A 55,829-nucleotide genomic window follows, 5' to 3' on the forward strand; every position below is an offset into this window, starting at 1 on the left:
AATGAAAATTATTTCGATTAATCAATCAGTAAAAATCCACACAAGTTGTTCTTCAATTCTCTTAATGATCTTCTTCCTGGTTCGTCACCAGCAAGCTAGGTCGGCTATATTACTCTTAATCTCTTAAAAGTCAACAGGTAATTTCGATATTTTTAAAACTTATCTTTCAAACCAACTTAACATCAAATTCATCACTTAAAGTAACCAACTTAATCTCAAGTAACTGTTTTTCAACAAGTTTCTATCTGCATCACCGCCGATGGATGTGCATTATAGACCATTAACTTACCTTTGCAAGGGGTATTTCAGCCTTTTTCTATTGAGTGCCGTTTTTTTCTACTATTTTTCGAAAAAAGTGATATATATGGCTTTTTTTTAGGCATTTTCACCACTTTTATTCATTTTATTTTAGGAAAATACAGTTCACATTAGATTTTTGATGTCTTCTTATAGAAGTTATAGGCATATATAGCATTTTCTATTCCAAAGATTCCACAGACAAACTAGAGCAAATACTCTATTTATTGATTCATACTTTCTATTTTTTTCTTATTCTATTTTTCTAATTATTAAGTTAATTACAAATTGTTCCACGTGGAACCCTTAATTAATTTTGCGTTTCAGAAATAAAAAAAAGCAGGATTACTCCTGCTTTTCACTATATAATTTTCTTAGTCAGTGAAAGTTACACGTGCAATTGCCTTCTTACCTGACTGAATAATGAAAGTGCCATTTTCTTTTACAGAGAAACCTGCATCTACTACATTCCAGTCAACTTTTACTGCTCCACGTGCTACAGCATCTTTTGCAGCTGCTGCATTTGGATTTAGGCCTGCTACACGTAAAATCGTAGCAATAAAGATTTCGCCTCCAAACTCACCACGTGAAATAGTCACTTCAGGTGTATCTTCTGGCACCTCACCTTCTGTAATACGGTTACCTGCACTCTTATGAGCATTGGCAGCTGCTTCAGCATCATGGAAGCGTTCAACCAACTCGAGTGCAAGAATACGTTTTACTTCTTGTGGATTACGACCAGCCGCGATTTCATCTAATAAAGCCTTGATCTCATCAAGAGATTTAAAACTTAATAAATCGAAATAACGTTCGATTAAAGAGTCAGGCATTGATAATACTTTTTGGTACATTGCACCTGGCGCATCAAAAACACCAATATAGTTACCTAAAGATTTAGACATTTTATTTACGCCATCTAAACCTTCTAGAATCGGCACAGTGATACACACTTGTGATTCTTGGCCATAACGGCTTTGTAAAGTACGACCCATGAGTAAGTTAAAGGTTTGGTCTGTACCACCTAACTCAACGTCAGCTTCAAGCGCAATTGAGTCATAGCCTTGAACTAAAGGATATAAGAACTCATGAATCGCAATTGGCTGATGGTTGCTATAACGCTTAGTAAAGTCATCACGCTCTAACATACGCGATACGGTTTGTTGACTCGCTAACTGGATAAGGTCAGCAGCAGACTTTTGGTTAAACCACTCTGAGTTAAAACGTACTTTTGTTTTATTCGGGTCTAAGATTTTAAAAACTTGTTCTTGATAAGTTTTAGCATTGGCTTCAACTTGTTCACGTGACAAAGGCGGACGAGTTGCACTTTTACCAGTTGGGTCACCAATCATTGCTGTATAGTCACCAATCAAGAAGGTAACTTCATGGCCCAAGTCTTGGAACGTTTTTAGTTTGTTAATAAGTACCGTATGTCCTAAATGTAAATCTGGTGCTGTAGGGTCAAAACCAGCTTTAATTTTAAGAGGACGATTCTCTTTAAGCTTTTTCAGTAAATCTTCTTCTGAAATAATTTCGTGCGTGCCTCGTTGGATGAGGGCAAGCTGTTCTTCGGCGGGCAAGAAATTTGACATCACAAAACCTAAACACATCAGTTATTCAATTTGTGCGATATACTAACATTTTTTCAGCGTCTTGCAGGGGAAGTTGCATATGAGCGCAATCTATATCGGCGTAATGACTGGCACTAGTATGGATGGTGTAGATATTGTTGCGGCTTCATTTGAGCCACTACAGCTTCATGCCACTCTTACAGTTCCTTTCGAACCCGAGTTACGTGATGAGCTTATGGCATTAACTTTACCCGATGACAATGAAATTGACCGTATGGGTAAAGCTGATGTTGCTCTAGCCAAAATGATTGGTCATGGGATTAATAGCTTAATTGAAAAGCATCAATTAGACCGTAGCCAAATTAAAGCGATCGGTTCGCATGGGCAAACTATTCGTCATCGTCCAGAGCATGGCTTTACGTTACAAATTGGCGATCCAAACATTATTACTGAAATCACTCAAATCCCAGTTGTTTCAGATTTCCGTCGTAGAGATATGGCTGCAGGCGGACAAGGTGCTCCATTAGTCCCAGCTTTTCATCAAGCATTATTTCAACATCCAAGCATTCATCGTGTGATTTTGAATTTAGGCGGCATTGCCAATGTAAGTATGTTGCCTGCCAATAATCCTGACGGCGTATTTGGTTTTGATACGGGGCCTGCGAATATTTTGATGGATGCATGGTGTCATCGCCATACAGGTCATCCATATGATGAAAATGGTGATTGGGCTGCTTATGGGCATCCTATTCGTTCGCTACTCGACCGTCTTCATGCGCATGAATATTTTTCTAAAGAGCCACCTAAAAGTACGGGACGTGAAGATTTCAATATTGACTGGCTAGATGATCAGTTAATCGATTGGCGTAATGATTTAACTTACGATGAGTTAGAAGATACACCAGAAAATATTCAAGCAACCTTATTAAAACTTACTGTGCGTGCTATTCAAAAAGCGATTTATCGTTCTGATATGGAAACAGGCGAAGTATATGTATGTGGTGGTGGGGCTTATAACTCTTATTTGTTAGAACAATTACGCTGGCGTTTACGTAAGCACAATTGGTCAGTTCAAACCACAGATGTTTTAGGACTCTCCCCTACCTGGGTCGAGGCTACAGCATTTGCATGGTTAGCAATGCGTTTTGTGAATAGTTTAAGTGGTAATTTACCAGCAGTAACTGGTGCGTCTGATTTTAGAATTTTAGGAACAATCACGGCGGTATAAGATTTTTTATAAGTTCTTTTACCTAGATTCGACCTTATAGCACATTTACTGACCCGAAATGCTGTTATTTAAATGTGCATAAAAACTCATGATAAATGCCAACAAAAATAAGTAAGGCATGTTGTTATGGATTTGACCAACCGTATTCATCAATATACTCGTGGGGCTTGGACATTCGATGTGATTGATTCAGGCCCTATAGTTGGCCCTCTCGTGGTTTTATTGCATGGCTTTCCAGAAACTGCACATAGTTGGGTGCAAACTTCTGAACTATTGCATCAGCATGGATTTAGAACACTTGCGATTCATCAACGTGGTTATAGTCTAAATGCTAGACCACAAAGCCGCTTTCATTACGCTTTAAGTGAACTAACTGAAGATGTCGCAGTTTTTATTAAGGGGCTTGGTCAACCAGTTTATTTAATTGGGCACGATTGGGGTTCTGTAATTGCGTCTAGTGTAGCTATGAAGTACCCGCAGTATATTCAACATCTCACTTTAGTTTCTGTGCCGCATCAAGCCGCATTTTTAAAAGCTTGTTTAAGCAGTAGACAACTTTTTAAATCTTATTATTTTGCAATTTTTCAGCTACCGATTGTGCCCGAACTTTTATTTAAAAAGATACCGAAATTAGGCCGTAAGTTTCTAAAGTCATCAGGCATGACCGAACAGCAAATTGAAATATTCGAGACTGAGTTTATAAAAGAAAATAGGCTAACTACGGCGTTAAATTGGTACCGTGGATTTTTCTGGGATAAACCTCAGAATCCTTTTAAATTAATAGATGTGCCAACTCTGTTTATTTGGGGTAGAGATGATATTGCCGTAACAGAAAAAAGTGCCAAGTTAAATTCAGGTTATTTTAAAAATAGTTATAAAGCCATTTTCATAAACGCTTCTCATTGGATTCCTTATCAGAATGCACCTGAACTGGTTCAATACTTTTTAGAATCTATCAGTGAAAAATAATGATTTGACTAATAAAAAAACCTCTCAAAATAGAGAGGCTTTTTATTTAAAATTCTTTTTAAATCGAGAACGAAGAACCACAACCACAAGTTGTTGTCGCATTTGGGTTCTGCACAATAAAGCGTGAACCTTCAAGGCCTTCAACATAATCAACCACTGAGCCAACTAAATATTGATAGCTGAGTGAGTCAACCAGCATCTTTACATCGCCATTTACAAATTCAGCATCATCTTCATTTACGCTTTCAGCGAAATTGAAGCCGTATGAAAATCCTGAACACCCGCCTCCGGTTACATATACACGTAACATGAGATCGTCATTCCCTTCACTATCACGGAGTTGGCGTACCTTATTGGCAGCATTATCTGTCAAAACTAGAGCTTGGGCATTCATGATGATTGTTCCTCGGATTTTGCTGTGCCTTTCAAAATAAAAAAGACCCTATATTGAGTATAGCATAATCAATATAGGGTCTGTCTTCGAAGTTTAAAGCGAATCTTGAGTATTTTTATCAAGATTATTTGTAATTCTCATCTTGTAAGCCACATTCGAAGTTTTTCGCATCTTGCTTACAACGGAATTGCCATAATAATTTCATCATCCGTTTATCATAAACACCGCGTTTTGTAAGATTAATTCGTGATTCACGCATAAGCTTTTGATAGCCCGGTTTATCGGCAGCAGGTACATCCATCCAGTATTTTTGCGGAATATCAGCTTTCATTTTTCCTAAGATAGTAAAGGCACGTGGTAACTGGCCTGCCACCCATTCTCTAGATTTCTGACCAAATCCAGCTGGGAATTTATCTGGACGAATAATAATATTTCCAGTCACCTGTAAGATTGGATAGTTAACGATTGCTCCTTTCGTACCTAAGCCTTTTTGTAGTTCTAAAGGTTTAAACGCTGCTGCTGGTGCACCAATAATATCAACCTGATGATTATTAAATTTAGCTCCAAAGTTAGTCACATCAGCACTAACAGCCTGTGCCCCTACCTGCTGAACCATAATTTTTTGCGCTTCATCGTAATCTAGTACAGCAATTTTTTTACCCGCAGCTTTCGCCACTGTATTAATACTACGGTCGTTTACTAAAAGGTAAGCGTCCCCTACCGGAATAACACCGACGACTTCATAGCGCCCATTCACCATATATTTACTAAAGGTTGGACTCGCTAAACCTTGCATGACTTTAACAGCAAGTTTGAGATCGGGAATCGCACCAATAGCATCTAATGAACCTGTAAATGAGTTGAATTGACGCCCACGCATACCCGATACGCTAATGCCATCACATTTACCAGCTTTAAAATCTTCAGCAATCACTGCTTCGTTTTGATTTACTTTGAGTTCGATATCAGCTCCCCAGTTTTTCGCTGCAAGCTGATAATCTTTCATGAGTGCATAGACGTCACCATTTTTACCAACGAAGTCAAAAACACAAATAGTTTGTTTGGCTTCGGCTGCAAATGAAATTGTTGTGAGTCCCATCGCAAGTAAAAGCGTTTTGGAAAATCGCATATTCTTTTCCTTTCCTTGTAGATTTTTTGTTTTTAGCATCAAGAAATTTCACGCTGGTCGGCATGATTCTCATGAGATATGCTTCATCTAAAATTTGCGATTAAGATATTTTTACGAGCAATTCTGTTTATATGAGCTCAATTAAAGAAAAATAGATATTTAAATATCGATAGTACTTCTTTGATCACTCACATCCTTGTTCAGTTTTTATACCTTCATATATCCAGATGAAGTTTTATCTTCAAATTAGATTATCGACTTTTCAATTCACCACAATGGCTGAATTGACAGCCTATATAAAGCAAAAAAGCCTAGAACTAAGTCTAGGCTTTTAAGATCAATATGAATTATTCACCAGGCATTGAACATTCAAAGTTAGCTTTGTCTACAGAACAACGTGCTTTTTTCAATACAGACATCATACCAGCATCGTAAATACCACGTTTAGTTAAGTCCATACGGCCATCACGTAACATTTTTTGATACTTAAGTTTGTCTTCAGCACTTAGGTTCATTTTATATTTACCTGGAATTTGCGCTTCTAAACGGTTAATCATCGCAAAGTTTTTAGGTAATTGTTTCACGAACCAGTCACGAGACTTTTGGCCAAAGCCAGCAGGGAATTTATCAGCACGTAATACTAGGTCAGCAGTTACATGTAATACTGGGAAGTTCCACATTACACCATTTGCACCCAAACCTTTGTTTAATTCTAATGGTTTGTATGCATAAGCAGGCGCACCTACCATATCTACCTGACCATTGTTAAATTTAGCAGCAAAGTTTGAAATATCAGAAAGAACCGCCTGAGCACCTACACGCTGCACCATAATTTTTTGTGCATCGTCATAGCCTAACACGGCGAATTTTTTACCCGCAGCTTTTTCAACAGAGTTGATGTTTTTGTCACGTACGAAAATGAATGCTGAACCTAGCGGAGAGATACCAGCAACTTCGTATTTTTTACCACCAAGGTTAGTTGTCATTTTGGCAGCATTACGTGCATCTAATACATAAGTAATAGCACGTTGCGCGATTTGGTTATTAGGAACACCACCAAGCGAGTCGATTGATCCTGCGAATTTGTTATATTGGCGTGCGCGCATAGCAGTCATTGCTACAGCATCACATTTACCAGCTTTGAAATCATTATCTGCAACAGCCTCGTCCTGACGAGGAACCAAGTTAATTTCAGTACCCCAGCCTTTTGCAGCTAGAGCCCATTCTTCCATCATTTTATATGAGTCGCCTGCTTTTCCTAAGAGGTCGAATACACACACGGTACTCGCTGCTTGCGCTGAAGCAGAAAAACCAACAACAGAAGCGGCAGCCATAGCAAGTACGATTTTTTTCATTTTCTTCATCCTTCCACGGAACAGATTTTTTGTTTGAAGTTTCCTTTCAAACACAGATATTAATCATGTTTTTTAGAAAAAAATAGAGCTTTTACTCAAATATTTTTATCTCATTGGATCATTGTTTGTGCTATTTAAATTATTTATCAAAATTAAAAACTACTAATTTTCCGTAAGTTACTTTTTATATTCACAATTTTCATACCCATATTCAGCTTTGAAATATGTGTAGCGATTTTGTGATTAAAAAACAAACTACTCACCATTGAGCGTACATTCAAAATTTGTTCGTTCAATGGTACATCGTGCACGTTTTAGTACACTCATCATGGTTGCGTCATATACTCCTTGCTTTGTAAGGCCAAGGCGACCTTCTCGTAATATTTTTTGATATTTCAGTTTATCTTCAACTGAAAAATTGATTTTAATTTTAGAGGGTATTCCAGCTTCCAACCGTTTCACCATCGTAAAATTTTGCGGTAATTGCTTAATGAACCAGTCACGAGACTTCATTCCAAAATTGGCTGGAAACCTATCACTTCTTGCAATTAAGTCCCCTGTAACGTTGACTACGGGAAAAGTAAACATTGCCCAATTTGTTCCAATACCTTTGCCTATTTCTAATGGTTTATAAGCATAAGCAGGAGCGGCAATGGCATCGACTTGGCCATTATTAAATTTTTTCACAAAATCTGTAATTTCTGATGGGATAGGATGCGCACCTACACTTTCCACCATAATTTTTTGGGCTGCGTCATATTGTAAAATAGCAAATTTAGTACCGCGTACTTTTTCAATTGAGTTGAGGCTTTTATCTCTTACAAACAAGTAAGCCAAACCAATCTGGACAATCCCCACCACCTCGTAGTTTGTTCCATTTTGTGCAGTTACCATACGATGTTTATTACGTTGGTCTAAAACGTAACTAATTGCCTTTTGAGCAATTGCATTACTTGTCACCCCACCAATAGCATCAATCGAACCTGCAAATTTATTGTAATTTCGCGCTCGCATTGAGGTCATATAAGCTGCGTCACATTTGCCCTCACGCAGTCTACGATCTACCAAAGCTTCGTCTTGAAATGGAATTAAAGTAATGTCGGCCTGCCAACTTTTCGCTGCCAGTGCCCACTCTTCCATCATTTTGTAGGATTCACCTGATTTTCCCAATAAATCGAATACACATACATTTTGCCCAGCATGTGCTGTTCCCATAGCACAGCAAAATACTGCACCAATTATCCCCAATCCTTTTTTCATTTGACTTTCCTTAGTCTAGTTTTATTAGGAGTTCATTTATCAACCAAGTTTTAAATTGTTTTTATTTTAGCCATATTTTTTAGAATGTGGTCTATCTCGTTAAAAATTTAGATATTTTCAGACGAATAGCTTTAATAAAGATAGGTTAAGCCATGCAATCTCAACATTTAGAAACTAAAACTCTGAAAGTTTTGTTTTCAGGTTCAGTTCTCTTTAAAATACAGCATCCCTAACTCACCTCGATAAGACAAGATGATTCAATTTGACCAAGTTTCTTTACGCCGCGGTGGACGTGTTCTCTTTCAAAAAGCGTCTATGCAATTACACCCAGGTTGGAAGATTGGTCTGACTGGGGTCAATGGTGCAGGTAAATCAACATTATTTGCAGCATTACTAGGCAGTTTAGGCGCAGATGAAGGTACTCTTACTCGCCCTTCGGTCTGGACAGTGGCGCATATGGCACAAGAAGTTAAAGCTCTAGACATGCCTGCCATCGATTTTGTTCTTTCTGGTGATGAAGAATATTGGGATATTCAAAATAAGCTTGCTCATCCAGATCAACTCACAGATTCAGACTTGGCTAAACTACATGGCCGCTTTGATGAAATTCACGGTTATTCAGCACCATCTAAAGCTGCCCAGCTTATGGCTGGCTTAGGTTTTTTAGAACATCAATTACGTTTAAATGTTGCTAGCTTTTCTGGTGGATGGCGTATGCGCTTAAACTTAGCGCGTACATTAATGAGTCGTTCTGATCTACTTTTACTAGATGAACCAACAAACCACTTAGATTTAGACGCAATTTTGTGGTTAGAAGACTGGCTTAAAGCCTATGAAGGTACCCTCATCCTCATTTCGCATGACCGCGACTTTTTAGATGCAATTACAGACCATATTCTCCATATTGAGAATCAGGAACTCACGCTTTACACCGGTAATTACTCCACATTTGAAACAACTCGAAGTGAACGTTTAGCACAACAACAACAAGCTTTTGAAAAGCAACAAGAAACACGTGCTCACCTACAAAAATTTATTGACCGTTTCAAAGCAAAAGCAACTAAAGCTCGTCAGGCACAAAGTCGTATAAAACAACTTGAGCGTATGCAGCAACTCGCACCTGCTCATGTAGATACACCGTTTACTTTTAGTTTTCGTGAACCGACCAAAATGAGTTCACCGTTGCTGACGTTAGACAATGCCAGCATAGGTTATGGCGAAAAGCTAATTGCTGAAAAAATCAGATTACAAATTACACCAAATTCGCGTATTGGTTTACTTGGTATGAACGGCGCAGGTAAATCAACTTTGATTAAGAGCTTGGTCGGTGATTTACCACTTCTAGCAGGTGAACGTAAAGCTTCAGAGTTACTTAATATTGGTTACTTTGCACAGCACCAAATGGATGCTTTAGACGGCCATGCCAGCCCGATGCTTCAACTTGCCCGTTTGGCAGATAAACAAATTAGTGAAGCCACTTTACGTTCATTTCTGGGGAGTTTCGGGTTTAGTGGTGAACGCATGGATACACCATGTGAAAGCTTTTCTGGCGGTGAGCGCGCTCGTTTGGCCCTAGCACTGATTGTATGGCAGCGTCCAAATGTTTTAATTCTCGATGAGCCAACAAACCATTTAGATCTTGATATGCGTCATGCACTGAGCATGGCTTTACAAGATTTTGAAGGTGCTGTTGTTCTGGTTTCCCACGAACGTCAACTTATTGCCAGTGTGTGTGATGAGCTTCTTTTAGTACACGGCGGCAAATGTACCGAATTTGAAGGTGATTTGCAGGATTATGCTAAATGGCTACGTGAAGCGCGTCAGCAGCAGATCAATGCTCAGACTGCTATAGCAGCAAATAACTCATCTGCTGCTGCCCCTGCTCCAACTAAAGTTGATAAAGAAGCACAGCGTAAGGAAGCCGCACGCCGTCGCGAACAGACTCGTCCTATTCGTAAAAATATTGAAAAAGTTGAGTCACAAATTGAAAAACTTCAACCGCGACTTGCTGAAATTGAAGAAGCTTTAGCAGATAGCTCATTATATGAAGCGAATCGTAAAGATGATTTGCTTAAGCTGATGAATGAACAGACTGAGTTGAAGGCGAAGCTTGAACAACATGAAGAGCAACTTTTAGAACTCATGATGGAACTTGAGGAAATGGAAGCTTCTTTCGAAAACTAAGTTCTTACCAGTACTGGTATTTTTAAGTACCAGTACTGGCTTTTAGTTCAAATTAGAGCTTTATTTGCACTACTATATAAAAATTTGAATGACTTCTAATAATATTTCATTCAGCTGTTAAATTTTTGAGATAGATTCAAATTTGATAACATATAAAACTTAAGCTACATCTTAAGGGTTGCCATATACAGATAATTTAACTAAATTCTGTAACTTCGTTTTTACCCTTCTTGAGTAGGTATTTAATTCGGGATCAGACAAACTGAATGAATTTTATTGATTTTATTACTAATTTTGAACATTTTTTACCTATTTTAATTCAGGAGTATGGCGCATGGGTCTATGCCATACTCTTTTTGATCATTTTTTCTGAGACAGCTTTTGTTTTTATGTTCTTTTTACCAGGAGATAGTTTACTTCTAACTGTAGGGGCACTTTGCTCAGTAATTGAAATGATGCATCTGGGTTATATGATTACTTTGCTTACCATAGCTGCCACCCTAGGCTATATTGTGAACTACTCTATTGGACGTCATTTTGGTAACCGTATTTTTGAAGCAAAATCACGTTTTATTAAGAAAGAGTATTTAAATAAAACCAACCGTTATTTCTTACAACACGGTGGCAAAACCATTCTTCTGGCACGCTTTATTCCTTTTGCACGCTCTTTTGCACCATTAGCTGCTGGCTCTAGCAATATGAGTTATGGAAAGTTTTTAATCTATAATGTCGCTGGAGCTATTTTGTGGATCTGCCTTTTGTTAACTGCTGGATATTTGTTTGGCCACGCACTCATTCAAGTTACAGACTTAGTAGAAAATTAATCTTTTTCAAGTTAATCCACTCAAATAAACCAAAAAAATAAAGGGAATGAATCAATCATTCCCTTTATTTTATTTAGATCAAAATGAATCTATCTAAATTTTTTATGGTTTTCATTACGAATATTAACCAGATTTATTGCTTCAGTTTTGGCTTGGTCTAATTGACCTTTATCAACCAATACAGTAACGCGATCAATTTCAGCAACCAACTGATCTAAACCCGCTTGATATTGCTTTACCTGTACATTTTCCGGCGGTAAACCTTCTAACTTATGAGGTAAAGATTTTTTTGAAGATAATGCAGCCTGACGCATAATCACAAGCTGCTGTTTTGCGTTATTGAGATCTTTCGCTTCAGCAAAGGCTTTTGTGCTCTTTGCTAAAGTTTTCATGTCAGCTTCCAAGTCAGCTGCAAATGCAGAATGACTCACTAAAGCTGCACATGAAATCAGCATACTTGCTATAAACTTTTGACTCATCATCTTCTCTCCTTAGACTGATTTAGAATCTAGCTATCAATTAAGCATCAATATCTGCATTTAATGCATTTTCTTCAATGAAGGCACGACGTGGTTCAACGTCATCACCCATTAAGCATGAGAACATACGATCGGCTTCGATTGCATCATCAATAGTCACCTGTAACATATTGCGGTTTTCAGGGTCCATTGTGGTTTCCCAAAGCTGTTCAGCATTCATCTCACCCAGACCTTTATAGCGCTGGATCATCATACCGCGACGCGAATCTTGCAGAATGTGCTGCCATACCTGATGGAAGTTAGCCACTTGAATACGACGATCACCCTTTTGTAAATATGCACCATCTTCAATTAAATTGAACCAACTCTTAGAGTTCTTCAATAAACGTGCATATTCTGCTGAGTTTAATAAACCAGCATCAAGCAAGTAAGCATGTGGCAAGTTATGGACATATACCGTCACACGTGGCCAATAATGCGCTGTTTTCTCGCCTTGAGCATTTTCACGCTCGAAGGTTTCAAGCGTAATTTCAGGGCGCAAACTTGGCTGTAGTCTTTGTACTGCTTCGCGTACTTGATCAGCCCATTGCTGTACATAAGCCTGGTCATGGTTCTGATCAGCTTTAAAGGCATCTACTTCAAGTAATGCATCAAGTAAGCTTGCTGGATAACGCAACGTTAAACGTTGTAAGCTCTTTTGTGAAACTTGATAGTCTTGAATCACTTTTGCTAATGCTTCGCCTGTAATTGCAGGTGCTTCTGCACTAATATGCAAAGCAAGCTCATCAATTGCATTTGAAATTAAATAAGTTTCCAAGGCATCATTATCTTTAATATATTGCTCTTGCTTACCTTTTTTCAGTTTATACAAAGGTGGCTGTGCAATATAGATATGACCACGTTCAACCAGCTCCGGCATTTGACGGAAGAAGAACGTTAATAACAATGTACGGATGTGCGAACCATCGACGTCGGCATCGGTCATAATAATAATTTTATGATAACGAAGCTTGTCAGGGTTATATTCTTCACGGCCAATACCACAGCCAAGTGCTGTAATTAATGTACCGACTTCCTGACTCGAAATCATTTTGTCAAAGCGGGCACGTTCAACGTTCAAGATTTTACCTTTCAAAGGTAAAATAGCTTGCATTTTACGGTTACGACCTTGCTTGGCACTACCACCCGCAGAGTCACCCTCGACAAGATATAATTCAGAAAGTGCCGGATCTTTTTCCTGACAGTCAGCCAATTTACCTGGCAAGCCTGCGATATCTAATGCACTCTTACGACGTGTCATTTCACGCGCTTTACGCGCAGCATCACGTGCACGAGCAGCGTCAATAATCTTACCAGCAATTGATTTTGCAGCTTGCGGGTTTTCTAGTAAGTAAGCAGAGAACTCTTTGTTCATTGCTTGCTCTACTGCTGGTTTTACCTCACTCGATACCAATTTTTCTTTCGTTTGAGAAGAGAATTTTGGATCAGGAACTTTAACCGAAATAATAGCAGTCAAACCTTCACGCGCATCATCACCAGTCACATTCACTTTTTCTTTCTTGAGAATGTTTTCATTTTCAAGATATTGGTTTAAGCCACGCGTTAATGCCGCACGGAAACCTGCTAAGTGTGTACCACCATCTTTTTGTGGAATGTTGTTTGTGAAACAACGAACATTTTCTTGATAACTATCATTCCACTGCAATGCAACTTCTACAGCAATGCCGTTATCTGCATCAGCCGTGAAATGGAAAATTTCGTTCAGATGATTTTTACCTTCGTTAATGTATTTAACAAACTCAGATAAACCACCTTCATAGTCATAAACATGTTCAAGATTAATACGCTCATCACGTAAAACGATACGTACACCAGCATTTAAGAAAGAAAGTTCACGTAAGCGGCGCGCTAAAATTTCAACGTTAAAAATGGTTTGACTAAAAGTTTCTGCACTTGGCCAGAAGCGTACAATCGTACCTGTGTTATCCGTTTCACCAATCACACGCAATGGATATTGCGGATCACCATGATGGTATTCTTGTTCATGAATTTGGCCAGCACGATTAATAATTAAATGTAATTTACTAGACAGTGCGTTTACGACTGATACACCTACACCGTGCAAACCACCTGAAACTTTATAGCTATTATCATCAAACTTACCGCCTGCATGCAGAATGGTAAGAATAACTTCTGCTGCAGATACACCTTCTTCAGGGTGAATATCAGTTGGAATACCACGGCCATTATCTGAAACACTCACCGATTCATCTTCGTGAATCGTGACAATAATTTCGTCACAGTGACCCGCTAAGGCTTCATCGATTGCGTTATCGACAACCTCGAATACCATATGGTGTAAACCGGTACCGTCGTCTGTATCCCCAATATACATGCCCGGACGTTTACGAACTGCATCTAATCCACGTAATACTTTAATACTAGAGGAATCATAAGCCTTTTCATTGGTTTGTTCTGTTTGAGAGGCTGATTGAGACTCTGAACTCATGGTTTCTCCCTAGCAAATATAGGTTTATTCAAAGATGGTTAACATCAAAAAATTATGGTGAAGCAAGACTAACTTGACCGGATTCAACACTGAATAATTGATATGAAATAGACAGATCATGTAAATGTTTTTTTACCGATGCATGATCTAAAGTTGTCATAAAAACCTGGCTACCAAGTTGGCTTAATCGTTCAATTAAACGTTGTTGTGCGGTTAAGTCTAATTCTGCTGTCAGATCATCTAATAATACCACAGTTTCCTTATTACTCGCATGCAACATTGCAATTTGTGACAGTTTTAAGGCAATAATCAGGAGTTTTTTCTGACCTCTTGATAAAACATCATCGGCGTGTCCAAAAGGTGTTTTTAAGCGCAAATCTGCCCGATGTGGACCATACTCTGTATAACGTCTTTCAATGTCTTTTTGATGCTGATTCAGCAAGTCTTGCATGAGCCCCTGCTCTGTATGAAAACCGGGGCTATATTCCAGCTCAATCTCTAAATCAGGCAGTAACTGTCTTAAATCATTTTGGAAATATACATTCCATTGTTCTACGATACTTAAACGCTGTGAGTGTAAAATTTCACCATAATCACTCAACATTTTGTTCCACGGCTCTAAGTCAGCCAAAGAAAGATTGCGTCTTGTTTTGAGTAAGGTATTTCGCTGTTTTAAAGCTCGAGAGTAATACTGCCAAGCAAAATAAAACTCAGGTTCCACGTGGAACATTAGCCAATCTAAAAGCTGACGTCTTGGCTTAGCACCATGGTCAATAATATCTGTACTTTGTGGATCAATATGTTGTAAAGGGAGTAATTTGGCGAGTTGACCTTGGGTTGCCACTGTATCTCCATTCACTTTCATCAACTGCTCGCCAGAAGCGAGTTTCTGCATACCAATTTTTTCAGTTGCTGACTGAGCAAACACAATCGCGTCGTCAGCCTCATATTGAATATAGTTTTTTGGGATATGTGTGCGGAATGAGCGACCTGTTGCAAGTAAATGGATCGCTTCCAAAATTGATGTTTTACCCGAACCGTTAGCGCCATAAAAAACATTAAACGGTTGCAAACCATGGAGTGCAACCGTTTTTAAATTACGCACGCGTTCTATGTTTAAGCGCGTAAGATGCATAGAATTAAACCAGTTTAGACACGCATCGGCATAACAACATAAGTCTGGTCAGGATGAGCAGGATCTTGTACTAATACTGACTGGTTCGCTTCAGTCATGCTCATATTTACATCATCGCCATCTAATACACCCAACACATCAAGTAAATATTGAGCATTAAATGACATTTCTAATGGCGTATTTTGATATTGGATTGCTAAATCCTCAATCGCTTCATCTTGTTCAGGGTTATTTGCACGAAGCTGTAAAGAATCCTGATTAAAGTTTAAGAACACACCACGTAATTTCTCATTACTTAAAATTGCGACACGTTGTAATGATTGTTTAAATACGTCATGACCAATCAAAACATGTTTATCGCCACCACGTGGAATCACACGGCGGTAGTCTGGGAATTTCCCATCAATCAATTTTGTCGTAAAACGAACTGTAATATCACTTTGTTCTTTATCACGGCTTGGCGTATTAATCGTTACATTTAATAATTCACGACCAATAAGCAAAGTGAGTTGCTCATCTTCAATACTAAGTAAGCGTTGTAGTTCACCAACAGCTTTACGAGGCACAATTGCTTGTACTAATTGAGACGAACTAGAAGAGGCCAAAATTTCACATAGGGCAAGACGGTGGCCATCAGTTGTGACTGCACGCAATTGATTTTCATCAATTTCTAACAAAGTACCAGTTAAATAAAAACGTACATCTTGTACAGCCATTGCAAAAGCAGTTTTTTCAAATAAACGCTTTAGTTTACGTTGAGTCACCTGTACTTGCGTACCTTGGCTATTTTCAGTATTTAACAACGGGTAATCTTCTGCTGGTAAAGTACCTAATACAAAACGGCTATTACCAGACTTTAAAATACATCTTTGATCTTCAGTAATTTGTAAATCAATCAATGCAGCGGTAGGCAAAGATTTACAAATGTCCATTAACTTACGAGCAGGAACAGTCGTTTCACCTGCTTCAAGACACGCCCCTTCTGATAAAGCAGTGCTCGCCACCAGTTCAACTTCTAAATCCGAACCAGTAATGGTGAGCGCTTGACCATTAGTCTGAATTTTGACGTTTGAAAGAATATTCAAGGTATGACGACGTTCTACCGCACCGACAACATGCGATAAAACATTGAGTAAACTTTCTTTAGCGATTTTCAAACGCACGATTCATTCCTCTAGCAACTTGGAGCAAACATTTCATTTTTTAGCTGTGTACTATGCTGCACTTATGGAGACTTTGCAACAACGTCTTATGATTTCATTAACTCTGAAGAAGACGTAGTAAATTCTTATAATCTTCGTCAAAGATAGGATCTTCTTCCCGCAAACTGACCACTTTTTCACAAGCATGCATCACGGTACTATGGTCTCGCCCACCAAAAGCCATTCCAATTTCCGGAAAACTATCACCAGTCAACTCACGGGCAAGCCCCATTGCCAATTGGCGTGGTCGAGCATAAATTCGTGTCCGTTTTGGACCTACCAGTTCTTTTAGAGGAATACGGAAATATTCACTCACTACACGTTGGATATTTTCCACACTGATTGTACGAGCACGGATTGCCAATACATCTTTTAAAGACTCTCGCACAACATCAAGGTCGATTGGAGCACCTTTAAAACGTGAAATTGCGACAACTTTATTAAGAGCACCTTCAAGTTCACGTACGTTTGCTACCACTTGTTGTGCAATAAATAATGCGCAGTTTCTAGGCAAATCAACGCCACTATTCTCAGCTTTTTTAAGTAGAATTTCGATTCGGGTTTCAATATCTGGTGGCTCAACACCTACTGATAGTCCCCATGAAAAACGAGAAACCAATCGTGGATCAAGTTCTGTTAATTCTTTAGGATATCGATCAGACGTTAAAATAATTTGTTTAGATTCATCAAGTAAGGCGTTAAATGTATAAAAGAATTCAACAAGACTAGCTTCTTTACCAGCCAAAAGGTGAATATCATCCACTAATAACAAATCTAAAGAACGACAATTTTTCTTAAACTCTTCAACCTTTCCTTTTTGTAATGAACTCACAAAATCTTGTACAAAACTTTCCGAAGTCATATACATGACTCTCGCATTCGGCTTAGCTTGCAGTAAAGCATTACCAACCGCTTGCATTAAGTGAGTTTTACCAAGACCCGTTGGACCATATAAAAACAAAGGGTTATGTTGAGAAGCACCTAATTGTGTTAATACTTTTCTACAAGTTTCCGCTGCCATTTGGTTAGAACGGCCTTCAACAAATAGCGAAAAAGTAAATTGTGGGTTTAATAGTTTCTTTTTTGAAGTTTTCGAACTAACTACAGGGTTAGCAACAGGTTCTGGTTCTCTTTTAACCTTAGTAGGTTGTGAAACTGGTGCACTTTGTAAAGCAGCTGTAGTTGTTGCTGGTTGTTCATTAGAAGACAAAATACTACCAGGACGCGAATCGACCAAGATTTCAACCTGACGTACACGTCCCTCAGACAATTGTTCCGCCAATATAGATATTAACTCTAAATGATTCTCTTGAATATAACGTGTCCAATAAGGATTAGGGGCATATAGACGTAGGATACCCTCTACTTCTTCAGCTACTAAAGGGCGAATCCACATCGCAAAGACGTTATCAGAGAGCTCTTGTCGCAAGCGAGTTAAGCAGTCTGTCCAAAGCATGTGTATCCCCTATGTCTGCGTTTTAAATTCAAATCATTTAAAGATTAACCCTTCCTGATGAGAAGGGGTCGCCATTCTACCCAAGTTATCCACATCTGTCATGACGAATTCGGTTGATTTTGACTAAAAAGAAATCTCTTGTGAATAAATTTAAATTCAAAACCAATTGTGTATAACTTTTTGCACATCCTGTGGATAAATTATCACATAAACTTATCCACAATCTATAAAGATAATAAAAACAGAGTTATCAACAGTTCAAATATATGTTTTTTAAATTTAAAACCATCGAATCCACAGAAAAAGTCCACACTAATAAGAATAAATTTAAATTTTAAAATTTGAATTTATTTAATAGGGTCACTCCCAATTGTGGATAACTAAAAAATATGAATTTAAATTCAAATATACCAAATCCAAACTCATTTCACATCAAGGTTTGTTGATAAGTATGTAAATAAGAAGTGTATATCTTAAAAGTCATAATAAAAATAAACAATTACTTTGTGTATAACTTTTAAATGATAAAAATTGACTTAATATAAAGAGAGGATGAAGAACTAAAAATTTGACTTAAATACAAAACTTTCTCTGTTTATCATTGACAGAGTAAACATTGCACAATAAAATCGCGGACCTTTATAGAAAGATCATTTTTGGGAGTTTCGATATGAAACGTACTTTCCAACCATCTGAATTAAAGCGTAAACGCGTTCATGGTTTCCGTGCTCGTATGGCAACTAAAGCTGGTCGTCAAGTATTAGCTCGTCGTCGTGCAAAAGGTCGTCATAGCTTAACTGTTTAATTACTGTTACGCTGACCAGACTTGGGTGTGATGGCACTTTACAGTTTTAGCACAGATCGTCGTGTACGCTGTGCTGCAGATTATAAAAGTGTATTTGATGGTGCGCTTTTTAAAGTGCATCAACCCCATTTTTTATTTCTTGCAAAATTCACCGAACAGCCTAATAGCCGTTTGGGTATTGTTGTTGCTAAGAAAAAAGTGCGCCGTGCGCATGAAAGAAATCGAATAAAGCGTCTTGCTCGTGAGAGCTTTCGTCTAAATCAGCCGAAATTTGGGTTAGACATAGATGTTGTTGTAATGCCTAAAGTTGGTATAGAAACGATTACGAACGCTGAGCTATATCAACAATTAGATTTTGCTTGGCAAAAATTACAACGCTTGGCAAAAAAACATTCTAAAGTTGTCCCAACCTCGCAAAATTAAGAGATGACCAATGGTTCGTATTTTGCGTTGGTTCATTCGACTGTATCAAATTGCGATTAGTCCGCTTCTTGGACCCCGTTGTCGTTATATCCCAACTTGTTCCCAATATGCGATAGAAGCATTACAAACTCATGGTGCAATCAAAGGCGTTTGGCTATCTTCTAAACGTATTTGCAGTTGTCATCCATGGGGAGGCTCCGGATATGATCCGGTACCGCCAAAAGCAATTCGTTTTATTTCGTTTCATCAAATAGATTCTCAAACGCATCATGTTGCTGTACCCTTTCGTGATCGTTTAATGAAGCAAAATCTCTCTAACCATTTGGGGTAATAGATATGCAACAATGGGCCAGGTTTGCAATTCTCGGGGCCATGTTTGTCACCGCATATTTGCTCATTTTGGCTTGGCAAAAAGATTATGGAAATGCTGCAACTGCACCGCAACAACAAGCGGCGGCTGTAAGTTCACATGAAATATCTGCTGATTTGCCAAATGCTAAAACTGCAACAGTGGCTTCCGATGTGCCACAAGCAAATATTGCGCAGTCACAAACCACAGATGCGACAGCACCTGTGAATCAACAGCTTATTTCAGTACAAACTGACCTTTATCATCTTTGGATTAATCCAAAAGGTGGTGATATTGTTCGTATTGAATTACTCTCTCACGACAAAAGCAAAGACAGTAATCAACCTTTTGTTATGCTTGAAAATGATGCCAAGCGTACATATGTTGCTCAGTCTGGCTTAATTGGTTTGAATGGACCAGATAGTAGTCGTGGTGGTCGTCCGTTATATGCGGTTGAAAAAACATCATATACTTTGGCTGATGCTAAGGGTGTGCAGGATCAAAAGGGACAGTCTGAAAAAGTTTTAAGCGTACCAATGGTATTTAAAACACCAGAAGGCGTTGAAATTATTAAAACTTTCACCTTTACCCAAGGTCAATACCCGATTGTTGTAAGCCATCAAGTGATTAACCGTAGCCAACAAAACTGGCAAGGTCAGATGTTTGGACAGTTAAAGCGTGATAACTCTGAGGATCCTGGTAAGTCTTCTCAAGGTATTTTCACTCTAGGGACGTTCTTAGGGGGAGCTTGGGGTACGCCTGATTCACACTATAACAAGCTTAAGTTTGCTAATTTCTCAGAAGAAAAATTAAATGCTGATGCTAAAGGTGGGTGGGTTGCGATTGTTCAGCACTATTTTGTAAGTGCTTGGATTCCAGGAAACCTTAAACTGACTCAAGCAAATGGTCAGCCTTATGTTGCTAAGCTTGAATCACGTCAGTCTGCGGATCATATGAATATTATTGGCTTTACTTCGCCAGTAATTAATGTTCCAGCTGGCACTTCAATGGAAGTAGATGCAAAGCTTTATTCAGGTCCTAAAGTACAATCTGAATTAAAAGATTTAGCTGTCGGTCTGAACCAGACTGTGGACTATGGTTGGTTATGGCCAATTGCGAAGTTATTGTTCTTAGGTCTTCAATTCTTCCATAGCATTGTAGGCAACTGGGGATGGTCAATCATCTTACTTACCATTATGGTGAAGATGATTTTATGGCCTTTATCTTCAAAAAGTTATCGTTCTATGGCGAAAATGCGTGTGATTGCACCAGAAATGCAACGCATGAAAGAAGAGTTCGGTGAAGACCGTATGCGCTTCTCGCAAGAAATGATGGCGCTTTATAAACGTGAACAAGTGAACCCATTGTCTGGTTGTTTGCCGTTATTGCTACAAATGCCAATTTTCCTTGCGTTGTACTGGGTACTCATGGAAAGTGTGGAATTACGTCATGCACCATGGTTAGGCTGGATTCAAGACTTATCTGCAATGGATCCTTGGTTCATCTTGCCGTTAATTATGGGTGCGACAATGTTTGCTCAGCAAATGTTGAACCCGCAACCAGCTGATCCAATGCAAGCGAAAGTATTCCGCATTATGCCGATTATGTTCACGGTATTTATGTTGTTCTTCCCTGCGGGTCTAGTGTTGTACTGGATTGTGAACAACAGTATTACCATTTTACAGCAATGGTTTATTAACAAGAGTGTTGAGAAAAGTCGTCTAAACAAGACGGAATCAGCATCTTAATCGTTGAACTTTTGCTGAATCAATCCGCTTAAGATGGTAATCTTAAGCGGATTTTTCTTTGGCTGTATTTTAGGTTTTTTAGGTGAATAATATGCAAAGTCAAACCACAATTGCTGCAATTGCAACGCCACCAGGGCGTGGCGGAGTGGGCGTGATTCGCTTATCTGGACCTAAGGCTTATGATATTGCTCAAAAACTGACACAAAAAAACTTGCCTGAAGCGCGTATGGCAGGTTTTCGTAAGTTTTATGATGCTGATGGAAGCATTATGGATGAAGGCATTGTCCTATGCTTTCCAAATCCGCATTCGTTTACTGGTGAAGATGTTGTCGAGTTACAGGGGCACGGCGGTCCAGTCATTCAAAATGCTCTCCTTGGCCGTCTATTCGAGCTGGGTGCGATTGCTGCAAAAGCTGGGGAATTCTCCATGCGAGCTTTTGAAAATGGCAAAATGGATTTGGTACAAGCGGAAGCTATTGCCGATTTAATTGATGCCACCTCTCAAGCTGCGGCTCGTTCGGCAGTTCGTTCTCTGCAAGGTGCATTTTCAACAAAAATTAATACAGTTTTAGAAAAACTGATTCATTTACGTTTGCACGTAGAAGCTGCGATTGATTTTCCAGAAGAAGAAATTGATTTTTTGGCTGATGGCAAAATTTTAGCTTTACTGGAAGATGTTCAACAGTCGGTGCATGCCGTTCAAACTTCTGCACGACAAGGGCAATTACTCCGTGAAGGTCTACAGGTTGTGATTGCGGGTAAACCAAATGCGGGTAAATCGAGCTTGTTAAATGCGCTTGCTGGTGTAGAACGAGCGATTGTAACGGACATTGCTGGTACGACTCGTGATGTTTTGCATGAAAAAATTAGCTTAAATGGTTTACCAATTACCTTGACTGATACAGCAGGTCTTCGTGAAACGGGAGATGTGGTCGAGAAAGAAGGTATTCGCCGTGCAATCAAAGAAATTGAGCAGGCCGATCTGCTGTTATTGGTCTACGATTTAAATCAAGGTGATGACCCATTACAACTCGCTCAAGAATACTTTGCTGAACATATTGAACCGCGTCGTCTCATGTTAATCGGCAATAAATGTGATTTAACTGGTCAATCTGCCGAAATAGGTGATTATCAAGGATTCCGTCATATTACAGTTTCAGCAAAACAAGAGATGGGTGTACAAGGCCTCGTAGATGCGATTACAGCGCATGCAGGCTTTCACCCTGAGGAAGATACATTTATTGCGAGAACTCGTCATTTAGACGCAATGAAGCGCACTCAGCTCTATTTGGCAGAGGCACGTGAGCAACTTGTTGTATTTAACGCTGGTGAACTTGTTGCTGAATCACTACGTCTTGCTCAAAATGCTTTAGGTGAAATTACTGGAGACTTTAGTGCCGATGATCTATTAGGCAAAATCTTCGGTTCGTTCTGCATTGGAAAATAATTTTAAATAATCTGGATGATACGTATTGTTGTGTCATCCAGAACTTTCTTTTAGCCATATCTTTTTAAAACTTTTAAAAATTCTTCTAGCTCATTTTGATCGATTTCTGCACCTTTAAGCACATGATGATGTAAGTGCTGTTCCATTAATTCACTCATTAAACCGTTTATAGCACCTTTTATGGCTGCAACTTGCTGCAAAATGTCGATACATGAAGATTCTGCTTGTTCTATCGCATTTTCAATGCTGTTGATTTGTCCTTTTAACCGTTTTACACGATTAAGAATTTTTTTATCCTGACCAATGTGACTCATCTGTTTTCTCTTGTAGAATTTAATATACTGGTAGGGAGTATATTGGATTTAAATTTTATGCAGGATCATAGTGTATCACGTCATCATCAACATCAGTTTGATGAAGGAAATCCCTTAGCACAAAAACGGATTTTGATTGCAACCATTTTAACGGCTTCCATGATGGTTTTAGAGATATTTGGAGGGTGGTTTTTTAACTCGATGGCACTTTTGGCTGACGGCTGGCATATGAGCTCACATATGTTGGCGCTCGGTTTAGCCTATTTTGCATATCGCGCAGCTCAACATTATTCAAAAGACCATCGTTTTAGTTTTGGGACGTGGAAGATTGAGATTTTAGCCGGCTATAGCAGTGCAATTTTGCTTATGGTTGTCGCTATTATTATGGCTTTTCAGTCATTTCAACGTTTATTGAATCCAGTTGAGATTTTTTATAATGAAGCTATTCCAATTGCAATTTTAGGTTTAGTTATTAACTTGATTTGTGCTTGGTTACTTCATGATGATGGTCACCATCACCATCACCATCACCATCACCATCACGAGCATGGCCATGGGCATCATCACCATGATTTAAACCAAAAAGCTGCGTTTTTACATGTAGTTGCAGATGCAGTGACTTCTGTTTTTGCAATTGTAGCGCTTTTCGCAGGTAAATATTTTGGATGGGATTTTTTAGATGCACTTTTAGGAATTTTAGGTGCTATTTTAGTTGCAAAGTGGTCTTTTGGTTTAATGAAAGAGACAGGAAAAACCCTTCTAGATGCTGAAATGGACCATCCTGTAGTTGAAGAAATTCGGGAAGTAATAGCTGAATTTCCGAAACATGTGGAAATTACAGATATTCATGTCTGGAAAGTCGCAAAAGGTAAATTTTCTTGTATTTTAGCGCTAGAAACTGATGATATTTCTTTGAATGCAGACCAGATTCGTCATGCTTTATCGATTCATGATGAAATCGTGCATATATCGGTAGAAATTAATACTTTAAAACCTATTTATGTTCCACGTGAAACATTAGCATAACTGGGTAGAAGTTTGGTTATATCTCGGTAATCAGTTCTGTTTTCATTAACGGAACTGACTAAAATGTTTACTCTCTTGTCCTCGAGTCGGTTTTATGCTTAAAAAATTAGGAATATTGGCATTATTTAGTCTAACAACAAGTTTGAGTTTCGCTAATGTAGATACAGTTCGGGAAAATATTAAAAAACAATATCCTAATTTAAAAATTAGCAATATTCAGAAAACCGAAATGCCTGGGTTATATAGCGCTAATCTCGATCAACAAATCATTTATCTTGGGGAAGATGGTCAGCATATGCTGGTAGGCTCCATGATCCGCTTAAAGGACCAGAAAAATTTAACCAAAGACTTAGTTCTAGGACAAAACTCAATTGATTGGAAGCAATTACCTTTAAAAGATGCCATTAAAACGGTCAAAGGTAATGGTCAGCATGTTTTAGCTGTATTTTCTGATCCGAATTGCCCTTACTGTAAAAAACTTGAACCTGAACTTGATAAACTTAAAGATGTAACAATTTACACGTTTATTTACCCTTTAAAACCTCAGTCTATTGTGGTTTCGAGACAAGTTTGGTGTGCACCGAGCCAGTCATACTCTTGGAAGAAACTGATTGAACAAGGTGTAAAACCAACAGTTGCGAGCTGCGCAAACCCAATTGATCGGAACTTGGAACTTGGAAGAAAATTAGGTTTTAATGCTACTCCTACCCTAATTTTTGCAAACGGTTTTAAACTAGTAGGTGCAAGGTCTGCTGAAGAAATTCAGGAAGTTTGGAAAGAGCTAGGCCTGTAAATAAAAAAAGCACCATTAGGTGCTTTTTTTATGAATGAACTTAAGTTTAGCTTTTTCGTGCAATCAAGTTGTAAATAAACAAAATGATGACTGCACCAATTACGGAAGCGATAAAGCCCGCAGCTGAATTTTCTCCGTAAAGACCAAGTAAACGACCACCATAAGTGGCTAAAAGTGAACCTGCGATACCAATTAAAGTAGTAACGATAAAACCTGCTTTATCATCACCAGGATGTAAAGCACGTGCAATTAAGCCTGCGAAGAAACCAACCACAATAGCAACAATAAGTGACCACATATTTGTTCTCCAGTTGTTTTTTTGATGAAGTTAATGATTTTGCTTCATATTCTATCGTGCGACAGAGCCAACTGTTTTGTCTGTAGCAGATTGCGACTTTTTGTGTCTTTTTTGTTCAAAGCTAAAACGTTATATAAAAAAATAGCACCTTATGGTGCCATTTTTATGAAATTTATAAACCAATCTCACCAATAAATGGCAAGTGACGATATTTCTGGTCGTAGTCTAAGCCATAGCCTACAATAAACCGATCTTCAACTTCAAAACCTAAAAACTTAACTTCGAGATCAATTTCACGGCGTGATGGTTTACTCACTAATGTGCATAATTGAATCGAATTTGGTTCGCGAGTTTGCAACATTTCCACAACTTTGCTTAAGGTGTTGCCAGAGTCAATAATATCTTCAACCACCAGCACATCTTTACCACGAATTTCACCGTCAAGATCTTTTAAGATTTTAACGTCTCGACTTGAAGTGGTACCGCCGCCGTAACTAGACACTGTCATGAAATCGAGTTCGTGCGGTTTGGTAATGGTACGGCATAAGTCTGCCATGAAAATAACAGAACCACGAAGTAGACCAATCAGAACCAATTCTTTGTCACTATTTGCATAATGAGAATTGATTTGCTCGCCGAGCTCTTTGACTTTTGCTTGAATTTCTTCGGTTGAAATCATGATGCTCATTGCAACAGTCATGGCAGATTCCTACAAGATATAAAAGAAAAAATAAAAAAGGTGTTGACCTGCAACACCTCGAAAATCTGAGTTAATGGTAAAATTTTAAAGCAAAATGACGTTTCATGCACCCTTTGATGGCTGTGAAATTTTATCATTTTGCGGATTATGTCGATCACGCTTTAACGCAATAACACATATTCCAAATAATAACAAAAACTTAACAATGCCTTTTTTATTTGGCTGTTTCTTTTTGATAAGCACGGTTTCCATAAATATAAGTCGCCTCAATATTACGGTCATCACCTAAAGTGAATAATGCAAACAGCGAATCTTCAACAGACTTAGATTTAGACTGGCGAAGTTCCTGTAATGCTGTTGGCTTTAGGTTGAGTACCACAAAGTCTGCTTCTTTACCGACGTTGAAGTTGCCTAACTGATCCTGCAAATCGAGTGCTTTTGCTCCGCCTAGGGTTGCATGATAAAGCGCTTCATAAGCTGAAAGTTTATCACCTTGTAATTGCTGAACCTTATAAGCCTCGTTAACAGTTTGCAGTAAGCTAAACGAAGTACCTGCACCAATGTCTGTCCCCAAACCTACTTTGACTTGCTTTTCCCAAGTTTTTTTCAATGGGAATAAACCACTACCTAAGAACAGGTTTGAAGTTGGGCAAAATGCGATAGCCGATTGTGTATCATGCATACATTGCCATTCTTCATCTTCTAAGTGAACACAATGCGCAAACACAGAACGTTTACCAGTTAGGTCATAGTGTTGATAAACATCTAAATAGCCAGCTTGTTCCGGAAATAAAGATTTCACCCAAGCGATTTCATCTTTGTTTTCACTTAAATGCGTATGGACATAAACATCTGGAAATTCTTGTTTTAGCTGCCCTGCTTTTTCTAACTGTTCAGGTGTAGAAGTCGGTGCAAATCGTGGCGTAATCGCATACAGAGCACGGCCTTTACCATGCCATTTTTCAATGAGTGCTTTAGTGTCGCTGTAAGCCGTTTCTGGCGTGTCACACAGCGCTTCAGGGGCATTACGGTCCATGAGTACCTTACCGGCAATTAAACGCATCTGAACGCGCTCTGCGGCTTCAAATAAGGCATCCACAGATTCGGGATGAACTGTACAGAAAACGAGGGCCGTGGTTGTACCGTGTTTTAAGAGTTCCTGAACAAAGAACTGGGCAATTTCACTTGCATATGTTTTGTCTTGAAACTGGATTTCGGTTGGGAATGTATACGTGTTGAGCCAGCTTAAAAGTTGCTCGCCGTAAGCTCCCACCATTTCGGTTTGCGGGAAGTGAATATGGGTATCAATAAAGCCGGGTACAATCAATTGTTCTGGATAATGTTGAACCTCAACTCCAGCAGATAGATGTTGTTGAGCATCTTCCCATGCACCAAACCATTTGATCTTTCCATGTTCACTAATCAATACACCATCTTCCAAATAACGTACTTGATTTGGAATATCAGTTGGCTCAGAGACAGTTTGTTGAATATCTAAAAAACGACCACGTACAACGGTGGTATTTGCGATCAATGACATGGATAGCCTATATATTTTCACTTTTTTCGATTGATTGTACCCCAGTTAGCCAAGATTTAAACGGTATAACGTTTACTTAGTCCCCATTCAGCCAAAATCCGTCGATAAGTCGTTGATGAACGGTCTGCTTCAAAATGTGCTTCCATCATTAGATCGAGCGGTAGTTCTTCTGGTTTTTGTGATTCGACCATGTCTTGGTCTTCGGCAAAAATTTGCGCATTAAATGCATATACTTTTTCTAAATCACCTGTTTGGTCAAAGTTACGTGTGAGTGGAACAAATAAACGGGTCTTATTACTTGAGATAGGACAACAGGTGTTCAAAATTTTTAAGACTCCACTTTCTGGGAAATCGACAGTAAGCACGGCAGAAAATGGCGGATAAACCTCAAAAGTACGCTTCCACAAAAAGCCTTCTGGTTCGAGATGTTTTAGCTCATGCGGATAATTACTGACATTGCTGATATAGACCGTTTTTAAGCCGTAGTTGGTACGTTCAGTGTGATATTTAGGGACGATGGGATTATCACGATTCGCAAAGGCGTTGTGATGCACCCATGCAAAATGAGCGACATCGATAAACCCTTCAAGCTGACGACCGCTAGAGCCACCAATATCCACAAAAGGTGGCAAAATTGCTTGATGCTCTGCATCATCCCAAGTATCTAATACAGGAATATTGGCTTGAGTAATATCACGACCATGAATACTGGTCCAAATGAGACCGTATCTTTGCACAACCGGAAATTTAGTTAGAGAAAAACGATCAGAAATTTTGGTTAGCTCAGGTTGAGTTGGTATTTGGGTACATTTCCCTTCGGTGTTGTAACGTAGACCGTGATAAGGACACACAATCTCCTCACCATCAACCCAACCTTTGGTTAAAGGCACGCCACGATGGGGACAAATATCTCGGACCAGATGAATTTCACCACTTTCTGTTTTGTAGAGTGCCATATTGACGTCTAGTAGTGTGACTCGTTGAGGCGCAGTAGAGACATCTTGAATACGCGCTACCGGATACCAATGGCTCGATAAAATTTCCCAATCTTTTGCATCAAAACTGCTGTTACACGGCATGGCAAGGGGCGTTAAAGTTGGAATCGCATTCATGGCATCACTCCTTAAAAAAATCAGGGCTCTCACGAGCCCCTAAAATCTAGGCTTTTTTCTTTTTTGGAGATGCAAAGAGCTTGCCAATATTGACTTTTAAGAAAATAAATTAGATAAAAATATTAAAATACATGAGGTTAATTAATATTGTTTTTGAATTTTTGTTCTAATTTAACTTTAAAAGCTAAAGTTTATTATTCGCTATGTACTTAGAATGCACTGATTGATTGCGTTGAGGGCACAATAAAAAAGCACCCAAAAAGTGCTTTTTTATATCTTTCTAGGTGTTTATTACTCGACAAAATAATGCGCTGCAAAATGGGCGTCATTACCAATAATGTCATAGCAATCTTCACGAATAGACATGCCGGCACATTGATGTCCGACCATCCATAAACCGAGTGTAGGCAGTTGTCCTGAAAATAATGGGGTATCGACCCATTTCTGTACGACATAACCATATTTGTCATAGTCATGAAAATAAAAGCTACCAGAAGCCGCGCCTTGGTCATGGCCGTCTTGTAAAACCCGAATATTGGCCCCTTCCCTTGCCAAAATCGGCTTTTTCACCCATTTGCCAGACAAAGCTTGTTGCGGGTTATAGGTATGGGATTCGACCAATAATGGATGGTTTGGATAACGCTTCCAAAGCTCAACCAAAATCGCTTTATTTGAAAGTAGCATTTTCCAGCAAGGTTCAATCCATTGTGTTTGTGGGTGAATATATTGAGAAAATGCTTCTTCCCAGATCCATTCCCATGGATAGAGTTTAAATATGTTTTGAATGGGCTGGTTATGGAGGTCAACAAAATCTTGCCCATTCCAGCCTATGTTCTCCATAGAAAGCTCGGAAACTTGTAGATGAGCTTGATAAGCGGTATCCATCAAGTACTCTAAATTGCCCCAGTCTTCCCTTCTCGCTTCCTGACTGGCAGCAAAATGCACGTGGCTACCACGCGGTAAAATTGTCTTCCAGCGTTTAATCAGGTCTTCATGAATGCTATTGAACTGGTCCCGGTTTGCAATGCCCGAGACTTGTTCTATCCACAGCCACTGCGCTACAGAAGCTTCAAGTAAGCCAGTCGGTGTGTCGGCGTTATATTCCAGCATTTTGATATTTCGCCCATCGTAAGCGAAATCAAAACGGCCATACAGCATCGGAGCATTTTGTTTCCATGAGTATTCAATATGGCTTATAGCGGTTTCGGGAATTTGAAAGTAAGCAGGATAGTCACCCCGTTGAATGAGATCTCTTACTATCGATAAACACATCTGATGCAGTTCATTTGCTGCATCTTCAAGTTGTTCAATCTGTTTAAGGGTAAACTCATACGCAACCCCTTCAGACCAGTAAATTGAGCCATCGAGAGAAGGTAAATTAAAATAATCGAAACCAATATTTTGATGCTCCACTTGCCAGTCTGGACGTGGAGTAAATATTTTTCTTTTCATATTCAGTGAATGCCTGAGGAGTTAGCCGCCGAAAGAGAAGCCGCTACGACCAAATCCCCCACGAATTGGGGATGAAGAAGATGCGCTTTTCGCCGTACTTGAAATAATGGGGTGACCTACACTCAAATTGCTGTAAGGATGTAAGGTATTTCCATGATAAGAAACTTCCCGATTATTTCGATAATACGCAGGACCTAAATAGCGGCTACCGACATAACTAGAACCATGTCCACTTGAGCTATTTTCTTGTTTACATGTTTCATTATTCCAGTCGCGAGCACAGTCATATTGGTTGTTATATACGTCTTGTACTAAAGGACCATCATTATGGCTACATGCCGTGAGTAATAAAGGGACCACGACAAGATTAATTTTTTTAGAACGCATGAGACTCCACACATTTTAATAAGTATGTTCGGCATGAAATACCGAATCGCTGTTATCTATTATGTTTCTGATTAGGAAAGATAAATTTTTAGTTGGCATATGATATTGATCTGTTTTTTTAAAGTACAGTCTCTTTTAAAAATTTAGATAACAAGGCATCTACACTTGAGATGCCTTGTTGTAATGAATTAAGACTGCAATTGTTTTTTGTTGTGTCGTAAAGAAAGGTAAGCAGTGATTGCTAACACTATGACAATAAAGCTTAACGAGATCCAGATTGGCATATGGAATACATCAAGCAACAACATTTTTGCACCAATGAACAATAAGATAATGCCTAAGCCATATGGCAAGTAATGCAGTTTAGAAGCAGCGCCAGCAAGTAAAAAGAACATTGCGCGTAAACCTAAAATTGCCATTAAATTCGCCGTTAAAACAATAAACGGATCACTAGTTACCGCGAAAATAGCAGGAATAGAATCTACTGCGAAAATCACATCTGAAGCTTCAACCAAAATCAAAACTAGAAATAACGGCGTTGCCCACAATAAACCATTTTGACGTACAAAGAATTTGTCACCTTCAAGCTGCGGCGTAATACGCATGTGCTTACGTAGCCATTTTAAAACTTTGATATCTTCGATATTGGTTTCTTCTTCTTGGCCTTTTAAGAATTTGAAACCTGTATATACCAAGAACGCACCAAAGATATAAAGCACCCAAGAGAACTCTTGAACGAACCATGCACCAATAAAAATAAAGAGAGTACGCAGTACGATTGCGCCTAATACGCCGTAGAGCAAAATTTTACGTTGTAGTGCCGCTGGAATAGCAAATGCCGCAAAAATCATTAACCAGACGAAAACGTTGTCAATCGCGAGGGACTTTTCAAGTAAGTAACCTGCAAAGTATTCCATGGTTTTTTGGTTTGCTAAGGTCACCCCAACCGTTTGTTGAAGATAAAGCCATAAACCGCCACCAAATAAGACCGCGACGCTTACCCACGCCACGCTCCAGTAAGCAGCTTGCTTAATTGAGACGTCTTGACCTTGTTTTTGCTTAAAGCCCAAGAAATCGATCAAAAGCATGACAATGACAATGCCAAAGAATGCTATGTACAGCCATAGATTGCCGATTGTTTCCATAAATCCTCCTCACATCCGGCAATTGGGCATAAAAAAACCTCGACCAGTTGCCAGATGAATTAAACATCTGTATCAACATGATCAAGGTCTTGCCTACATCATGAATTTCACGATGCTCAGATACCGACTTTTTAATAAAAGTGTATTGACGATATCTGACACATAACATTGCTGTTATGTTTGGAGGAGGCTACTCCCCTTGTCAAACTAAATTCTGTATTGGATAAAACCTATCCAATTTCACATAGAATGGCAGATTTTTTTGTATTACGCAACTGAACTTAATGTCGTAGTGTGAATACCAAAAGTTCTATGGGTTATTTAATCAAACCACGATCTAAAAGTGGTTTACATATAATCTGGTAAAGGTGAATAAAGAATGCGGTTAAACCTGTACCGTAAGCATTCCAAAAGTAATAACCGGCTGTATTGACCAATAGCGCGACAATAAAAGCACCCAACATATCTAAAGGGAAATGCACACCTAAATAAATACGTGACCATGCCACCACAAATGACAAAAATAAAAGAATCATTCCAATTATTTTGCGCTGAGCAAATAAATAAGATAGCGCGATGGTGCTAAAAATTAGCATATGATTACTTGGAAAAGATGCTGTTGGCGCATGTTCAATAAACGTGGTGCCTATACCCATCACAAACGGTCTTGGATGGTGATAAAACAAAGAAATAATATAACCCACTAAAAGTGATACACAGGTTAAAAAGACAGATTTAATGACCCTATTTTTTAAATCTTGATCGCCATAAAACCATAAAAATGTAAGTATGAATAAAAGAATATACAGGAGATCATTAGCAAAAAAGATAGCAAGACGAATGATAAATTGACTCGCATCCTGAGCACCATTGATGACATGGAATAAGCTAAGGTTGAGTGTTTCTAAAGACATTCATATTCCAAACGAGAACAAAAAACGTGGGCTATGATAAAGAATTAAGGCTATTGTCTTGATAAAGAATTGTCACAAAAATGAAATATAGTTTATTGATGAGTAAAGTTTAATCATCAGACCTGAATAATTTTTAATGCGTGATCTGGACGTTAATATTAAAGTGTTAACGTGTTGGCACTTTATTCGAGAATGTTAATTTTATGACTACTCAAGAAAAACAGAAAAAATTAAGTTTGAGGCCTTTATCTCCAAGAGATCCAAAACAGCCGCATAGAGCAGCGACTCCCCTTGAATTATTGTTCGATTTAATTTTTGTGGTTGCGATTGCCACAGCGGGTCAGCAGTTACATCATGCGATTATTGAAAATCATCTCTGGCATGCTCTGCCAAGCTACCTTATGGTATTTTTTGCGCTGTGGTGGGCATGGATGAATTTTTCATGGTTCGCTTCAGCTTACGATAATGATGACGCATTGTATCGGTGCCTTACCTTTGTACAGATTGTGGGTTCATTGGTCATGGCCGCAGGTATTCCTGATGTATTTCGTAGTCAGGACTTTGACATCATTATTGTAGGTTATGTGATTATGCGCTTGGCTTTAGTCACTCAGTGGCTTCGCGCAGCAAAACATGATCCTGAACGGCGAGTTACGGCTTACCGCTATGCGACCGGTATAGTCATAGTACAAATTGGTTGGCTTGTAGCTAACTTTGCTCATGTCCTTTCTATACCTCTATTTTTATGTCTGGTTGTGTTCGAGTTATTTGTTCCGATCTATGCGGAAAAACATTCGCCTACACCGTGGCATCCTCATCATATTGTAGAGCGCTATGCTCTCCTCACTATTATTGTTTTAGGCGAATCAATCGTAGGTAGTTTTAATGCCATACGTGATGCGCTTGCGGCTCAATCTATCAATATTCCAGCCGTTTTTTTAATGATTGGTGGATTGATGCTCATGTTTGCAATGTGGTGGGCTTACTTTGATCGTAGTGAACAACATCATCATTTTAAAGGTGTGCGTCCATTTGTATGGGGTTATGGCCATTATTTTGTCTTTGTGAGTATTGCTGCCGTAGGTGCTGCGCTTGCCGCCGCCGTGGATGTCACGACCCATCATGCACATATCTCTGATTTATATATGGGCGTAATTGTCGCAGTGAGTGTGGTGCTTTATACCACTTGTATATGGATGTTATACGAGTTTGAATGTTTAGCTGGAATTTCTAAATGGTTTTATCCTATTACTGCACTCATTATTTTATGTATTCCATTTATTTGTAATAACGTGGGGTATAGCGTGTTTGCGATGGGTATTGTTTATACGTTACGTTTATTCATCTCGAATAAATTTATAGAAGATATAGAGCCAAAGCAGGTTTAAAAACCATTAAACTAAAAAAACGGGTTTCAAACTGAAACCCGTTTTTTTATTAAATCATCTAGAGAGAAAGTTAAGCAGCTTTTGCTTTTAATGCGTTTATAATTTTTTGATGTAAGCCACCAAAGCCGCCATTAGACATAATCACAACAGCATCGCCCTCACCTGCTTCATTAACAATACGGTTAATAATTTCATCAAGTGAACGGCTGACTTGAGCGCGGTTTGAAGCAGCTTCAATCACTGGTTGCAAATCCCAGTCTAAACCTTCTGGCTGATACCAGATAACGTCATCTGCTAAGCGTGCTGAATGTGCCAAGCCATCTTTATGGCTACCCATGCGCATGGTATTTGAACGTGGCTCAATAATGGCCCATAAACGACGTTCGCCTAAACGTTTACGTGCGCCATCCAAAGTCGTATCAATTGCTGTTGGATGGTGAGCGAAGTCATCATAAACCTCAATACCATTCACTGTACCGAGTAACTCCATACGGCGTTTCACACCGCCAAAGTTAGATAAAGCGTCACAAGCCTTTTCAAGCGAAACACCCACATGTTGAGCGGCTGCAATGGTTGCCAAAGCATTTGCTACGCTGTGTTGCCCTGTCATGCTCCATTTCACTTCGCCAATGGCATGACCATTTTCGAGTACTTTAAAATGGCTGCCATCAATTGAAACTAATTCGGCAGACAAAGCAGCTTTTTCATTCGCTTCTAAACTTGTACGAATCACTGGCGTCCAGCAACCCATTTCAAGTACTTCATCAATATGAGTTTCAGTAATTGGCGCAATAATACGGCCTTCACTTGGAATGGTACGCACAAGATGATGGAACTGTTTTTGAATTGCTGCTAGGTCATCAAAAATATCGGCATGGTCAAATTCAAGGTTATTTAAAATCGCCGTTTTTGGATGATAATGAACAAACTTAGAACGTTTATCGAAGAAAGCTGAGTCATATTCGTCGGCTTCAACGCAGAAGTATTTGCCACCGCCTAAACGAGCACTTTCACTAAAACCAAGTGGCACACCACCAATTAAAAAGCCTGGGTTTAAACCAGCCTGATCAAGTACCCAAGCCAACATGGTTGTTGTGGTTGTTTTTCCATGAGTACCCGCCACCCCAAGGACATGTTTGCCTTGTAAAACGTGGTCAGCAAGGAACTGTGGACCAGAAATATATGGCAGGCCTTCATTGAGCATGTATTCCACGGCATCAATACCACGTTTCATAGCGTTGCCGACAATGACCAAATCTGGATGAGGCTGTAAATGACTACGGTCATAGCCTTGCATGAGTTCAATACCTGCATTTTCTAACTGGGTAGACATTGGCGGGGAAACGTTTGAATCGGAACCTGTTACCTTATGTCCTAAATCACGAGCTAAAAGTGCTAAAGAGCCCATAAAAGTGCCACAAATACCCAAGATATGCAGATGCATTGCTCGCCTTCTCCACTGCTTTTGTACACAGTATTAATGTGAATTACTGTGTTTTCATTATTGATAAATTTGCCAGCAACGATAGCAAGGCTCAACTGGAAAAGATAGTCAAAATTCGTTGTTGTTCTATGTGTTTGAGGCACTCATAAAAGTACAGCTTTATTTTTTAGATTTAAGCTGAATTATAGTTTTATCTTTTATAATGTTTTTGATCCATATTAATACTTAAATCATCGTGACGATGAAGGATGTGCCTTTGAGCCCAACGGTTTTAGCTTTTGTGCTATTAATTATTTCGAACTGTTTTATGACACTTGCATGGTATGGGCATCTTAAGTTTTTGCACCATGCTCCATTCTGGCAAGCGATTTTATTCGGTTGGATTATTGCCCTACTGGAATATAGTTTTATGATTCCAGCAACTCGAATCTTGAGTGATCAAAACTGGACTTTGGGTGAAATGAAAATTACCCAAGAAGTGGTTACCCTCATTGTATTTGTACCATTTATGGTGTTGCTGTTTAAGCAGCCGTTTAAATTAGACTATGTTTGGGCCATGTTATGCTTGTTTGGTTGTGTCTATTTTGTATTTAGAAGCCAGTAAAATTATTTGAAATTGGGTTTTCAGACAGATCGTTGTTAAATCCATCGGATTCACGCTTTTTCCTCATAAACTTGGGCTTTGGGGTGAGTGAAAAAACAGCTATAATATTGGCCTCATCTTTTTCTCTCATGCTTGGCTTGGTACAAGTCGAGTTTTTACCATTTTTACGCTTTGGAAATGCCAATGAACGCGGTCGCAACAGATACCCAACCTTTAGTCGGAATTATCATGGGTTCCCAGTCCGATTGGGCAACGCTTGAACATACTGCCAATATGCTTAAACAGCTTGGTGTCCCATTTGAAGCGGAAGTGGTATCTGCTCACCGTACTCCGGACCGTTTATTTGAATACGCAGAAACTGCGCGTGATCGTGGAATTCAAGTGATTATTGCAGGCGCTGGTGGCGCTGCGCATTTACCGGGTATGTGTGCGGCAAAAACTGACTTACCTGTGTTGGGTGTACCAGTTAAATCATCAATTTTAAATGGTGTAGATTCATTACTTTCAATCGTACAAATGCCAGCAGGTATCGCAGTCGGTACTTTGGCAATTGGCCCAGCTGGTGCGACTAATGCTGCGATTATGGCTGCTCAAATCTTAGGTTTAACTCGTCCTGAAATCGCAAAAAATGTTGCAGATTTCCGTGCTGCGCAAACTGATAAAGTTGCAAGCAACAATATTCCGGGACAGGTTTAAGAGGCTGAAATGGATAAAACTATCGGTATTTTTGGTGGTGGGCAATTGGGCCGTATGATGGCGCAAGCAGCGTTACCATTAAATATTCAATGTACTTTTTTTGAAGCAAATACAGATTGTCCAGCAGGTGTTTTAGGCCAAGTTTTTTCTAGCCAAGATGAACAAGGTTTAAAGCAGTTTATTGAAAGTGCTGATGTTTTCAGTCTTGAGTTTGAAAATACGCCGGTTGCGGACGTAGATGTTTTAACACAAACCAAAACATTGCACCCTCCCCGTATTGCTTTAGCGACTGCACAAAATCGTTTGTCAGAAAAAGCATTGTTTGATGAACTTGCGATTCCTGTTGCGCCGTATCGTGCTGTAGACAGCCTAGAAAGCTTAAAAAAAGCTGTTGCTGAGCTTGGTTTACCAATTGTGCTTAAGACAGCAACTGGTGGATATGACGGCAAAGGTCAGTTTGTACTTCGTTCAGAAGACCAAATTGATACAGCTTGGGCAGAGCTTGGTCCTGCAAAAAGCTTAGTTGCTGAAAGCTTTGTGAAGTTTTCTCGCGAAGTTTCGATTATTGCAGTACGTGGTCAAAATGGTGAAGTGAAGACTTGGCCATTGGCTGAAAACCACCATCACAATGGTATTTTGTCGCACTCAATCGTTCCTGCACCGAATAGTGAAGCTCTACAACCTGTTGCTCAAGACTACATTACGCGTTTGTTAAATCATCTCAACTATGTAGGTGTGCTAACTCTCGAGCTATTTGTGACAGAACAAGGCTTATGCGCGAATGAGATGGCACCACGTGTTCATAACTCAGGTCACTGGTCAATTGAAGGTGCTGTATGTTCACAGTTTGAAAACCATATTCGAGCTGTTGCAGGGTTACCATTAGGTTCAACAGACGTTGTTCGACCAACGGTCATGATCAATATTATTGGTCAGCATCCTAAAACTGAAGATGTTTTAGCACTAAATGGCGCTCATCTGCACCTTTATAACAAATCAGAACGTGCTGGCCGTAAGTTAGGCCACATTACCTTAATGCCTGTGGATAGTAATGAATTGACGAATTTATGCCGTCAATTAGCGAAAATTTTGCCAGAACCACTCGCATTAACAGCTGATATGACCATTTAATTCAGTTAAAATTTGCAAAAAAGCGATCTTCAGATCGCTTTTTTTATCTTTTAAATTTAAAAAAATTAAAAAATCTAATATTGTCTTGCTGTGGATAACTTCTATTGAGCTTTTGAATTTAAATAAAGGTTGTAATTTTGAATTTAAAAATAGAATAACTTGTTTTTGGTGGTTTTGAATTTAAAATAAGTTATCCCCAATACCTAAAGTTTGAATTTAAATCGGGTCTCTAGCTTATGTGCGTTTTGAATTTAAAAAGATGCATGTTATCTGAGTGGTATTTTGAATTCAAAACTATATCTAACTTTTAAATTTAAAACATGTATCCATGAGTGGTGAGGGGCTTGTAGCGTATAAAGATGATGAAAGATACAGAGAATATAGGGATTTCGGCAGTTTTAGTGTGTGGTTTTATAAGTTATCCACAGTTGGTTTATGGTTTGAATATTTAAATTTAAACTGATGTTTTGAATTTAAAGTGTGGATGCGATTTTTGAATTTAAAAATAATTAATCTGATGTTGGAAGTTTTAAATTTAAAACTGGATGCAAAATTTGAATTTAAAACTCTGGAAATGAATTTAAAGAAGGAATTATGAATTCAAATTTACGATTTCTCTCTGAAAATTTTGAGTCCATAATGGTATGGTAAAGACAAATTTAAATTTAAAAATTGAACTAGGATAATATGCGACGTTTTTCTTGTATTGTTGGGTCTATATTTTTGACAATGACTCAGGCTCAAGCAGAGCTGATAATTAATGGTTCTACTTCTACAATATCTAGTAATGCAACAGTTCCTGTAACGAATAGCAATACTTACACGCCTAATAATAATTTTCAGAGTTGTTTGGCAAATTTACGTTCGCAAGCGATTGCTGCGGGTGTTTCGGGTAGCACGTATGACCGTTATACACAAAATTTAACGCCGGACTACTCAGTAATTGATAAGTTAAATTATCAGCCAGAGTTTTCGACACCAATTTGGGACTATTTATCTGGTCTTGTAGATGAAGAACGTGTTGAGCTTGGGAAACAAAAATTAGCGCAATATCGTGATGTTTTAAATCGTGCCTCTCAAGTTTATGGTGTACCGCCTGAAACAATTGTGGCAGTGTGGGGCGTTGAAAGTAATTTTGGCGATATTTCTGGAAAATATCCTCTATTGCAGGCACTTGGAACATTAAGTTGTGAAGGGCGCCGGCAAAGTTATTTCCGGACAGAATTTTTTGCCACTATGCGTATTTTGCAACGCGGTGATTTAACCGAAGATCAACTTAAAGGTTCATGGGCTGGCGCTTTTGGACATACACAGTTTATGCCATCAACTTATGAACGCTTAGCTGTTGATTTTGATGGTGATGGTCGTCGTGATTTAGTATCTAGCACAGCAGATGCATTGGCATCTACGGCTAATTTCTTGAATAAAGCTGGGTGGCAAACTGGTATGCCTTGGGGCTTTGAAGTCAAAATTCCATCAGGTATGTCAATTGATGGAGAAGGGCGTCGCTCTAAAAAGCCATTGAGTAGCTGGAGTGCACGTGGGGTAACCCGAATTGATGGTACACCATTAATTCAAGGTGCATTATCTGGTAGCACACCAGCTGGGTTAATGGCACCTGCAGGAGCAAGTGGTCCAATCTTTTTAGTATTTAAAAATTTTGATGCTATTTATAGCTATAACGCAGCAGAAAGTTATGGACTTGCAATTGCACATTTATCTGATCGTTTAAAAGGTGGGAAACCATTCGTTGCTTCTTGGCCAACAGATGACCCTGGTACTTCTCGCGCAGAGCGTCGTGAGATTCAGCAATTTTTGATTAATCGTGGTTATGATATTGGTGCTGTTGATGGACTGATTGGCGATAAAACCCGTGTTGCTATACGTCAGGAACAAACCCGTTTAGGTTTAAATCCAACAGGACGGGCAGGGCAACAAATTTTACGTGCATTCCGTCAGGAACAAGCACGAAAAATGATGCAATAAGGCATTAAATAAAAAGGTCTGCATATGCAGACCTTTTTTATTGAATAGCTAAATTATGGATTGATCTAGCTTTACTGCTTCTAAAATATCAAAAATAACTGAAGTGACATCTTGGCTTAGGTCGCGATCATTAAAGATTTCATAAGCAGTAATAGTGACATCAGTGTCACTTGGTAATTGCTTCTGTTCTTCTTCAATTAAATGTTCGATAGGCAGTAAAGTCTGTTTAACTTCAAGATGTAAAATATCTTTATATTCAATATTTTCATCTTCAAGCTCAATTTCTTGCTCGTTAAAGTAAGGCAACAAAATAGAATGAAGGTACGGTTTAAGTTCAATAATATCAAATAGTTCGATATCTCGAGTTTGTTCAATCGTACTAATGTGGTCATTTACTTCAATCAGGATATGATAATAACTCATCTTGATCTCCATTCTATTTTAGACGGCTCTTACAACCACAATAACATGACTTTGACATGAATTTCGATGTATCTATTTATAAAATAGATACATCGTTATGTCTCATATCTAATTATTGAGGTAAAGCGTTTAATAGATCACGATCAGCATCAGTTAAAACATTACTTTTTTTATCGCTGTCTTTGCGAACTGAGTACATTAGGGCACCCGGTTGATCGCTATGTTTTAAGCCAAGTGCATGGCCTAATTCATGAGCAATCGTTAAACGTAAATCATCAATTGAGCTATACTCATAAATTGTGATTTGTTTACCGTTATAAATCCCTTTCTTAAATACATCAGCTTGGGCATTTTGCTTAAACTGATTTAACGATTGATTGAACTGATCATTAATCTGATTAAAGTGATTAACCTTTTTGTTTAAGTCTGCAGCTTGCTGATTATAAGCGGCAATATCTTTCTTCAAAGAAACAGTTTGCTTCTGTAAATCTTTCTGAGTCTTCGCAAGAGATTTTGCTGTGTATTCAGGTGCTAATTTACCTTCGTTAAACTGCATCATTTGTTGATCAAAATTTTTCAACTTCTCATTTAAGATCTGTTTTTTGTTTTCAAGATCAGATTGAGTTTGACTTAAATTTTGCTTCAACTGCTTAATTTGCTGCTGTTCATCAATTACACGTTGTTGATCTTGCTTAAACTGAGCAGAAATTTTTTGACGCTCTGCTGAACGATTTTGGCTATCATCGTATACAAGACGAATTTCTAACTTTGCATTTGGGTCATAAGTAAAGTAATTTTTACCTGTACCTTCTTTCCAGATATCAGCAGCTTGCTGAGTAATCTGAATCAATTGATCTTGACTTAAACCAAAACGAGGATCAACTTCAGCAATTCTATATGTTAAATGTTGAGCATTTTTTTGCTGAACTTGAGTATTTACAGGAGTTGCAAGATGAGCATTGGCCTGAAAATTAGAAAAAGCAAAAGCCAAGCCTAATAACAAAGATGTTAAGCGCATAGTCGTCAGGGGGGGAGATTTAAAAAAAAACGTATTATAAGAAGATAAAATGAAAAATCAATCAAAAAATATACAATTTCGATAAATAAATGAGACTTTTGTCTCATTATTTTTTACCATTTGCCAAATTATTTGTTAGTAAAATTTGAACAGTTTTTATTTTGTTTAGTTTATTTAATCAGTTAGTTTTAATGATTTTTGTCATTTGAACTATAAGTTGAACTCAGTAAATCTAAATCTGAATGTGTTAATTTGAAGTTATGAATATCTTGTTCCTTTAAACGAGGGTACATCAAAGATTTAGGGTCAGTAGTGTGTTTTAGTCCCAATGCATGTCCAAATTCATGGGCAAGTGTTAAACGCAAATCATCAAATGAATTAAAGCCATAAATCTGAATTTGATTTTGACTAAATAAGCCTTTATGAAAAGTCTCAGGACGATCAGTTGTGCTTAAATTAAATTCCTTGATAGCTTGATTAAGCATGTTTTGATGTTGATTTATTTGCTTAATTTGCGCATTAAGAGTTTGTATTTTATTACTATGATGAGAAAATTTTGTTTTTAAATCTAATGATAATCTGGTTAGCTCAGCTTGACGTTTAATTAAATCAGCTTGATTAAATTTCCCAACATTTCCTTGGTTAAAGATAGTTACATCCTTTTGATATTGTTCAAATCTATTATTAAGCTGGACTTTGGCTTCATTCAAAAGAGTAGTTTCCTCCTCTATTTGTTGTTTAGATAAAAGAACAGCTTTATTTTCCTCCCGCCATTCTTCCTGCTGCTGTAATAACTTATTTATATTAATTTTTCTTTCATTTTGAGCAGTTTGATAATCATCAAATACTAAATTAATTGTAAGCTCTGCTTGTGAGTCATAAATAAAATAAGTCTTTCCAGTTTCTTTCTGCCAAATTTCAGCAGCTTCTTTGCCAATTTGAAAAAATTGTTCCTTGGTAATATGAAAGCGTGGATCTATATAATCAATCTTGTATTTTAGAGGTTGATTAAAAGAAATAGTTGATAAATGGCTTTGAGCTAAAGCAACTGTGTGTAAGCTCATACTTAAGTAAAAGCTTATTCCCCACCATAGAAATTTTTTCATGGCAAAAATAAAAATATAAATAAATTCTTATTGTTAGTAAGTAATTTAGATTCGTCAAAGTGATAAAGGAGACCAAAGAAGGCGATCATTTTGTGATCTTGCTAAAGAAACGGAATAAATAAATCTATTTATTTGGCATTAATGTAAAAATAAATGGATTTAATAACAGTGATTCTAATTCTTTAAATTTTTTATAAATAATAAATAGTTAATTTTTATAATTGACTTTTTTGACTAAAAAATAGCAAATAAATATAAAAATAATAATTGTTATTTTTTTGTAAATAATAAAAAACCGCGCTTTCGCGCGGGCTTTTTAAAGAGACAAATTATTTTTTGTCATCTTTTACTTCTGTAAATTCAGCATCTACAACGCCATCATCAGCTTTTTGTTGACCAGCATCACCGCCTTGGAATGCATTAGGATCAAAACCTTCAGCACCACCAGCTTGTTGTGCTTGTTCATAAGCACGTTGAGTGATCGGCATCAAAATGTTTTGTAAAGCTTCAGTTTTCGCTTTAATCGCGTCAACGTCATTTTCTTTAGTTGCTGCTTCAAGTTCAGAAACTGCTGTGCTTACCGCTGTTTTTTCATCTTCAGTCACTTTGTCACCAAGATCTTTAACAGCTTTGTTCGAGCTTGAAATTAATGCATCAGCTTCATTACGAGCTTTTGCAAGTTCTTCAAACTTACGGTCTTCTTCAGCATTCGCTTCAGCATCTTTAATCATTGCTTCGATTTCAGCATCAGACAAACCTGAGTTTGCTTTAATCTGAATCGATTGCTCTTTACCAGTGCTCTTATCTTTCGCAGATACTTTCAAGATACCGTCAGCGTTGATGTCAAACGATACTTCAATTTGCGGCACACCACGTGGAGCAGGTGGGATATCGCCTAATTGGAAGTTACCCAACAATTTGTTTTGTTGAGCCATCTTACGTTCACCTTGGTAAACTGAAATATCTACAGCTGGTTGGTTATCAGCAGCAGTAGAGAACACTTGTGATTTCTTCGCAGGAATCGTCGTGTTTTTCTCAATGATTGGTGTTAATACACCGCCCATTGTTTCAATACCTAAAGTTAATGGTGTTACGTCAAGAAGTAATACGTCATTCTTGTCACCAGATAATACAGCACCTTGAATTGCAGCACCGATAGCAACTGCTTCGTCAGGGTTCACGTCTTTACGTGGCTCTTTACCGAAGAATTCTTGTACTTTTTGTTGTACAAGCGGCATACGAGACTGACCACCAACCAAGATTACGTCAGAGATGTCAGAAGTCGAAAGACCAGCATCTTTAAGTGCAATCTTACAAGGTTCAATCGTACGAGCAACTAAATCAGCAACTAAACCTTCAAGTTTTGCACGTGTTACATTGATCACTAAGTGTTTAGGACCAGAAGCATCAGCAGTGATGTATGGAAGGTTGATTTCAGTTGCATTTGATGAAGAAAGCTCGATTTTTGCTTTTTCAGCAGCTTCTTTCAAACGTTGTAACGCAAGTGGATCATTTTTCAAGTTCACACTTTGTTCTTTCTTGAATTCTTCAACCAAGTATTCAATTAATGCGTTATCAAAGTCTTCACCACCAAGGAAAGTATCACCATTAGTTGATAACACTTCAATTTGTTGGTCGCCATCAAGATCCGCGATTTCAATGATAGATACGTCGAATGTACCACCACCTAAGTCGTAAACTGCAACTTTACGGTCGCCTTCTTTTTTATCCATACCGAACGCAAGTGCAGCAGCAGTTGGTTCGTTAATGATACGTTTAACATCTAAACCAGCGATTTTACCCGCATCTTTAGTTGCTTGACGTTGAGCATCGTTAAAGTAAGCAGGAACGGTAATTACCGCTTCAGTTACTGTTTCACCTAAGTAATCTTCTGCTGTTTTCTTCATCTTTTTCAAGATTTCTGCAGAGATTTGTTGAGGTGCTAATTTTTTATCGTTTACTTCAACCCAAGCATCACCATTATCTGCTTTAATGATTTTATACGGTACAAGACCGATGTCTTTTTGTACTGCTTGATCTTCATAACGACGACCAATTAAACGCTTGATCGCGAATAATGTATTTTTAGGGTTTGTTACTGCCTGACGCTTAGCACTTTGGCCAACTAAGATCTCGCCATCTTTATAAGCAATGATCGATGGAGTTGTACGTGCGCCTTCAGCGTTTTCGATTACTTTTACTTTATCGCCTTCAAGTACAGCAACACATGAGTTGGTAGTACCTAAGTCAATACCAATAATTTTCGCCATTTGGTGTGTTCCTCTAAAATTCTGTTGCAATGTTTTTGCTTGTTATTCGATATGAGAGTCAATCGGTTTTTTTCAAGCATTTTTATGAAAAAAAATCAAAAAACTCTCAAATTTTGTGCTTTTAGCGAAGCGATGCTTCGCTTTTGCTCATTTTATTGACCAACCATAACCATAGCAGGGCGCAACAAGCGACCATTTAAGGTATAGCCTTTTTGTAAAACGGTGCCGATTTCATTGGCTTTGGCATTTGGATCAATACCAACAGCTTGGTGTAAATCTGCATTGAAACCATTTTGAGTATCAGCTTCTACAACACCAAATTTCTCAAGAGTCGTTAACAGTGACTTTAAGGTTAACTTAACACCTTCAAGTACAGGTGTTTCTTCACCACCAGCTGCCTGAATTGCACGTTCTAAATTGTCGACAGAGTCCAACAATTCTTTGGCAAATTTTTCAAGTACAGTCTCTTTATGTTTCTCAGACTCACGTTGAATACGCTCTACGCTTTTTTGTGCTTCGTAAACTGCATTAGCAGTACGAGCTTTTTCAAGCTTAAGATTTTCTTCTAGTTTGGTGATTTGCGCTTGTAAAGATTCAACGGTAACGTCGTTTGCTTGCTCTACACTTTCAGCCTGAGTTTGCTCGTTAGATTGCTCAGCTTGCTCATTTTGAATGTCTTGAGCTTGCTCATTTTGCTCATTAGCCATTGATGATCTCCGTTTAAATGGGTTTTTAAACATGTACAGTCCTTTTTGGCATCAGTATTTACTGCGTAAAACCTGAACTGCCATGCATATGCTGTAATTCATTAATAGGGATGAAGTATGGGCATTGCCTAAAAATTCAAGCGTACACGGCAATTTAAAGCTTTAATTTTGCGGTTTTAAGTAAAAATCCAGCTTTTCAATCATAAAAGCTATAAATTCTTGAGTAATTCGAGGTAAATGCTGTCTAGAAGCATACACGACCGACAAACTTAACTCAGGGGCCGTAAAGTTTTTAAATAAAGGAGTTAGACGTTTTTCTTTTAAATCCTTCTCCACTAATAAAGTAGGTAACATTGCGACCCCCTGTGCGTGTAAGCACATATCGTAAAGCGCATTCACATCATTACTTTTAAAAGTGACATTTAAAGGATAGTTCTGAGGCTGTTGTTCATTATCAAAAAGTGTCCAGTATTGATGTTGGCTGTGATGAGCAATACATTCATGTTGAATAAGTTGACGAGGATGGAGCAGGGGACTGTGCTGTTTTAAATAATCAGGATGAGCACAGAACACAGACTCGATTTGACAAACGGGTCGTGCAATTAAACCATCGGCCACCTTTTGAGTGATACGTAACGCCAAGTCTACTTGTGCATCGATAAGATCCATGGTGTTTTCAGTTAAGTAAACATCAAAATCAATATGTGGGTGCTGACGTTTAAACTGTCGAATACATTCTGCTACCCCCAGTTCAAACAAAAATAAACCGCACGTAAAACGAATTGTTCCATTATGCTGCTCAGGTGCAGCGAGTTCTTGTAAGAGTAGCTGCTGTTGTAAAATATTTTCACAGTAGAGTAGAGCTTTCTCACCTGCTGGAGTAAGAGATATTTTTCGGGTATTTCTTTGGAAAAGTCGAGTTGAGAACGTATGCTCAAGGTGTTCAAGATAACGCGAAACCATGGCACGAGAATAATTAAGATGCTCGGCTGCTTTGGTCAAATTGCCATGTTGTGCAATAGAAACAAAGACCTGAATCGCTTTTAAAGTATCCATATGTCTAGCTATTATTACAATATATGCAACAGTTTATCTTAAATTAGTGCGTTTATCTTACATAAATTGCAATTTAAAGTGTTCTTCATGAAACAGGAGAATACCTAATGAAATTATTTAAATTAACCGCTTCCGCACTTGCTACTGCTACAGCATTAACCATGGCTCAGTCAGCTTTTGCTCAAGAACTGAAAATTCAGAGTTTTCTTGCTAAACCAGAACACTTCGGTGTGACTTCAACCTTAATAGAAGGGGATAAGGAAGTTTTATTGGTTAATGCACAATTTTCAAAATCTGAAGCTTTACGTATTGCTGCAAATATTCTTGATAGCGGTAAAACATTAAAAACTATTTTTGTAAGCTATGGTGACCCGGACTATTATTTCGGCTTAGACGTATTTAAACAGTATTTCCCGAATGTACAGATCATTGCTACGCCGGAAACAGTAAAGCATATTCAGGATACTCAAGCGCTTAAAGTTAAATATTGGGGGCCACAAATGGGTGCAAATGCACCTAGCCAAATTATTGTGCCTCAAGCTTACACTGCTAAAACTTTAAAACTTGAGAATGAATCAATCGAGATTAAAGGTAAAAAAGAGCTTACTTATTTATGGGTTCCTTCTGCAAAAGCAGTTGTGGGTGGTATTCCGGTATCTTCAGGCATTCATTTATGGATGGCCGATACCCCTAAAACCAAAGATCGTGTGGAAGTCATTCAATCTTTAGAAAGCATTAAAGCCCTTCAACCTAAAATTGTCGTACCTGCTCATATGGTAGAAGGCGCACCACAAGGCCTAGATGCTGTTAACTTTTCAATTAATTATTTAAATAGCTATGAAAAAGCAGCTAAAGCAACTAAAAATGCTACTGAGTTGAGCAAACTCATGCAAAAGCAATATCCAACACTTCAAAGCGTGGATAGCTTAGAGTTAGGGGCTAAGGTCGTAAAAGGTGAAATGCAGTGGCCATAATTTAACATTTAAGCCGTATTCACTTTTAAAAGAGCCGTGATCATTCGCGGCTTTTTTATGAAAAACCATTTTTAAGGGCCAAAAAGCTCTGTAACAGTCTACGTACCTTATATAGCGTTTCTATAAATGGAAAAATTTTAAATATAACGGCCAAGCAGAATGAAAAGAAAAAATTGATAAAATTAAACAAACGTTTATCTATGGTTTAATTTATAAATTAGGTTGGTCATATAAAAAAATTGAATTTAATAAAAAATTGCAGAATTTGTACTTCTATTACTACAAAAGACAACCAATGATACGCACGTAAGAAAAAAAAATTGTGAATTATAGGCAGCGCGAAGATGAACTTTGCATTTAAACGTTTGTCGTAATGAAAGGAAAGCAATCATGAAAAAATTAGGTCTTATCTCTGTAGTACTTGCTGGTGTTGCTCTTACAGCGGTTGGTTGTGCATCAGAAGCTGGTTTAAACGCTTCTGGTTCTGCTCAAACAAGTGCTAGCCCATCTGGCGTACATGCTGGTGCTGGTATCGACGCAGGTGTTTCTGGCCAAGCACAACCTGGTCAAGTAGACGCTGGTGCTTCTGGTTCAGTTTCAGGTTCTGCAACTGCTCAGTAATACACTGCTAAAAATAAGAGATATGAGTTTATAGAACATATATGTTCATGATGCCGATACATATATGAAATGAGCTGCTACTCATTTTTCTATAAATTAGAGAGAATTTATATTCCTCAAAAAAGCCCCAGAAGACTTATCTCTTTGGGGCTTTTTATATCTTAGTGAGCTTAATCATCGTGACGATAATCTCGACGATCATGATCTCGATTTTCTACCCGTTTTTTATCCCAATCACGGTGCCTTTTTTCCCATTCACGACGATTTTTTTCTTGTTCACGAATGTCTTTACGTTGTTGTTCATATACTCGTTGACGCTCTTCCCAACGTTTTCGTTCCCAATCATTATATCGACGTTGATCATCACGATCATAGCGACGATCATGATCATGGTAACCATATCCGCCACCACGATAATAAGGATCATCTGGATAAGCAACACAGCCTACAGTTAAAAGACTGGTTGCTAACATAGTAACAACTAGTTTTGCTGACATAGCAGTCCCTCTTTTTGTCTGTTAACAATAATTGGCAAAAAAGTCCTGTTTTAATCGACAGATTTGTTAATGACATTTGCTATAAATCAGATTAGCGTAGATTGGTTTTTACCTTTGTATCTTGATTGCATGAGTTGTATGCGAATATAGTCAAACAACAAAGAATTCTGTAGAAAATATGAAGGATAAGAGGGATTCAAGGAGACAGGCATGACAGCATTTAATCAAAAAATTCAAATATTGCTAGATAAGGGACAAGGCCCTGCTGCTCGAGCACTTGATAGGTTACCCCGACTAGCCCAAGAGTCTCTCGCTAAAATTTTAGGATATTCTTATCAATACCCAGATCTCGATTCATTTACGAAATGCATGATGGCTGTGCAAATCAAACAGGGAAGAGTGGGTTTCATTGGCTCTGATCCGATTCAATCAAGAAGAATGTTTGATGCACAAATGCAGGCCATACGTCAAAAACCAACTTATATTGAATCAGTAGAAGATATTCGTCTTCCACTACAAAGCGGCACAATCTTTGCCAGACATTATCATCCGGCCCCTAATAAGAAACTGCCATTAATCGTGTTTTATCACGGGGGTGGTTTTGTTGTAGGTGGTTTAGATACTCATGATGAAGTTTGTCGTTTATTAGCAAAATATGCAAAAGTACAGGTCCTCAGTATCGACTATCCTCTTGCTCCGGAAGTTTCACCACAACATTTAATTCAGTCATGTGAAGATGCATTAGCATGGGTTTATCAAAATCGCAGACAATTAAAAATATTAAAAAATAGAATTGCGGTTGCAGGGGACAGTGCAGGAGGAAATATTAGTACTGTTGTAGCGCAAAGATCAGTAAATAAAGCTTATGCACCACAAGCACAATTACTTATCTATCCAACAGTAGATTTTAAAAGCAGACATCCTTCTTTTTATGCCTATAACGAAGGATTGGTTTTAACAAATACCGATATTGATTACGTCACACAATATTATGCAACTCAGCATAATGTAGAACTTGATGATCCAATTATTTCACCCACCTATGGCAACCTAAAGAAAAATCCACCAGCTTTTGTGATTACAGCTGGACATGATGTCTTACATGATGAAGCGAAAATATATAGTCATAAATTAAGACAAAATGGCGTAAAAATGTATTATGAAGAGTTTCCGGAACAGACTCATGGTTTTATTAACCTGACTCCAATTTCTAGAAAAGCCAAACGTCATACTATCGAAATTAGTAAAAACTTCAGAAAATTTTGGGATAAAAATAGTTAAGTAAATTCAATAATCCATGTTTCACGTGGAACATGGATTAAATAAACAAATAGACTTAAAAATTCTTAATAAATAGCCACTAGAATTCTTCGCTGTAGGCGATTAGATTTAATAATTATCTTTTTATAAAGCTTATTGTAGGAAAATATGAAAAAGTTATTGATGTTGTTTTGTCTAGGTCTAAGTAGTCACTCAGTATGGGCTAATAGCTTAGTTGAAATGCAAACAAATTTAGGCAACATCGAAATAGAGTTGTATGACGATAAAGCACCGATTAGTGTGAATAACTTTAAAAGCTATATAAAGTCTGGTTTTTATAAAGAAACAATTTTTCATCGTGTGATTCCTGGTTTTATGGCACAAGGGGGTGGCATGACTGCAAATATGCAGGAAAAGACAACACGAGCACCTATTAAGAACGAAGCAGGAAATGGTATTGCAAATACACGTGGTACTTTAGCGATGGCTCGTACATCAGATCCAGATTCAGCTACTAGCCAATTTTTTATAAATGTCGCAGATAATAAATTTCTTAACCGTTCACCGGGAAATCCGGGATATGCCGTTTTTGGTAAGGTCGTAAAAGGAATGGATGTAGTAGACCGTATTGTTCAGGTTCCTACATCAAACTATGGCATGCATCAAAACGTACCCAAACAGCCTATAAAGATTGTAGATATAAAGATCAAAACAACGGGAAAATAAATTAAATATACAAATCAATAACTTAAATTATTTTTTAAATTTATTTGACTGAAAAAGAACCGGTCGAGCATGGATATTTACAAAAGTGCTTGCGTACCGGTTTTTTTTCCCTATAATGCACTCATCCCGACGCGATACACGAGAATATCTTAGCTTACAGGGTTAAGATAAGAGCTTAGTATTGTGTTGGATCTGTCTCTGACGAGGAGCAGAAAAATCATTAAGAGAATTGAAGAACAACTTGTGTGGATTTTTACTGATTGATTAATCGAAATAATTTTCATTGATTGATTGGTTTAAATTACTCGAAGTTTATTTGAGCGAAATTTAAGTCAGTAATTGATGAGCCAGAATTGGCACCTTGTCTATAAATAAGGTGCAAAATGATTTTAACTGAAGAGTTTGATCATGGCTCAGATTGAACGCTGGCGGCAGGCTTAACACATGCAAGTCGAGCGGGGGAAGGTAGCTTGCTACTGGACCTAGCGGCGGACGGGTGAGTAATGCTTAGGAATCTGCCTATTAGTGGGGGACAACATCTCGAAAGGGATGCTAATACCGCATACGTCCTACGGGAGAAAGCAGGGGATCTTCGGACCTTGCGCTAATAGATGAGCCTAAGTCGGATTAGCTAGTTGGTGGGGTAAAGGCCTACCAAGGCGACGATCTGTAGCGGGTCTGAGAGGATGATCCGCCACACTGGGACTGAGACACGGCCCAGACTCCTACGGGAGGCAGCAGTGGGGAATATTGGACAATGGGCGCAAGCCTGATCCAGCCATGCCGCGTGTGTGAAGAAGGCCTTATGGTTGTAAAGCACTTTAAGCGAGGAGGAGGCTACTTTAGATAATACCTAGAGATAGTGGACGTTACTCGCAGAATAAGCACCGGCTAACTCTGTGCCAGCAGCCGCGGTAATACAGAGGGTGCAAGCGTTAATCGGATTTACTGGGCGTAAAGCGCGCGTAGGCGGCTAATTAAGTCAAATGTGAAATCCCCGAGCTTAACTTGGGAATTGCATTCGATACTGGTTAGCTAGAGTGTGGGAGAGGATGGTAGAATTCCAGGTGTAGCGGTGAAATGCGTAGAGATCTGGAGGAATACCGATGGCGAAGGCAGCCATCTGGCCTAACACTGACGCTGAGGTGCGAAAGCATGGGGAGCAAACAGGATTAGATACCCTGGTAGTCCATGCCGTAAACGATGTCTACTAGCCGTTGGGGCCTTTGAGGCTTTAGTGGCGCAGCTAACGCGATAAGTAGACCGCCTGGGGAGTACGGTCGCAAGACTAAAACTCAAATGAATTGACGGGGGCCCGCACAAGCGGTGGAGCATGTGGTTTAATTCGATGCAACGCGAAGAACCTTACCTGGCCTTGACATAGTAAGAACTTTCCAGAGATGGATTGGTGCCTTCGGGAACTTACATACAGGTGCTGCATGGCTGTCGTCAGCTCGTGTCGTGAGATGTTGGGTTAAGTCCCGCAACGAGCGCAACCCTTTTCCTTATTTGCCAGCGAGTAATGTCGGGAACTTTAAGGATACTGCCAGTGACAAACTGGAGGAAGGCGGGGACGACGTCAAGTCATCATGGCCCTTACGGCCAGGGCTACACACGTGCTACAATGGTCGGTACAAAGGGTTGCTACACAGCGATGTGATGCTAATCTCAAAAAGCCGATCGTAGTCCGGATTGGAGTCTGCAACTCGACTCCATGAAGTCGGAATCGCTAGTAATCGCGGATCAGAATGCCGCGGTGAATACGTTCCCGGGCCTTGTACACACCGCCCGTCACACCATGGGAGTTTGTTGCACCAGAAGTAGCTAGCCTAACTGCAAAGAGGGCGGTTACCACGGTGTGGCCGATGACTGGGGTGAAGTCGTAACAAGGTAGCCGTAGGGGAACCTGCGGCTGGATCACCTCCTTAACGAAAGATTGACGATTGGTAAGAATCCACAACAAGTTGTTCTTCATAGATGTATCTGAGGGTCTGTAGCTCAGTTGGTTAGAGCACACGCTTGATAAGCGTGGGGTCACAAGTTCAAGTCTTGTCAGACCCACCATGACTTTGACTGGTTAAAGTTATAGATAAAAGATACATGACTGATGATGTAAGCTGGGGACTTAGCTTAGTTGGTAGAGCGCCTGCTTTGCACGCAGGAGGTCAGGAGTTCGACTCTCCTAGTCTCCACCAGAACTTAAGATAAGTTCGGATTACAGAAATTAGTAAATAGAGATTTCGGTCTTGGTTTATTAACTTCTGTGATTTAAGTATCACGGTATTAAGCATGACCTGACGAAGGCGTGTTTATTCATTAACAGATTGGCAAAATTGAGTCTGAAATAAATTGTTCACTCAAGAGTTTAGATTAAGCAATTAATCTGAATGAATTGAGAACTAGCAAATTAACTGAATCAAGCGTTTTGGTATATGAATTTAGATTGAAGCTGTACAGTGTTTAAATACACAGTGCTCTAAACTGAAATGTTGAAGTTACTAACTTGTAGGTAACGTCGACTGTTTGGGGTTGTATAGTCAAGTAATTAAGTGCATGTGGTGGATGCCTTGGCAGTCAGAGGCGATGAAAGACGTGATAGCCTGCGAAAAGCTCCGGGGAGGCGGCAAATATCCTTTGATCCGGAGATGTCTGAATGGGGGAACCCACCTACTTTAAGGTAGGTATTGCAACATGAATACATAGTGTTGCAAGGCGAACGAGGGGAAGTGAAACATCTCAGTACCCTTAGGAAAAGAAATCAATTGAGATTCCCTCAGTAGCGGCGAGCGAACGGGGATCAGCCCATTAAGTTATGTGTGTTTTAGTGGAACGCTCTGGGAAGTGCGAACGTAGAGGGTGATATTCCCGTACACGAAAGGGCACACATAATGATGACGAGTAGGGCGAGGCACGTGAAACCTTGTCTGAATATGGGGGGACCATCCTCCAAGGCTAAATACTCCTGACTGACCGATAGTGAACCAGTACCGTGAGGGAAAGGCGAAAAGAACCCCTGTGAGGGGAGTGAAATAGATCCTGAAACCGCATGCATACAAGCAGTGGGAGCACCTTCGTGGTGTGACTGCGTACCTTTTGTATAATGGGTCAGCGACTTATATTCAGTAGCGAGGTTAACCGTATAGGGGAGCCGTAGAGAAATCGAGTCTTAATAGGGCGTTTAGTTGCTGGGTATAGACCCGAAACCAGGCGATCTATCCATGAGCAGGTTGAAGGTTGGGTAACACTAACTGGAGGACCGAACCCACTGTCGTTGAAAAGCCAGGGGATGACTTGTGGATAGGGGTGAAAGGCTAATCAAGCCTGGTGATAGCTGGTTCTCCCCGAAAGCTATTTAGGTAGCGCCTCGGACGAATACCATAGGGGGTAGAGCACTGTTTCGGCTAGGGGGTCATCCCGACTTACCAAACCGATGCAAACTCCGAATACCTATGAGTACTATCCGGGAGACAGACTGCGGGTGCTAACGTCCGTAGTCAAGAGGAAAACAATCCAGACCGCCAGCTAAGGCCCCAAAATCATAGTTAAGTGGGAAACGATGTGGGAAGGCATAGACAGCTAGGAGGTTGGCTTAGAAGCAGCCACCCTTTAAAGAAAGCGTAATAGCTCACTAGTCGAGTCGGCCTGCGCGGAAGATGTAACGGGGCTAAAACTATGTGCCGAAGCTGCGGATTTGACATTAGTCAAGTGGTAGGGGAGCGTTCTGTAAGCCGATGAAGGTGTATTGAGAAGTATGCTGGAGGTATCAGAAGTGCGAATGCTGACGTGAGTAACGACAAAACGGGTGAAAAACCCGTTCGCCGAAAGACCAAGGGTTCCAGTCCAACGTTAATCGGGGCTGGGTGAGTCGACCCCTAAGGCGAGGCCGAAAGGCGTAGTCGATGGGAAATTGGTTAATATTCCAATACTTCTGTGTAATGCGATGAGAGGACGGAGAAGGTTAAGTCAGCCTGGCGTTGGTTGTCCAGGTGGAAGGATGTAGGTATGTATCTTAGGCAAATCCGGGGTACTCTATACTGAGATCCGATAGCAAGCTGTACTTGTACAGCGAAGTGGCTGATACCATGCTTCCAGGAAAAGTCTCTAAGCTTCAGTTACACAGGAATCGTACCCGAAACCGACACAGGTGGTCAGGTCGAGTAGACCAAGGCGCTTGAGAGAACTCTGCTGAAGGAACTAGGCAAAATGGTACCGTAACTTCGGGAGAAGGTACGCTGTTGTTGGTGATGGAACTTGCTTCCTGAGCTGATGACAGCCGCAGAAACCAGGCCGCTGCAACTGTTTATTAAAAACATAGCACTCTGCAAACACGAAAGTGGACGTATAGGGTGTGATGCCTGCCCGGTGCTGGAAGGTTAATTGATGGGGTTAGCGTAAGCGAAGCTCTTGATCGAAGCCCCAGTAAACGGCGGCCGTAACTATAACGGTCCTAAGGTAGCGAAATTCCTTGTCGGGTAAGTTCCGACCTGCACGAATGGCATAATGATGGCGGCGCTGTCTCCAGCAGAGGCTCAGTGAAATCGAAATCGCTGTGAAGATGCAGTGTACCCGCGGCTAGACGGAAAGACCCCGTGAACCTTTACTGCAGCTTGACACTGAACTTTGACCTTACTTGTGTAGGATAGGTGGGAGGCTTTGAAGTTGGAACGCTAGTTCCAATGGAGCCGTCCTTGAAATACCACCCTGGTAATGTTGAGGTTCTAACTCTGTCCCGTTATCCGGGACGAGGACCGTGTCTGGTGGGTAGTTTGACTGGGGCGGTCTCCTCCTAAAGAGTAACGGAGGAGTACGAAGGTGCGCTCAGCGTGGTCGGAAATCACGCGTAGAGTATAAAGGCAAAAGCGCGCTTAACTGCGAGACCCACAAGTCGAGCAGGTACGAAAGTAGGTCTTAGTGATCCGGTGGTTCTGTATGGAAGGGCCATCGCTCAACGGATAAAAGGTACTCTGGGGATAACAGGCTGATACCGCCCAAGAGTTCATATCGACGGCGGTGTTTGGCACCTCGATGTCGGCTCATCTCATCCTGGGGCTGAAGCAGGTCCCAAGGGTATGGCTGTTCGCCATTTAAAGAGGTACGCGAGCTGGGTTTAGAACGTCGTGAGACAGTTCGGTCCCTATCTACCGTGGGCGCTGGAAATTTGAGAGGATCTGCTCCTAGTACGAGAGGACCAGAGTGGACGAACCTCTGGTGTACCGGTTGTGACGCCAGTCGCATCGCCGGGTAGCTATGTTCGGAAGGGATAACCGCTGAAAGCATCTAAGCGGGAAGCCTACCTCAAGATAAGATTTCCCTAGGAATTTATTCCTCTAAAGAGCCGTTCGAGACTAGGACGTTGATAGGTTGGATGTGGAAGCATAGTGATATGTGAAGCTGACCAATACTAATTGCTCGTGAGGCTTGACTATACAACACCCAAGCAGTTGTATATAAAGCATCAATCGATTCATAAATCTACAAAG

Annotated in this window: 44 protein-coding genes, 2 tRNA genes, 2 rRNA genes and 3 pseudogenes; 24 read left to right on the forward strand and 27 right to left on the reverse strand. The window is 39.2% G+C overall.

The annotated features are described in order from the left end of the window. Nucleotides 1-671: 671 nt before the first annotated feature. On the reverse strand, nucleotides 672-1,904 hold the full coding sequence (tyrS, locus tag J678_RS20120; RefSeq protein ID WP_006581460.1) for a tyrosine--tRNA ligase: 1,233 nt from the start codon (nucleotides 1,902-1,904) through the stop codon (nucleotides 672-674). Nucleotides 1,905-1,965: 61 nt separating this feature from the next. On the opposite strand from tyrS, the gene J678_RS20125 reads away from it, so the two are divergent. Continuing rightward, nucleotides 1,966-3,093, forward strand: a complete 1,128-nt coding sequence (locus tag J678_RS20125; protein WP_004711281.1) for an anhydro-N-acetylmuramic acid kinase — start codon at nucleotides 1,966-1,968, stop codon at nucleotides 3,091-3,093. A 126-nt stretch (nucleotides 3,094-3,219) separates the two neighbouring features. Then, nucleotides 3,220-4,062: an alpha/beta hydrolase gene (locus J678_RS20130; protein ID WP_006582394.1), complete on the forward strand. Its 843-nt coding sequence runs from the start codon at nucleotides 3,220-3,222 to the stop codon at nucleotides 4,060-4,062. 58 nt (nucleotides 4,063-4,120) lie between these two features. On the opposite strand, the gene erpA is transcribed toward J678_RS20130, so the two are convergent. The 4 genes from erpA to J678_RS20150 form a co-directional block, all read right to left on the reverse strand. Further along, on the reverse strand, nucleotides 4,121-4,456 hold the full coding sequence (gene erpA, locus J678_RS20135; protein ID WP_000993572.1) for an iron-sulfur cluster insertion protein ErpA: 336 nt from the start codon (nucleotides 4,454-4,456) through the stop codon (nucleotides 4,121-4,123). Between the two features lie 124 nt (nucleotides 4,457-4,580). Further along, nucleotides 4,581-5,585 carry a putative solute-binding protein gene (locus J678_RS20140; protein WP_002051879.1) on the reverse strand — a complete coding sequence of 335 codons (1,005 nt, stop codon included), beginning with the start codon at nucleotides 5,583-5,585 and terminating at the stop codon, nucleotides 4,581-4,583. Nucleotides 5,586-5,932: 347 nt separating this feature from the next. After that, on the reverse strand, nucleotides 5,933-6,940 hold the full coding sequence (locus J678_RS20145) for a putative solute-binding protein (RefSeq protein WP_002051905.1): 1,008 nt from the start codon (nucleotides 6,938-6,940) through the stop codon (nucleotides 5,933-5,935). A gap of 255 nt (nucleotides 6,941-7,195) precedes the next feature. After that, nucleotides 7,196-8,200 (reverse strand): putative solute-binding protein, encoded by a 1,005-nt coding sequence (locus J678_RS20150; protein WP_031956367.1) that lies wholly within the window; start codon nucleotides 8,198-8,200, stop codon nucleotides 7,196-7,198. 252 nt (nucleotides 8,201-8,452) lie between these two features. Between J678_RS20150 and J678_RS20155 the strand changes: the two genes are divergently transcribed. Beyond that, nucleotides 8,453-10,384, forward strand: a complete 1,932-nt coding sequence (locus tag J678_RS20155; protein ID WP_004882605.1) for an ATP-binding cassette domain-containing protein — start codon at nucleotides 8,453-8,455, stop codon at nucleotides 10,382-10,384. Between the two features lie 266 nt (nucleotides 10,385-10,650). Further along, complete coding sequence (locus J678_RS20160; protein ID WP_004711274.1) at nucleotides 10,651-11,208, forward strand: VTT domain-containing protein; 558 nt, start codon at nucleotides 10,651-10,653, stop codon at nucleotides 11,206-11,208. An 89-nt stretch (nucleotides 11,209-11,297) separates the two neighbouring features. On the opposite strand, the gene cybC is transcribed toward J678_RS20160, so the two are convergent. From cybC to dnaA, 5 genes are all read right to left on the reverse strand, one after another. Next, nucleotides 11,298-11,690: a cytochrome b562 gene (cybC, locus tag J678_RS20165; RefSeq protein WP_004711273.1), complete on the reverse strand. Its 393-nt coding sequence runs from the start codon at nucleotides 11,688-11,690 to the stop codon at nucleotides 11,298-11,300. A gap of 37 nt (nucleotides 11,691-11,727) precedes the next feature. Then, entirely contained in the window at nucleotides 11,728-14,196 is a 2,469-nt protein-coding gene (gene gyrB / locus J678_RS20170; protein WP_002051923.1) for a DNA topoisomerase (ATP-hydrolyzing) subunit B, read from the reverse strand. Nucleotides 14,197-14,248: 52 nt separating this feature from the next. Continuing rightward, nucleotides 14,249-15,331, reverse strand: coding sequence for a DNA replication/repair protein RecF (gene recF, locus J678_RS20175; protein ID WP_004711272.1), 1,083 nt, complete (start codon nucleotides 15,329-15,331; stop codon nucleotides 14,249-14,251). Nucleotides 15,332-15,345: 14 nt separating this feature from the next. After that, nucleotides 15,346-16,494: a DNA polymerase III subunit beta gene (gene dnaN, locus J678_RS20180; protein ID WP_031956368.1), complete on the reverse strand. Its 1,149-nt coding sequence runs from the start codon at nucleotides 16,492-16,494 to the stop codon at nucleotides 15,346-15,348. A 97-nt stretch (nucleotides 16,495-16,591) separates the two neighbouring features. Next, the gene (gene dnaA, locus J678_RS20185; protein ID WP_006582390.1) at nucleotides 16,592-17,989 is read right to left on the reverse strand and encodes a chromosomal replication initiator protein DnaA; all 1,398 of its coding nucleotides are present in this window, start codon (nucleotides 17,987-17,989) and stop codon (nucleotides 16,592-16,594) included. 670 nt (nucleotides 17,990-18,659) lie between these two features. Here dnaA and rpmH point away from each other — a divergent pair. The 5 genes from rpmH (at nucleotide 18,660) to mnmE (ending at nucleotide 22,761) form a co-directional block, all read left to right on the forward strand. Further along, nucleotides 18,660-18,794 (forward strand): 50S ribosomal protein L34, encoded by a 135-nt coding sequence (gene rpmH, locus J678_RS20190; RefSeq protein WP_000831329.1) that lies wholly within the window; start codon nucleotides 18,660-18,662, stop codon nucleotides 18,792-18,794. 30 nt (nucleotides 18,795-18,824) lie between these two features. Continuing rightward, nucleotides 18,825-19,217 carry a ribonuclease P protein component gene (gene rnpA / locus J678_RS20195; protein WP_004706196.1) on the forward strand — a complete coding sequence of 131 codons (393 nt, stop codon included), beginning with the start codon at nucleotides 18,825-18,827 and terminating at the stop codon, nucleotides 19,215-19,217. 10 nt (nucleotides 19,218-19,227) lie between these two features. Then, a complete protein-coding gene (yidD, locus tag J678_RS20200; RefSeq protein ID WP_006582389.1) occupies nucleotides 19,228-19,548 on the forward strand; it encodes a membrane protein insertion efficiency factor YidD in 321 nt (106 codons plus the stop codon). Nucleotides 19,549-19,553: 5 nt separating this feature from the next. Then, nucleotides 19,554-21,314, forward strand: coding sequence for a membrane protein insertase YidC (gene yidC, locus J678_RS20205; RefSeq protein WP_004711270.1), 1,761 nt, complete (start codon nucleotides 19,554-19,556; stop codon nucleotides 21,312-21,314). Between the two features lie 91 nt (nucleotides 21,315-21,405). Further along, nucleotides 21,406-22,761 (forward strand): tRNA uridine-5-carboxymethylaminomethyl(34) synthesis GTPase MnmE, encoded by a 1,356-nt coding sequence (mnmE, locus tag J678_RS20210; RefSeq protein WP_006582388.1) that lies wholly within the window; start codon nucleotides 21,406-21,408, stop codon nucleotides 22,759-22,761. Nucleotides 22,762-22,811: 50 nt separating this feature from the next. Here mnmE and J678_RS20215 read toward each other — a convergent pair whose 3' ends face one another. Then, nucleotides 22,812-23,075, reverse strand: coding sequence for a metal/formaldehyde-sensitive transcriptional repressor (locus J678_RS20215; RefSeq protein WP_002051959.1), 264 nt, complete (start codon nucleotides 23,073-23,075; stop codon nucleotides 22,812-22,814). A 42-nt stretch (nucleotides 23,076-23,117) separates the two neighbouring features. Between J678_RS20215 and dmeF the strand changes: the two genes are divergently transcribed. Together dmeF and J678_RS20225 are read left to right on the forward strand one after the other, a co-directional pair. After that, nucleotides 23,118-24,101 (forward strand): CDF family Co(II)/Ni(II) efflux transporter DmeF, encoded by a 984-nt coding sequence (dmeF, locus tag J678_RS20220; RefSeq protein WP_068791456.1) that lies wholly within the window; start codon nucleotides 23,118-23,120, stop codon nucleotides 24,099-24,101. Nucleotides 24,102-24,195: 94 nt separating this feature from the next. Beyond that, nucleotides 24,196-24,894 carry a DsbC family protein gene (locus J678_RS20225; protein WP_004884261.1) on the forward strand — a complete coding sequence of 233 codons (699 nt, stop codon included), beginning with the start codon at nucleotides 24,196-24,198 and terminating at the stop codon, nucleotides 24,892-24,894. A gap of 46 nt (nucleotides 24,895-24,940) precedes the next feature. Here the strand turns inward: J678_RS20225 and J678_RS20230 are convergent, their stop codons facing one another. From J678_RS20230 to J678_RS20270, 8 genes are all read right to left on the reverse strand, one after another. Beyond that, on the reverse strand, nucleotides 24,941-25,192 hold the full coding sequence (locus J678_RS20230) for a GlsB/YeaQ/YmgE family stress response membrane protein (protein WP_000269732.1): 252 nt from the start codon (nucleotides 25,190-25,192) through the stop codon (nucleotides 24,941-24,943). 172 nt (nucleotides 25,193-25,364) lie between these two features. Then, nucleotides 25,365-25,892, reverse strand: coding sequence for a hypoxanthine phosphoribosyltransferase (hpt, locus tag J678_RS20235; RefSeq protein WP_002051884.1), 528 nt, complete (start codon nucleotides 25,890-25,892; stop codon nucleotides 25,365-25,367). 214 nt (nucleotides 25,893-26,106) lie between these two features. Then, nucleotides 26,107-27,432: a guanine deaminase gene (guaD, locus tag J678_RS20245; RefSeq protein WP_006582385.1), complete on the reverse strand. Its 1,326-nt coding sequence runs from the start codon at nucleotides 27,430-27,432 to the stop codon at nucleotides 26,107-26,109. 56 nt (nucleotides 27,433-27,488) lie between these two features. Then, a complete protein-coding gene (locus J678_RS20250; protein ID WP_031956370.1) occupies nucleotides 27,489-28,544 on the reverse strand; it encodes an aromatic ring-hydroxylating oxygenase subunit alpha in 1,056 nt (351 codons plus the stop codon). Nucleotides 28,545-28,835: 291 nt separating this feature from the next. Next, nucleotides 28,836-29,996, reverse strand: coding sequence for a glutathionylspermidine synthase family protein (locus tag J678_RS20255; protein ID WP_006582383.1), 1,161 nt, complete (start codon nucleotides 29,994-29,996; stop codon nucleotides 28,836-28,838). Nucleotides 29,997-30,017: 21 nt separating this feature from the next. Continuing rightward, complete coding sequence (locus tag J678_RS20260; RefSeq protein ID WP_006582382.1) at nucleotides 30,018-30,383, reverse strand: hypothetical protein; 366 nt, start codon at nucleotides 30,381-30,383, stop codon at nucleotides 30,018-30,020. 188 nt (nucleotides 30,384-30,571) lie between these two features. Continuing rightward, nucleotides 30,572-31,528, reverse strand: a complete 957-nt coding sequence (locus tag J678_RS20265; protein ID WP_006582381.1) for a TerC family protein — start codon at nucleotides 31,526-31,528, stop codon at nucleotides 30,572-30,574. Nucleotides 31,529-31,845: 317 nt separating this feature from the next. Continuing rightward, nucleotides 31,846-32,442 (reverse strand): undecaprenyl-diphosphatase, encoded by a 597-nt coding sequence (locus J678_RS20270; protein WP_002051940.1) that lies wholly within the window; start codon nucleotides 32,440-32,442, stop codon nucleotides 31,846-31,848. A 136-nt stretch (nucleotides 32,443-32,578) separates the two neighbouring features. On the opposite strand from J678_RS20270, the pseudogene J678_RS20275 reads away from it, so the two are divergent. Next, nucleotides 32,579-33,830 (forward strand): annotated as a pseudogene (locus tag J678_RS20275) (low temperature requirement protein A). Between the two features lie 70 nt (nucleotides 33,831-33,900). On the opposite strand, the gene mpl reads toward J678_RS20275, so the two are convergent. After that, nucleotides 33,901-35,274 carry a UDP-N-acetylmuramate:L-alanyl-gamma-D-glutamyl-meso-diaminopimelate ligase gene (gene mpl / locus J678_RS20280; protein WP_032027473.1) on the reverse strand — a complete coding sequence of 458 codons (1,374 nt, stop codon included), beginning with the start codon at nucleotides 35,272-35,274 and terminating at the stop codon, nucleotides 33,901-33,903. 241 nt (nucleotides 35,275-35,515) lie between these two features. Between mpl and J678_RS20285 the strand changes: the two genes are divergently transcribed. From J678_RS20285 to J678_RS20300, 4 genes are all read left to right on the forward strand, one after another. Next, nucleotides 35,516-35,878: a DMT family protein gene (locus J678_RS20285; RefSeq protein WP_004711246.1), complete on the forward strand. Its 363-nt coding sequence runs from the start codon at nucleotides 35,516-35,518 to the stop codon at nucleotides 35,876-35,878. A 183-nt stretch (nucleotides 35,879-36,061) separates the two neighbouring features. Next, nucleotides 36,062-36,574, forward strand: a complete 513-nt coding sequence (gene purE / locus J678_RS20290; protein ID WP_000994663.1) for a 5-(carboxyamino)imidazole ribonucleotide mutase — start codon at nucleotides 36,062-36,064, stop codon at nucleotides 36,572-36,574. 9 nt (nucleotides 36,575-36,583) lie between these two features. After that, on the forward strand, nucleotides 36,584-37,705 hold the full coding sequence (locus J678_RS20295; protein ID WP_002051942.1) for a 5-(carboxyamino)imidazole ribonucleotide synthase: 1,122 nt from the start codon (nucleotides 36,584-36,586) through the stop codon (nucleotides 37,703-37,705). Between the two features lie 687 nt (nucleotides 37,706-38,392). Continuing rightward, nucleotides 38,393-39,691 carry a lytic murein transglycosylase gene (locus J678_RS20300; protein WP_006582378.1) on the forward strand — a complete coding sequence of 433 codons (1,299 nt, stop codon included), beginning with the start codon at nucleotides 38,393-38,395 and terminating at the stop codon, nucleotides 39,689-39,691. Nucleotides 39,692-39,739: 48 nt separating this feature from the next. Here the strand turns inward: J678_RS20300 and J678_RS20305 are convergent, their stop codons facing one another. The 6 genes and pseudogenes from J678_RS20305 to J678_RS20330 form a co-directional block, all read right to left on the reverse strand. After that, nucleotides 39,740-40,126, reverse strand: a complete 387-nt coding sequence (locus J678_RS20305; protein WP_006581484.1) for a hypothetical protein — start codon at nucleotides 40,124-40,126, stop codon at nucleotides 39,740-39,742. A gap of 100 nt (nucleotides 40,127-40,226) precedes the next feature. After that, nucleotides 40,227-41,239: pseudogene (locus J678_RS20310) on the reverse strand (M57 family metalloprotease). 81 nt (nucleotides 41,240-41,320) lie between these two features. Beyond that, entirely contained in the window at nucleotides 41,321-42,238 is a 918-nt protein-coding gene (locus tag J678_RS20315) for a matrixin family metalloprotease (RefSeq protein ID WP_006582377.1), read from the reverse strand. 329 nt (nucleotides 42,239-42,567) lie between these two features. Next, nucleotides 42,568-44,508: a molecular chaperone DnaK gene (gene dnaK, locus J678_RS20320; protein ID WP_004884231.1), complete on the reverse strand. Its 1,941-nt coding sequence runs from the start codon at nucleotides 44,506-44,508 to the stop codon at nucleotides 42,568-42,570. A 152-nt stretch (nucleotides 44,509-44,660) separates the two neighbouring features. Then, nucleotides 44,661-45,215, reverse strand: a complete 555-nt coding sequence (gene grpE / locus J678_RS20325; RefSeq protein ID WP_002051954.1) for a nucleotide exchange factor GrpE — start codon at nucleotides 45,213-45,215, stop codon at nucleotides 44,661-44,663. Between the two features lie 128 nt (nucleotides 45,216-45,343). After that, nucleotides 45,344-46,271: pseudogene (locus J678_RS20330) on the reverse strand (LysR family transcriptional regulator). Nucleotides 46,272-46,378: 107 nt separating this feature from the next. Between J678_RS20330 and J678_RS20335 the strand changes: the two are divergent. Next, complete coding sequence (locus J678_RS20335; protein ID WP_004711232.1) at nucleotides 46,379-47,245, forward strand: MBL fold metallo-hydrolase; 867 nt, start codon at nucleotides 46,379-46,381, stop codon at nucleotides 47,243-47,245. A 390-nt stretch (nucleotides 47,246-47,635) separates the two neighbouring features. Next, entirely contained in the window at nucleotides 47,636-47,866 is a 231-nt protein-coding gene (locus J678_RS20340) for a hypothetical protein (RefSeq protein WP_002051903.1), read from the forward strand. Between the two features lie 170 nt (nucleotides 47,867-48,036). Here J678_RS20340 and J678_RS20345 read toward each other — a convergent pair whose 3' ends face one another. Further along, a complete protein-coding gene (locus J678_RS20345; RefSeq protein ID WP_002051871.1) occupies nucleotides 48,037-48,363 on the reverse strand; it encodes a hypothetical protein in 327 nt (108 codons plus the stop codon). A 210-nt stretch (nucleotides 48,364-48,573) separates the two neighbouring features. Between J678_RS20345 and J678_RS20350 the strand changes: the two genes are divergently transcribed. The 6 genes from J678_RS20350 (at nucleotide 48,574) to J678_RS20375 (ending at nucleotide 55,775) form a co-directional block, all read left to right on the forward strand. Further along, entirely contained in the window at nucleotides 48,574-49,644 is a 1,071-nt protein-coding gene (locus J678_RS20350) for an alpha/beta hydrolase (RefSeq protein ID WP_031956374.1), read from the forward strand. A 147-nt stretch (nucleotides 49,645-49,791) separates the two neighbouring features. Continuing rightward, on the forward strand, nucleotides 49,792-50,349 hold the full coding sequence (locus J678_RS20355; protein ID WP_002051931.1) for a peptidylprolyl isomerase: 558 nt from the start codon (nucleotides 49,792-49,794) through the stop codon (nucleotides 50,347-50,349). Nucleotides 50,350-50,739: 390 nt separating this feature from the next. After that, nucleotides 50,740-52,277, forward strand: a 16S ribosomal RNA gene (locus J678_RS20360). Nucleotides 52,278-52,336: 59 nt separating this feature from the next. Then, a tRNA-Ile gene (locus tag J678_RS20365) sits at nucleotides 52,337-52,413 on the forward strand. Nucleotides 52,414-52,468: 55 nt separating this feature from the next. Further along, a tRNA-Ala gene (locus J678_RS20370) sits at nucleotides 52,469-52,544 on the forward strand. A 340-nt stretch (nucleotides 52,545-52,884) separates the two neighbouring features. After that, a 23S ribosomal RNA gene (locus tag J678_RS20375) occupies nucleotides 52,885-55,775 on the forward strand. Together the 16S and 23S rRNA genes with 2 tRNA genes alongside form the textbook arrangement of a ribosomal RNA operon. Nucleotides 55,776-55,829: the final 54 nt, after the last annotated feature.

This window comes from Acinetobacter sp. 1424608 (assembly GCF_000588255.1).
Classification (GTDB): domain Bacteria; phylum Pseudomonadota; class Gammaproteobacteria; order Pseudomonadales; family Moraxellaceae; genus Acinetobacter; species Acinetobacter nosocomialis.

What these genes read in the sequence shown, in the direction of transcription:
- J678_RS20250 (WP_031956370.1), bottom strand. Translation starts at nt 28,544, where the DNA reads ATGAATGCGATTCCAACTTTAACGCCCCTTGCCATGCCGTGTAACAGC.
- grpE (WP_002051954.1), bottom strand. Translation starts at nt 45,215, where the DNA reads ATGGCTAATGAGCAAAATGAGCAAGCTCAAGACATTCAAAATGAGCAA.
- J678_RS20300 (WP_006582378.1), top strand. Translation starts at nt 38,393, where the DNA reads ATGCGACGTTTTTCTTGTATTGTTGGGTCTATATTTTTGACAATGACT.
- rpmH (WP_000831329.1), top strand. Translation starts at nt 18,660, where the DNA reads ATGAAACGTACTTTCCAACCATCTGAATTAAAGCGTAAACGCGTTCAT.
- purE (WP_000994663.1), top strand. Translation starts at nt 36,062, where the DNA reads ATGAACGCGGTCGCAACAGATACCCAACCTTTAGTCGGAATTATCATG.
- J678_RS20260 (WP_006582382.1), bottom strand. Translation starts at nt 30,383, where the DNA reads ATGCGTTCTAAAAAAATTAATCTTGTCGTGGTCCCTTTATTACTCACG.
- J678_RS20355 (WP_002051931.1), top strand. Translation starts at nt 49,792, where the DNA reads ATGAAAAAGTTATTGATGTTGTTTTGTCTAGGTCTAAGTAGTCACTCA.
- erpA (WP_000993572.1), bottom strand. Translation starts at nt 4,456, where the DNA reads ATGAATGCCCAAGCTCTAGTTTTGACAGATAATGCTGCCAATAAGGTA.
- J678_RS20255 (WP_006582383.1), bottom strand. Translation starts at nt 29,996, where the DNA reads ATGAAAAGAAAAATATTTACTCCACGTCCAGACTGGCAAGTGGAGCAT.
- J678_RS20125 (WP_004711281.1), top strand. Translation starts at nt 1,966, where the DNA reads ATGAGCGCAATCTATATCGGCGTAATGACTGGCACTAGTATGGATGGT.
- hpt (WP_002051884.1), bottom strand. Translation starts at nt 25,892, where the DNA reads ATGACTGTTGCAATGAGCATCATGATTTCAACCGAAGAAATTCAAGCA.
- mpl (WP_032027473.1), bottom strand. Translation starts at nt 35,274, where the DNA reads ATGCATCTGCATATCTTGGGTATTTGTGGCACTTTTATGGGCTCTTTA.
- J678_RS20215 (WP_002051959.1), bottom strand. Translation starts at nt 23,075, where the DNA reads ATGAGTCACATTGGTCAGGATAAAAAAATTCTTAATCGTGTAAAACGG.
- J678_RS20345 (WP_002051871.1), bottom strand. Translation starts at nt 48,363, where the DNA reads ATGTCAGCAAAACTAGTTGTTACTATGTTAGCAACCAGTCTTTTAACT.
- J678_RS20160 (WP_004711274.1), top strand. Translation starts at nt 10,651, where the DNA reads ATGAATTTTATTGATTTTATTACTAATTTTGAACATTTTTTACCTATT.
- mnmE (WP_006582388.1), top strand. Translation starts at nt 21,406, where the DNA reads ATGCAAAGTCAAACCACAATTGCTGCAATTGCAACGCCACCAGGGCGT.
- J678_RS20265 (WP_006582381.1), bottom strand. Translation starts at nt 31,528, where the DNA reads ATGGAAACAATCGGCAATCTATGGCTGTACATAGCATTCTTTGGCATT.
- J678_RS20270 (WP_002051940.1), bottom strand. Translation starts at nt 32,442, where the DNA reads ATGTCTTTAGAAACACTCAACCTTAGCTTATTCCATGTCATCAATGGT.
- J678_RS20230 (WP_000269732.1), bottom strand. Translation starts at nt 25,192, where the DNA reads ATGTGGTCACTTATTGTTGCTATTGTGGTTGGTTTCTTCGCAGGCTTA.
- J678_RS20225 (WP_004884261.1), top strand. Translation starts at nt 24,196, where the DNA reads ATGCTTAAAAAATTAGGAATATTGGCATTATTTAGTCTAACAACAAGT.
- J678_RS20150 (WP_031956367.1), bottom strand. Translation starts at nt 8,200, where the DNA reads ATGAAAAAAGGATTGGGGATAATTGGTGCAGTATTTTGCTGTGCTATG.
- recF (WP_004711272.1), bottom strand. Translation starts at nt 15,331, where the DNA reads ATGCATCTTACGCGCTTAAACATAGAACGCGTGCGTAATTTAAAAACG.
- J678_RS20295 (WP_002051942.1), top strand. Translation starts at nt 36,584, where the DNA reads ATGGATAAAACTATCGGTATTTTTGGTGGTGGGCAATTGGGCCGTATG.
- J678_RS20155 (WP_004882605.1), top strand. Translation starts at nt 8,453, where the DNA reads ATGATTCAATTTGACCAAGTTTCTTTACGCCGCGGTGGACGTGTTCTC.
- tyrS (WP_006581460.1), bottom strand. Translation starts at nt 1,904, where the DNA reads ATGTGTTTAGGTTTTGTGATGTCAAATTTCTTGCCCGCCGAAGAACAG.
- J678_RS20140 (WP_002051879.1), bottom strand. Translation starts at nt 5,585, where the DNA reads ATGCGATTTTCCAAAACGCTTTTACTTGCGATGGGACTCACAACAATT.
- dnaA (WP_006582390.1), bottom strand. Translation starts at nt 17,989, where the DNA reads ATGCTTTGGACAGACTGCTTAACTCGCTTGCGACAAGAGCTCTCTGAT.
- cybC (WP_004711273.1), bottom strand. Translation starts at nt 11,690, where the DNA reads ATGATGAGTCAAAAGTTTATAGCAAGTATGCTGATTTCATGTGCAGCT.
- J678_RS20305 (WP_006581484.1), bottom strand. Translation starts at nt 40,126, where the DNA reads ATGGAGATCAAGATGAGTTATTATCATATCCTGATTGAAGTAAATGAC.
- yidD (WP_006582389.1), top strand. Translation starts at nt 19,228, where the DNA reads ATGGTTCGTATTTTGCGTTGGTTCATTCGACTGTATCAAATTGCGATT.
- J678_RS20340 (WP_002051903.1), top strand. Translation starts at nt 47,636, where the DNA reads ATGAAAAAATTAGGTCTTATCTCTGTAGTACTTGCTGGTGTTGCTCTT.
- J678_RS20145 (WP_002051905.1), bottom strand. Translation starts at nt 6,940, where the DNA reads ATGAAAAAAATCGTACTTGCTATGGCTGCCGCTTCTGTTGTTGGTTTT.
- gyrB (WP_002051923.1), bottom strand. Translation starts at nt 14,196, where the DNA reads ATGAGTTCAGAGTCTCAATCAGCCTCTCAAACAGAACAAACCAATGAA.
- yidC (WP_004711270.1), top strand. Translation starts at nt 19,554, where the DNA reads ATGCAACAATGGGCCAGGTTTGCAATTCTCGGGGCCATGTTTGTCACC.
- J678_RS20335 (WP_004711232.1), top strand. Translation starts at nt 46,379, where the DNA reads ATGAAATTATTTAAATTAACCGCTTCCGCACTTGCTACTGCTACAGCA.
- J678_RS20285 (WP_004711246.1), top strand. Translation starts at nt 35,516, where the DNA reads ATGAAGGATGTGCCTTTGAGCCCAACGGTTTTAGCTTTTGTGCTATTA.
- dnaK (WP_004884231.1), bottom strand. Translation starts at nt 44,508, where the DNA reads ATGGCGAAAATTATTGGTATTGACTTAGGTACTACCAACTCATGTGTT.
- J678_RS20130 (WP_006582394.1), top strand. Translation starts at nt 3,220, where the DNA reads ATGGATTTGACCAACCGTATTCATCAATATACTCGTGGGGCTTGGACA.
- rnpA (WP_004706196.1), top strand. Translation starts at nt 18,825, where the DNA reads ATGGCACTTTACAGTTTTAGCACAGATCGTCGTGTACGCTGTGCTGCA.
- guaD (WP_006582385.1), bottom strand. Translation starts at nt 27,432, where the DNA reads ATGTCATTGATCGCAAATACCACCGTTGTACGTGGTCGTTTTTTAGAT.
- J678_RS20350 (WP_031956374.1), top strand. Translation starts at nt 48,574, where the DNA reads ATGACAGCATTTAATCAAAAAATTCAAATATTGCTAGATAAGGGACAA.
- J678_RS20315 (WP_006582377.1), bottom strand. Translation starts at nt 42,238, where the DNA reads ATGAAAAAATTTCTATGGTGGGGAATAAGCTTTTACTTAAGTATGAGC.